General features: G+C 64.4%; 53 protein-coding genes (1 of these 53 cut by a window edge). 28 read left to right on the forward strand and 25 right to left on the reverse strand.

Features of this window, described 5'->3' with window-relative positions; translation table 11 throughout:
• Positions 1–93: 93 nt before the first annotated feature.
• From LB526_RS17620 to LB526_RS17635, 4 genes are all read right to left on the reverse strand, one after another.
• A complete protein-coding gene (locus tag LB526_RS17620; protein ID WP_224545142.1) occupies positions 94–1686 on the reverse strand; it encodes a peptide chain release factor 3 in 1593 nt (530 codons plus the stop codon).
• 123 nt (positions 1687–1809) lie between these two features.
• Positions 1810–2061 carry a DUF1127 domain-containing protein gene (locus LB526_RS17625; protein ID WP_224526952.1) on the reverse strand — a complete coding sequence of 84 codons (252 nt, stop codon included), beginning with the start codon at positions 2059–2061 and terminating at the stop codon, positions 1810–1812.
• Between the two features lie 71 nt (positions 2062–2132).
• Positions 2133–2648, reverse strand: a complete 516-nt coding sequence (locus LB526_RS17630; protein ID WP_140843938.1) for a hypothetical protein — start codon at positions 2646–2648, stop codon at positions 2133–2135.
• Positions 2649–2663: 15 nt separating this feature from the next.
• On the reverse strand, positions 2664–2945 hold the full coding sequence (locus tag LB526_RS17635; protein WP_140843940.1) for a DUF4242 domain-containing protein: 282 nt from the start codon (positions 2943–2945) through the stop codon (positions 2664–2666).
• Between the two features lie 203 nt (positions 2946–3148).
• Between LB526_RS17635 and LB526_RS17640 the strand changes: the two genes are divergently transcribed.
• Entirely contained in the window at positions 3149–4963 is a 1815-nt protein-coding gene (locus LB526_RS17640) for a winged helix-turn-helix domain-containing protein (protein WP_224526954.1), read from the forward strand.
• Between the two features lie 62 nt (positions 4964–5025).
• Complete coding sequence (locus LB526_RS17645; RefSeq protein ID WP_224526956.1) at positions 5026–6099, forward strand: NAD(P)/FAD-dependent oxidoreductase; 1074 nt, start codon at positions 5026–5028, stop codon at positions 6097–6099.
• Here the strand turns inward: LB526_RS17645 and LB526_RS17650 are convergent.
• The 4 genes from LB526_RS17650 to LB526_RS17665 form a co-directional block, all read right to left on the reverse strand.
• A complete protein-coding gene (locus LB526_RS17650; protein ID WP_224628874.1) occupies positions 6093–7466 on the reverse strand; it encodes an amidase in 1374 nt (457 codons plus the stop codon). The genes LB526_RS17645 and LB526_RS17650 overlap by 7 nt on opposite strands.
• 126 nt (positions 7467–7592) lie before the next feature.
• Complete coding sequence (locus LB526_RS17655; protein ID WP_224526961.1) at positions 7593–8393, reverse strand: class II glutamine amidotransferase; 801 nt, start codon at positions 8391–8393, stop codon at positions 7593–7595.
• Between the two features lie 148 nt (positions 8394–8541).
• Positions 8542–9342, reverse strand: a complete 801-nt coding sequence (locus tag LB526_RS17660; RefSeq protein WP_224526963.1) for a class II glutamine amidotransferase — start codon at positions 9340–9342, stop codon at positions 8542–8544.
• A gap of 16 nt (positions 9343–9358) precedes the next feature.
• Positions 9359–9613 (reverse strand): DUF6356 family protein, encoded by a 255-nt coding sequence (locus tag LB526_RS17665; protein WP_040994452.1) that lies wholly within the window; start codon positions 9611–9613, stop codon positions 9359–9361.
• A gap of 115 nt (positions 9614–9728) precedes the next feature.
• Between LB526_RS17665 and LB526_RS17670 the strand changes: the two genes are divergently transcribed.
• From LB526_RS17670 to LB526_RS17690, 5 genes are all read left to right on the forward strand, one after another.
• On the forward strand, positions 9729–10199 hold the full coding sequence (locus tag LB526_RS17670) for an Lrp/AsnC family transcriptional regulator (RefSeq protein ID WP_095766090.1): 471 nt from the start codon (positions 9729–9731) through the stop codon (positions 10197–10199).
• Positions 10200–10528: 329 nt separating this feature from the next.
• Complete coding sequence (gene dut, locus LB526_RS17675) at positions 10529–11014, forward strand: dUTP diphosphatase (protein WP_224628876.1); 486 nt, start codon at positions 10529–10531, stop codon at positions 11012–11014.
• The gene (locus LB526_RS17680) at positions 11015–11674 is read left to right on the forward strand and encodes an HAD family hydrolase (protein WP_224602608.1); all 660 of its coding nucleotides are present in this window, start codon (positions 11015–11017) and stop codon (positions 11672–11674) included.
• Between the two features lie 64 nt (positions 11675–11738).
• Positions 11739–12593 (forward strand): hypothetical protein, encoded by an 855-nt coding sequence (locus tag LB526_RS17685; protein WP_224628878.1) that lies wholly within the window; start codon positions 11739–11741, stop codon positions 12591–12593.
• A 79-nt stretch (positions 12594–12672) separates the two neighbouring features.
• Positions 12673–13479 (forward strand): isocitrate lyase/phosphoenolpyruvate mutase family protein, encoded by an 807-nt coding sequence (locus tag LB526_RS17690; protein WP_224628880.1) that lies wholly within the window; start codon positions 12673–12675, stop codon positions 13477–13479.
• On the opposite strand, the gene LB526_RS17695 is transcribed toward LB526_RS17690, so the two are convergent.
• Both LB526_RS17695 and LB526_RS17700 read right to left on the reverse strand, forming a co-directional pair.
• Entirely contained in the window at positions 13476–14171 is a 696-nt protein-coding gene (locus LB526_RS17695) for a sulfate transporter family protein (RefSeq protein ID WP_224628882.1), read from the reverse strand. The genes LB526_RS17690 and LB526_RS17695 overlap by 4 nt on opposite strands.
• A 64-nt stretch (positions 14172–14235) precedes the next feature.
• The gene (locus tag LB526_RS17700; RefSeq protein WP_411967724.1) at positions 14236–15120 is read right to left on the reverse strand and encodes an EamA family transporter; all 885 of its coding nucleotides are present in this window, start codon (positions 15118–15120) and stop codon (positions 14236–14238) included.
• Positions 15121–15437: 317 nt separating this feature from the next.
• On the opposite strand from LB526_RS17700, the gene LB526_RS17705 reads away from it, so the two are divergent.
• From LB526_RS17705 to LB526_RS17715, 3 genes are all read left to right on the forward strand, one after another.
• On the forward strand, positions 15438–16430 hold the full coding sequence (locus tag LB526_RS17705; RefSeq protein ID WP_224628886.1) for an adenosine kinase: 993 nt from the start codon (positions 15438–15440) through the stop codon (positions 16428–16430).
• Positions 16431–16692: 262 nt separating this feature from the next.
• Positions 16693–17400, forward strand: coding sequence for an antitoxin Xre/MbcA/ParS toxin-binding domain-containing protein (locus LB526_RS17710; protein WP_224628888.1), 708 nt, complete (start codon positions 16693–16695; stop codon positions 17398–17400).
• 379 nt (positions 17401–17779) lie between these two features.
• A complete protein-coding gene (locus LB526_RS17715) occupies positions 17780–18907 on the forward strand; it encodes a porin (RefSeq protein WP_224628889.1) in 1128 nt (375 codons plus the stop codon).
• A gap of 90 nt (positions 18908–18997) precedes the next feature.
• Here LB526_RS17715 and LB526_RS17720 read toward each other — a convergent pair whose 3' ends face one another.
• Both LB526_RS17720 and LB526_RS17725 read right to left on the reverse strand, forming a co-directional pair.
• Positions 18998–21277 carry an NADP-dependent malic enzyme gene (locus tag LB526_RS17720; protein ID WP_140846653.1) on the reverse strand — a complete coding sequence of 760 codons (2280 nt, stop codon included), beginning with the start codon at positions 21275–21277 and terminating at the stop codon, positions 18998–19000.
• A gap of 136 nt (positions 21278–21413) precedes the next feature.
• Entirely contained in the window at positions 21414–22601 is a 1188-nt protein-coding gene (locus tag LB526_RS17725; RefSeq protein WP_224628890.1) for a glycosyltransferase, read from the reverse strand.
• A 167-nt stretch (positions 22602–22768) separates the two neighbouring features.
• On the opposite strand from LB526_RS17725, the gene mutS reads away from it, so the two are divergent.
• The 3 genes from mutS to LB526_RS17740 all read left to right on the forward strand — a co-directional run bounded on the left by mutS (position 22769) and on the right by LB526_RS17740 (position 26677).
• Entirely contained in the window at positions 22769–25501 is a 2733-nt protein-coding gene (mutS, locus tag LB526_RS17730; protein WP_224628891.1) for a DNA mismatch repair protein MutS, read from the forward strand.
• 76 nt (positions 25502–25577) lie between these two features.
• Complete coding sequence (locus LB526_RS17735; protein ID WP_224628892.1) at positions 25578–26042, forward strand: DUF1348 family protein; 465 nt, start codon at positions 25578–25580, stop codon at positions 26040–26042.
• Between the two features lie 65 nt (positions 26043–26107).
• The gene (locus LB526_RS17740; RefSeq protein ID WP_224628893.1) at positions 26108–26677 is read left to right on the forward strand and encodes a TetR/AcrR family transcriptional regulator; all 570 of its coding nucleotides are present in this window, start codon (positions 26108–26110) and stop codon (positions 26675–26677) included.
• A gap of 8 nt (positions 26678–26685) precedes the next feature.
• Here LB526_RS17740 and LB526_RS17745 read toward each other — a convergent pair whose 3' ends face one another.
• The 4 genes from LB526_RS17745 to LB526_RS17760 form a co-directional block, all read right to left on the reverse strand.
• Complete coding sequence (locus LB526_RS17745; RefSeq protein WP_224628894.1) at positions 26686–27495, reverse strand: MBL fold metallo-hydrolase; 810 nt, start codon at positions 27493–27495, stop codon at positions 26686–26688.
• Between the two features lie 31 nt (positions 27496–27526).
• The gene (locus tag LB526_RS17750) at positions 27527–28372 is read right to left on the reverse strand and encodes an aldo/keto reductase (protein WP_224603793.1); all 846 of its coding nucleotides are present in this window, start codon (positions 28370–28372) and stop codon (positions 27527–27529) included.
• A gap of 89 nt (positions 28373–28461) precedes the next feature.
• Positions 28462–28851, reverse strand: a complete 390-nt coding sequence (locus LB526_RS17755; protein WP_224628895.1) for a DUF305 domain-containing protein — start codon at positions 28849–28851, stop codon at positions 28462–28464.
• Between the two features lie 41 nt (positions 28852–28892).
• Positions 28893–31394 (reverse strand): heavy metal translocating P-type ATPase, encoded by a 2502-nt coding sequence (locus LB526_RS17760; protein ID WP_224628896.1) that lies wholly within the window; start codon positions 31392–31394, stop codon positions 28893–28895.
• Between the two features lie 185 nt (positions 31395–31579).
• Here LB526_RS17760 and LB526_RS17765 point away from each other — a divergent pair, with 185 nt between their 5' ends.
• Both LB526_RS17765 and murJ read left to right on the forward strand, forming a co-directional pair.
• Positions 31580–34381, forward strand: coding sequence for a [protein-PII] uridylyltransferase (locus LB526_RS17765; RefSeq protein ID WP_224628897.1), 2802 nt, complete (start codon positions 31580–31582; stop codon positions 34379–34381).
• A gap of 39 nt (positions 34382–34420) precedes the next feature.
• Positions 34421–36028 carry a murein biosynthesis integral membrane protein MurJ gene (gene murJ / locus LB526_RS17770; RefSeq protein ID WP_224628899.1) on the forward strand — a complete coding sequence of 536 codons (1608 nt, stop codon included), beginning with the start codon at positions 34421–34423 and terminating at the stop codon, positions 36026–36028.
• On the opposite strand, the gene LB526_RS17775 is transcribed toward murJ, so the two are convergent.
• Positions 36003–36407 carry a type II toxin-antitoxin system VapC family toxin gene (locus LB526_RS17775; protein WP_095766110.1) on the reverse strand — a complete coding sequence of 135 codons (405 nt, stop codon included), beginning with the start codon at positions 36405–36407 and terminating at the stop codon, positions 36003–36005. The two genes, murJ and LB526_RS17775, sit on opposite strands and share 26 nt — an antisense overlap.
• A complete protein-coding gene (locus LB526_RS17780) occupies positions 36407–36652 on the reverse strand; it encodes a type II toxin-antitoxin system VapB family antitoxin (RefSeq protein ID WP_095766111.1) in 246 nt (81 codons plus the stop codon). Before LB526_RS17780 ends, LB526_RS17775 begins: the two co-directional genes overlap by 1 nt.
• A gap of 234 nt (positions 36653–36886) precedes the next feature.
• On the opposite strand from LB526_RS17780, the gene trpS reads away from it, so the two are divergent.
• The 3 genes from trpS to LB526_RS17795 all read left to right on the forward strand — a co-directional run bounded on the left by trpS (position 36887) and on the right by LB526_RS17795 (position 39315).
• Complete coding sequence (gene trpS / locus LB526_RS17785) at positions 36887–37954, forward strand: tryptophan--tRNA ligase (RefSeq protein WP_224628901.1); 1068 nt, start codon at positions 36887–36889, stop codon at positions 37952–37954.
• Positions 37955–38052: 98 nt separating this feature from the next.
• On the forward strand, positions 38053–38544 hold the full coding sequence (locus tag LB526_RS17790; protein WP_095766113.1) for a universal stress protein: 492 nt from the start codon (positions 38053–38055) through the stop codon (positions 38542–38544).
• 201 nt (positions 38545–38745) lie between these two features.
• Positions 38746–39315 (forward strand): NifU family protein, encoded by a 570-nt coding sequence (locus LB526_RS17795; RefSeq protein ID WP_095766114.1) that lies wholly within the window; start codon positions 38746–38748, stop codon positions 39313–39315.
• A 158-nt stretch (positions 39316–39473) separates the two neighbouring features.
• Here the strand turns inward: LB526_RS17795 and LB526_RS17800 are convergent, their stop codons facing one another.
• Positions 39474–40091: a L,D-transpeptidase gene (locus LB526_RS17800; RefSeq protein ID WP_140802045.1), complete on the reverse strand. Its 618-nt coding sequence runs from the start codon at positions 40089–40091 to the stop codon at positions 39474–39476.
• Positions 40092–40318: 227 nt separating this feature from the next.
• On the opposite strand from LB526_RS17800, the gene cueR reads away from it, so the two are divergent.
• Positions 40319–40708: a Cu(I)-responsive transcriptional regulator gene (gene cueR / locus LB526_RS17805; protein ID WP_140846512.1), complete on the forward strand. Its 390-nt coding sequence runs from the start codon at positions 40319–40321 to the stop codon at positions 40706–40708.
• A gap of 13 nt (positions 40709–40721) precedes the next feature.
• On the opposite strand, the gene LB526_RS17810 is transcribed toward cueR, so the two are convergent.
• Positions 40722–41192: a nucleoside deaminase gene (locus LB526_RS17810; RefSeq protein WP_140846505.1), complete on the reverse strand. Its 471-nt coding sequence runs from the start codon at positions 41190–41192 to the stop codon at positions 40722–40724.
• Between the two features lie 125 nt (positions 41193–41317).
• Here LB526_RS17810 and LB526_RS17815 point away from each other — a divergent pair, with 125 nt between their 5' ends.
• The 4 genes from LB526_RS17815 (at position 41318) to LB526_RS17830 (ending at position 44601) form a co-directional block, all read left to right on the forward strand.
• Complete coding sequence (locus tag LB526_RS17815) at positions 41318–41563, forward strand: hypothetical protein (RefSeq protein ID WP_224628903.1); 246 nt, start codon at positions 41318–41320, stop codon at positions 41561–41563.
• A gap of 494 nt (positions 41564–42057) precedes the next feature.
• Complete coding sequence (locus tag LB526_RS17820; RefSeq protein ID WP_052458165.1) at positions 42058–42558, forward strand: MmcB family DNA repair protein; 501 nt, start codon at positions 42058–42060, stop codon at positions 42556–42558.
• A gap of 180 nt (positions 42559–42738) precedes the next feature.
• Entirely contained in the window at positions 42739–43485 is a 747-nt protein-coding gene (locus LB526_RS17825; RefSeq protein ID WP_224628904.1) for an SDR family NAD(P)-dependent oxidoreductase, read from the forward strand.
• A 42-nt stretch (positions 43486–43527) separates the two neighbouring features.
• Positions 43528–44601, forward strand: a complete 1074-nt coding sequence (locus tag LB526_RS17830) for an RNA polymerase subunit sigma-70 (RefSeq protein WP_224628905.1) — start codon at positions 43528–43530, stop codon at positions 44599–44601.
• Here the strand turns inward: LB526_RS17830 and nhaA are convergent.
• From nhaA to LB526_RS17855, 5 genes are all read right to left on the reverse strand, one after another.
• Complete coding sequence (nhaA, locus tag LB526_RS17835; RefSeq protein ID WP_224628906.1) at positions 44558–45748, reverse strand: Na+/H+ antiporter NhaA; 1191 nt, start codon at positions 45746–45748, stop codon at positions 44558–44560. The two genes, LB526_RS17830 and nhaA, sit on opposite strands and share 44 nt — an antisense overlap.
• A 429-nt stretch (positions 45749–46177) precedes the next feature.
• On the reverse strand, positions 46178–46741 hold the full coding sequence (locus LB526_RS17840) for an ActR/PrrA/RegA family redox response regulator transcription factor (protein ID WP_040993706.1): 564 nt from the start codon (positions 46739–46741) through the stop codon (positions 46178–46180).
• A 293-nt stretch (positions 46742–47034) separates the two neighbouring features.
• Complete coding sequence (locus LB526_RS17845) at positions 47035–48360, reverse strand: ActS/PrrB/RegB family redox-sensitive histidine kinase (RefSeq protein WP_224629070.1); 1326 nt, start codon at positions 48358–48360, stop codon at positions 47035–47037.
• A 101-nt stretch (positions 48361–48461) separates the two neighbouring features.
• Entirely contained in the window at positions 48462–50924 is a 2463-nt protein-coding gene (hrpB, locus tag LB526_RS17850) for an ATP-dependent helicase HrpB (protein ID WP_224628907.1), read from the reverse strand.
• Between the two features lie 55 nt (positions 50925–50979).
• Complete coding sequence (locus LB526_RS17855) at positions 50980–51870, reverse strand: DMT family transporter (protein ID WP_095766126.1); 891 nt, start codon at positions 51868–51870, stop codon at positions 50980–50982.
• A gap of 23 nt (positions 51871–51893) precedes the next feature.
• On the opposite strand from LB526_RS17855, the gene LB526_RS17860 reads away from it, so the two are divergent.
• The 5 genes from LB526_RS17860 to LB526_RS17880 form a co-directional block, all read left to right on the forward strand.
• A complete protein-coding gene (locus LB526_RS17860; protein ID WP_224628908.1) occupies positions 51894–52559 on the forward strand; it encodes a PIG-L deacetylase family protein in 666 nt (221 codons plus the stop codon).
• Between the two features lie 270 nt (positions 52560–52829).
• Positions 52830–54161, forward strand: coding sequence for an ABC transporter substrate-binding protein (locus LB526_RS17865; RefSeq protein WP_095766128.1), 1332 nt, complete (start codon positions 52830–52832; stop codon positions 54159–54161).
• A gap of 106 nt (positions 54162–54267) precedes the next feature.
• Entirely contained in the window at positions 54268–55215 is a 948-nt protein-coding gene (locus LB526_RS17870; RefSeq protein WP_140846721.1) for a carbohydrate ABC transporter permease, read from the forward strand.
• On the forward strand, positions 55212–56162 hold the full coding sequence (locus LB526_RS17875; protein ID WP_224628909.1) for a carbohydrate ABC transporter permease: 951 nt from the start codon (positions 55212–55214) through the stop codon (positions 56160–56162). Before LB526_RS17870 ends, LB526_RS17875 begins: the two co-directional genes overlap by 4 nt.
• A gap of 214 nt (positions 56163–56376) precedes the next feature.
• Positions 56377–56431 carry the start of a hypothetical protein gene (locus LB526_RS17880; protein ID WP_095766129.1) on the forward strand. 149 nt of this gene lie beyond the right edge of the window, so only the first 55 of its 204 coding nucleotides appear in the window; its start codon is at positions 56377–56379; its stop codon lies off the right edge, out of view.

Raw genomic sequence — 56431 nt, forward strand, 5'->3', positions numbered from 1 at the left:
CGGAGTGAGGCGTCGGTGTTCCCTGGAACACCCCTCATCCGACCTCGCTTCGCGAGGCCACCTTCCCCCACAAGGGGGGGAAGGGAGAAACACTCACGCCGCTTTGCCGCGCACCTGGTAATCCTTGACCGCGGTGAAGCGGATCGCTTTCCAGCGCTCGGCTTCGTAGTTGAGCGAGAAGGCGTGCTGGGCGAGGAAGACCGGGTCGTTGTCGAGGTCGCGGGCGATGTCGCCGCGATGCGCCTCGATAAAACGCTGGACTTCCGCCTTGTCGTCGGCCGAGATCCAGCGGCAGATCGAGAAACGCGACATCTCGAAATCAACCGGCAGCGTGTATTCGATGTTCAGCCGTTCCTTCAGAACGTCGAGCTGCAGCGCGCCGACGACGCCGACGATGGCCGGCGAGCCGTCCTCGGGTGAGAACAGCTGCACGACGCCTTCCTCGGCCATCTGGTGCAGCGCTTCCTTCAGCTTCTTGGCCTTCATGGCGTCGCCGAGGCGCACGCGGCGCAGGATTTCGGGCGCGAAGTTCGGCACGCCGCGGAACAGGATCTCCTCGCCTTCGGTCAGCGTGTCGCCGATGCGCAGCGTGCCGTGGTTGGGGATGCCGACGACGTCGCCAGCGAAGGCCTCGTCGGCGGTGACGCGGGTGCGGGCGAAGAAGAACTGCGGCGCCGACAGGCTCATCGGCTTACCGGTGCGCACCAGCTTGGCCTTCATGCCGCGCTCAAGCTTGCCCGAGCAGACGCGGACGAAGGCGATGCGGTCGCGGTGGTTCGGATCCATGTTGGCCTGGATCTTGAAGACGAAGGAGGTCATCTTCTCCTCCGTCGCCTCGACCGTTCGCTCGTCGGCTTCCTGGGCGCGCGGCGGCGGGCCGTAGGCGCCGAGCGCCTCGATCAGGTCGCGCACGCCGTAATTGCGCAACGCCGAGCCGAAATAGACCGGCGTCAGGTGGCCTTCGCGAAAGGCTTCCACGTCGAGCGGGCGACAAGCCTCCCGCGCGAGTTCCAGTTCCTCGATGAAGGCTTCGCGCTCGTTTTCGGGCAAAAGGCCGGCGACGCGGTTGGAATCGGGCCCGTTGACCGGCGTGCGCTCCTTTTCCGCGTCGCCCTTGCGCACCGCGTTCAGCGCCAGGTGGTAGGTGCCGGAAAAGGTCCTGCCACGGCCGATCGGCCAGGTGACGGGCGCGGTGTCCAGCGCCAGCTTCTGCTCGATCTCGTCGAGGATTTCGAACGGATCGCGGCTCTCGCGGTCCATCTTGTTGACGAAGGTTATGATCGGAATGTCGCGCAGCCGACAGACCTCGAACAATTTCAGCGTGCGCGGCTCGATGCCCTTGGCGGCGTCGATGACCATGACCGCCGAATCCACCGCCGACAGCGTGCGATACGTGTCGTCGGCGAAATCCTCGTGGCCGGGCGTGTCGAGCAGGTTGAAGACGTTGTCGTCATATTCGAAGGTCATCACCGAGGTAACGACCGAGATGCCGCGCTCGCGCTCGATCTTCATCCAGTCGGACCGGGTCTGGATGCGGTCCTTCTTGGCCTTAACCTCGCCGGCGAGCTGGATGGCGCCGCCGAACAGCAGCAGCTTTTCGGTGAGCGTGGTCTTGCCGGCGTCAGGGTGCGCGATGATCGCGAAGGTGCGGCGGCGCGATACCGCCTGTTCGATGTCTTCTGCCAATTTCTGGAATCCTGTCTGTGGCGCGGGCTTCTAGCAGCGCTTGTCCGGCGTGTCGACGGTTTTGGAGAGACCGGTTCGACCGGCGCAGCAGAGAGACGTGCCGTCGGCAAAAGACCTTGGTCCTCAATTCCACATTCCGTCGCGATCGATCTTGCCGCCGTACCTGGTGACCGACGATATTTCCAAGCGTTTGATACCGATGTCGCGCAACAGGTAGTCCGGCAACTCGTCCAGCCAGGCGCGATCCCTGCGAATGCGGACCATCCGCGCGAGGACGCGCAGGCCGGAACGGCATATTTCGACGGCTGTCGCGAAGAAACGCCCGTTAACGGATGAGCGGGCGACGGGCTTCATTCCCATGCGAAGGGATGGCATGATCATCTTCCTTTTGTTTGAACGAAAGGATCGGGAGGGCCGTGCAGGCCCTCCCGAAGACGCTGCGCGTGTCAGGACCGGTCGTGCTCGCAGCTCACATAAGGGTTCCAGTCGGCGAACATGCCGGCCGGGTTGTGCCGCCAGTGCCAGACATGGAGCTCGTAATACGGGTCCACCGGATGGACTCCCACCGTCGTCTTGCGCTGCAGGGTGCGGCCGAGGAATTCGGGTACACCTTTGCCCTTCCAGTCCTTTTCGAAGACGATGTATTCCATGCCGACGAGCTGCATCGAGCCATCGGCCTCCGGCTCGTAGGTCAGCACATCTGGCTCGCCGAGCACGAGCCTGCCGTCGCCGGCCCGCTCGGGATGGATGAAGTGGACGCCCATCGTTCCGTGCTGGTCATGCGTCGTGCATTCGAACAGTTGCCGATAGCCGTCCGCCTTGGCGACCTCGATGTCGAAATACTTGGCCGCCATCTCCCGAGACCGGTTGAGCACCGGATCGGGCATGTCGTGGGCGACCGCGGTGCCGCAAAACAGCGCGGAGGCGCCGACGGCAAGGACAATTTCGGCAAAGCGCTTCACGATCGATCCTCCCCGTCAGGCTGCGGCGTAAGCCGTCGTCGGATCGAACAGGCGCTTGACCTGCGTGATCTTCGTTGCCGGGAAGCCGCTCATCTTGGCATGACGCTGGATGATCGCCTCGTCCTTGGCGAGATAGACGCAAAAGGTCTTGTCGTCCGCCACGAAGGATTCGACCCACTGGATGTCGGGGCCAAGCTCGGCCAGAACGGCATTTGAGGCCTTGGACGCATCGCGAAGCTGCTCGCGCTCGAAGGTGCCGACCTTGGGAATCTCGCGTTCGATGATGTATTTGTGCATATCATAATCTCCTTGATCTGGGTTCAAATGCCACCGGGCGCCCGACCAGGTCGGTGCCCGTGACATCCCGGGGGCCGCTGAGCTAAACTGCAGCTTGGCCCGCCAGGCAGACGGAGAATTACGAAAGAGGCGGCCAACAGTCCTTACGCCGCCCTTATCTTATTCTGATCCTTTGCCTATTGCCGTTACAGGGATTGCTGCCGATGGGAATTTATTGCTTCGGCGACTTCGAACTCAATGAGGAGTCCCGCGCCCTTCGCCTCGCCGGAAGCGAGATCGAGGTGCAGCCCCTGGTCTTCGATTTCTTCGCCGTCCTGCTGCGCCATAAGGAGCGCGCCTTGAGCAAGGACGAATTGCTTGAGAGGCTGTGGCCCGACGTGACGGTGACCGAGGCTTCGCTGCAGCGCGTCGCGAGCCTTGCCCGCGGCATCCTTCGCCAGGGCGGCATGGAGACGGCGCTGCGCAACCTGCCCCGCTTCGGCTACCGGATTTGCCTCGATCAGCCGGCCGCCTTGCAAACCAGGCCGGCGCCGGCTGATGGGGGCGGCAGGCCCTCGATCCCCGGCCTGCCAATTCTGTCGGCGCGGGCTGCCGTTGCAGCGAGGAAATGGCATGACGCCGCGGCCTCTTTCACGCAGGCGGATGCCGCCGACGAGCTGCTGACGGCCGATCTCGAGGAATGGGCGCTGGCGCTGGAATGCATGGGCCGGCCGGCCGAAGCCATTCCGCTTCTGGCGCGCGCGGTGACGGCTTACGGCGTGGCCGGCGAGCGACTGCGCGCGGCTTCCCCCGCAATCACCCTCGCCAGGATCCATCTCGAGAGAGGCGAGCTTGCCGTCGCCAAGGGCTGGCACAAGCGCGCCGCGCAGTTGATCGATACCGCTTCCGACAGCAGGGAGCACGGTCTCTGGTGCTGGATGGGGGCGCGCATCATGGGCGCGGAAGCCGAGCCGGAACAGGCGCTTGCGCTGGCTGAGCAAGCCTTCGCGGTCGGCAGGCACCTCGACGATCCGGTGGTGGAGTCGCTCGGCCTTATCTATCGCGGCTTCTTCAAGCTGTGTCTCGGTGAAACCAAAGCCGGGCAGGAGGATCAGGACCTTGCCGCCGCGCTCGGCCTGTCCAGCGATGTCGACCCGATCGTCGGCGGGATCCTCTACTGCAACATTCTGTGGGCTTGCCGGAATTTCGGCGACTGGTCGCGCGCCAACCAATGGACGCTCGGCTACGAAGATTGGTGCAGGGGACACGGGCTGGAAGACCTTTCGGGCTCGTGCCGGCTGCATCGCGCCGAAGTGCTCGGCGTTCATGGCACGCTGAAGGAGGCGGAAGCGCTTGTGCGCGCGGCACTCGACCAGCTCGCACTCGACGCGCCCTGGGCGACCGGCGACGCCTTGCGCGTGCTGGGCGACATTCACCTGGCGGCCGGAGAATTCACGGAAGCCGAAACGGCCTACCGCGCATCGCACGCAGCAGGCTGGGATCCGCAGCCCGGACTTGCGCTGCTGCAACTGGAGCAAGGGCAGGCGGAGGCCGCTTTCAGCGCTCTCGAACGTTCCCTAGTGGGCAATGGCTGGCCGACCTTGCAGCGGCGAGGCATGGTCCTCGCCACGCTCGCCAAGGTGGCGGCGCGGACCAATCGGCGCGAGCGGGCGAAGGAGGTGATCGCCGAATTGGAGACCCAGCCGCAGCGCTGGCCGATGGCCTCCATCCAGGCGCTGACCGCGGAAGCCAAAGCGGAGCTTTTCATGCAGGAAGAGCGCCCCGCCGAGGCTGCCCGGGAGCTGCAGATCGCATGCTCGCACTGGAACGAGATCGGCTCGCCGATCAATGTCGCTGACGCCCGGCTGTCGCTCGCGGCGCTGCTCATCAGGATGGGCGATCGTTCCGGCGCTGAGCTGGAGCTCGGCACCGCGCTCGCGATTGCGAAGAAAGTCGACTCTTCACGGCTCATGCGGCGCTGCGACGAGCTGAAGGGCCTGATTGCCGGGGCGCAGGCGGTAGCGGCGGGCAGCGTCTAGCTCTCACTTGAGGTCTGCTCGGCGCGGTGGCATGAGAGGGAAATCTCTCTCAAAGGTCCGGCATGAGCAGCGCAAAGCAAGTCATCGTCATCGGCGCCGGCATCATCGGCGCTTCGATCGCTTGGCATCTTATGAAAGCCGGCGCGCGGGTGACGGTGGTTTCGGAAAGCGGCGCCGGCGGTGTCGCCACGCCGAATTCCTTTGCCTGGATCAATGCAAGCTGGGGCAATCCGGAAACCTATTTCCGGCTGCGCATCCGCGCCATGGCCGAATGGAAGCGGCTGGCGAAGGACGTGCCGGGCCTGCCGCTCGCCTGGTGCGGCGGCCTGTGCTGGGACCTGCCCGCGGACAGGCTCGAGGCCTATGCGGCCGAGCATTCGTCCTGGGGCTATGGCATCGAAAGGGTCGGGCGCGAACAGGCGGGGCGCATCGAGCCCAATTTGGCAGAGCTTCCCGAGTTTGCGCTTTATGTCGCGCAGGAAGGCGTGGCCGAGCCTGTGGCGACCACGAAGGCGCTGCTGGCCGATGCCGAACGGCGCGGCGCACGGATCGTCACGGGAACCGTCGACAGGCTGGCGCTGGTCAACGGCAAGGTCACGGGCGTCGTCGCTTCGGGCGAAATCATCGCCGCCGACGAGGTGGTGATCGCGTCGGGCGCCGGCGCTCCGGCGATCGCCGCGACGGCAGGCATCAAGCTGCCGATCGAGACCCCGCCCGGCCTGATCGTGCATTCGCGACCGCACCCAAAGCTGCTCAACGGGCTGGTGCTGGCTGACAGACTGCATATGCGCCAAACCGCCGAGGGCCGCATCATCGCCGGCTCAGATTTCGGCGGCGGCGATCCGGGCGAGAATCCGGAGGCCGCCGCGCAGGCGCTGTTCGCCGCGACGAAAGCGATGCTGCGCGACGCCAACGGGCTGGAATTCGACTTCCACACGATCGGCTACCGTCCGACGCCGGTCGACGGTTTCCCGATCGTCAGCCGCGCGGAAGGCATCGGCGCGCTCTACGTCGCCGTCACCCATTCCGGCATCACGCTGGCGCCGGCTATAGGCCTGTTTGCGGCCAGCGAAATCCTCGGCGACAAGCGCGATGCGTTGCTTGAACCCTACGCGCTGTCGCGTTTCGCTCAGTAGCCAGGAGGCCGGCGAAACCCTCCGATGAGCGACGCAATCGCGGCTGCAATGCCGAGCAGCCGCGCTTCCGACCATTTCCTGCCGACCAATTGAAGGCCGACCGGCAAGCCGTCGCGGTCCTGCCCACAAGGGAACGCGAGCGCCGGATGGCTGGAATAGTTGAACACCGCTCCATAGGCCGGTAGCATCCAGTAGCTCTCCTCCTTGCCATTGACCTTGAGCGGGCTGCCCGGCTTGCAGTGCGGGAAGGCCGTGGTCATGGCGACCGGGCAGAGCAAGGCATCGCAGCTGTCAAAGAACCGCTCCCACGCTAGGATCGACTGGTCGCGGCGCGCAAGCGCGGCGAACCAGCGCGACACCGGCGTCGGCTGCTCCGGCGGTTCCGGCTGTGCGGCTTCCAACATCATGCCGATCAATGCACCGCCTTCGGACAAATCGTCGTGCAGGTCGAGCTTCGGCAATTTCGCGCTCTCCACAGCCGCGCCAGCCGAGGCGAGCTGCGCGGCCAGGCCTTCTACGGCGGCACGGATTTCGGCGGCGACGGGGAAGCCGGGGAAAGATTCGGCCACGGCGATGTGCAACGACTTGAGTTCGAGTTTCGGCATCGGCTCAACCGGCAGGGGCGCCAGGTCGGTGTCCGCGCGGACCGGTCCCGCAATGATCCGATAGATCAGCGCCAGATCCTCGATGTTGCGAGCAAGCGGGCCAACACATGACATCAGCCGCACGCTGCGCGGCATGCCGCCGGGATCGGGAAAGGCGCCGGCCAGCGACACGCGATGTTCAGTTGGCTTCAGGCCATAGACGCCGCAGAAAGCAGCGGGCAAGCGTATGGAATCCTGCATGTCGGTGCCGACTTCGAACGGAGTCATGCCTGTCGCGACTGCCGCGGCCGCGCCACCGCTTGAGCCGCCCGCCGTGCGCGACGGATCCCACGGATTGGACGTGCGCCCGAACAGCGGGTTATCGGACTGCCAGTCGCCCAGCATAGTGGCGACGTTGGTCTTGCCGACCAGTATGGCGCCGGCTGCTTTCAGCCTTTCAACCACAGGGCTGTCCTGCCTAGCCATGTAGTCAGCAAAAGGCGGGAAGCCGGCGGTGGTCCTGATGCCCGCCGTCTCGTGCGCATCCTTCAGCGTGAACGCCACCCCATGCAGCGGACCGAGCGTGTCGCCGCGCGCCGTTGCCGCATCGGCCAGCAGGGCACGTGCCCGCGCCTGTTCGCGATCGAAGATGACGACAGCGTTGACCGCCCCGTTGTGCCGGTCGATCTGGGCAAGCTGCGCATCGAGCGCCTCGATCGCCGAAATTTTTCGCTGGGCAATGGCTGCCGCGAGCTCGGCAGTCGAGGAAAACCCGATATCCATGTGCACACTCCGGCTGCTTGGCGCGCTTCGCCTTGAACATGGCGGATGAGGGCGCGGCTTCAAGCCGAATTCAGCATCCGAAGCTTGCCGGCGCTTGATCGAAATTGCGCCAAGTGCCGATTTCCCTCACCCTGCCAGAGCCAACCGGACGGCCGCCGGCGCGAAAGGCTTGATGCTAGTGCTGTCGCGGGTCATGGTGACGAAACTCGACTGCGGAATCTCGTGCCAGGTCCGGCCCTCCCGATCGAACGGCTCGGAGACGATGCAGCGGCCTATTCCCTTGGCGAAGGCGCCGGTATAAAGCGTCGGAGCATGCTCGTCGGTGGCGTAGCGAACGGCGTGAAGCGCCCGACCGTCGCTGAACGCAGCCGTCAGCTTCAGCGACGGTTCGATGCCGGCACCGCGCGCAGCCTCAAGGACGCGACTGGTGGTGCGCGACACCGCACCGTAGGGATCGTCCGAAAGCCCTTCGCCCATCATAAGCTGAAAGAACAGTTCGGAATCCGTGCTGCCTTCGATCTGGTCGAACAACGTATCGGAGAGGGAATTCTCGAGCGCGCGACGGATCTTCTCGAAGCCGCCGATCTGGCCGTTATGCATGAACGACCAGCGGCCCGAAACGAAGGGATGGCAGTTCGCGCGGCTGGTGGCGCCGCCTGTCGAGGCGCGCACATGGGCCAGGAACAGGCCGGATTTTATCTGGCGTCCAAGGCTCCTGAGATTGGTATCGGACCAGGCCGGCAGGACGTCGCGGTAAAGGCCGGGTTCCGGCCGGTCACCGTACCAGGCTACGCCGAAGCCGTCGGCATTGGTCGGCGATTTCGCCTCCTTCGCGCCATGGCTCTGAACGATCAGGGAATGGGAGGGTGCGGCGATGACGTCCTCGAGGAAGATCGCATCGCCGAGATAGGCTGCCCACCTGCACATTGTTTGATCCTCTGTCGATGCGTTCCGGGCACGCGAATGGATGCGCGGCCCGCCGAGCGCCACAGTTGACAGGAGGGAGCCTGGGCGTCCTTACGCCGCGCTTACGTTTTGCTGATCTCTGCCTGAATCCGGCAGCCTGGATCTTGCTTCAGCCGACCAGCGCCAGCGGGGCCGCCGCCGGCGCGAACGGACGGATGCCGGTGCCGCCCCTCGTCATGGTGACGAAGCTCGATGGCGGGATCGCCTGCCACTCGCCGCCGTTGCGGTCGAAGGGCTCGGAGACGATGCAATGGCCGGCGCGCTTCGCGAAGGCGCCGGTATAGAGCGTCGGCGCATGGCTGTCGGTGGTATAGCGGACGGCGTACAGCGCCTCGCCATCGGAAAAGGCCGCGGTCAGTTTCAACGCAGGTTCGATGCCGGCCCGGCGGGAGGCTTCGATGACGCGACCGGTTGCCCGCGACACCGCGCCATGTGGGTCGGTCGCCAGTCCCTGGTCGATCATCAAGAGGAAAAAGAGCTCGGAATCGGTGGTGCCCTCGCGCTGGTCGAAGACCGCGTCGGAGAGCGTGTTCTCCAGCGCGCGACGGATCCTTTCGAAGCCGCCGATCTGGCCGTTATGCATGAACGACCAGCGGCCGGAGACGAAGGGGTGGCAGTTCATGCGGCTGGTGGCGCCGCCGGTCGAAGCGCGCACATGGGCGAGGAACAGGCCCGACTTGATCTGCCGGCAGAGGCTCTTCAGATTGGGATCGGACCATGCCGGCAGGATGTCGCGGTAGAGTCCAGGCTCGGGCCGGTCGCCATACCAGGCCAGACCAAAGCCGTCGCCATTGGTCGGCGACTTGGCTTCCTGGGCGCAGTGGCTCTGGGCGATCAGCGAATGGCAGGGCGCGGTGATGATGTCTTCGAGGAAGACCGCTTCACCAAGATAGGCCGCCCACCGGCACATCGCATTCCACCATTTATCAGGCGCGGTCCAGGAGAGCCTTTGGCTCCTTCACCGCGTGCGAGCCTCTGTTGTGCGTGCGCTCATAGAGCTCGCGAACGATTCGGCTGGCCGTAGTCTCGAACAGAAATGGCAAGAAAGCGTGAACGAGCGCGGCGCCCGCCGCCATCGACAGGCGCGAGCAGAACCAGGCGGCGAAAGCCATATGGCCGAAATAGGTCTCGCCGACCTTCTCCGGGTGAGCCGTGAACAGTGCCGTAAACCGTGTCGTCATGGTGATCCCTCCTGCCGGGATGAGTCCCGATAATGAGTATCGTGCCATACGGCTTTGGTTCATTGGTCCCAAATGGTCCTTGCTTTTCGATGTCTTGTGGGACATTCATCCCAACATGGCGACGGAAATCGATGAGATTGATCGAAGATTGCTGGCTGAGCTGCAACGCGACGGCACGCTGTCGGTCGACCAGCTGTCGGAGCGGGTGGCGCTTTCGCGCAATGCCTGTTGGCGGCGTGTCAAGCGGCTGGAGGAGGATGGCGTCATCACCGGCCGCGTCGCGCTGGTCGATGCCGACAAGCTTGGGCTTGGGCTGTCCGTCTTCATCCTGGTCCGCACCTCCAACCATGATCCGGACTGGCTGCAGAAATTCCGCGCGGCGGTTACCGGCTTTGCCGAGATCACCGGCGTCTACCGCATGTCGGGCGACCTCGACTATGTGCTGAGGGCCCGCGTCGCCGACGTGAAGGCCTATGACCGCCTCTACCAGCGGCTGATCGCCAAAGTGGCGCTGTCGGACGTCTCGGCCTCCTTCGTCATGGAGGAGATCAAGGAGACGACCGTGGTGCCGGTGGAACTGCGCTAGATAGGCCGAGGCCTCCGCGACTTCGTCATCCACGGGCGGAGCGGGAGCGAAGCGGACGCGGAGACCCGAGGATCCATTCCGTTACCTCGATCAGAGACTGCGGCGGAGCAGAATTCTGCACCGTTGCGACGCTTTGAGGTCACGGAATGGATCCTCGGGTCTGCGCCGCGTCGCTTCGCTCCTGCTCCGCCCGTGGATGACGAAGTGACGAGTGTTTTCGCCAATCGCCAAAGTAGACCGCGAGGCCATAGTCACGCCAGAAAGAAAGCCGTTGATAGTATGGCGGGCGAGTTGACCGAATCGCCGCACGCGCCGATAGGATCGATTTCATGCGCACGGCTGTCCATTCTTCCTCCGTCATCGGCCCCACCGTCGGTTTCGTCAGGCTTCCGCATGGCGAAGACCTGCCTCTACCTGCCTATGAGAGCTCAGGCGCCGCCGGCATGGATTTGCGCGCCGCGGTGCCGGAGGACCGGCCGCTGCTCATCCTGCCAGGAAAACGCGCGCTGGTGCCGACCGGGCTCGTCCTGGAAATCCCGGAAGGCATGGAAGGCCAGGTGCGGCCGCGCTCGGGCCTTGCCTTCAAGCATGGGCTCACCGTCCTCAATACGCCCGGCACCGTCGACAGCGACTATCGCGGCGAGGTGAAGGTGCTGCTGGTCAATCTCGGCGACGAGGATTTCTCGGTGACGCGCGGCATGCGCATTGCCCAGATCGTTTTCGCGGCCGTGACCCAGGTTGCGGTCGAGGAAAGAGCATTGGCCGGCGGCACGGCGCGCGGCGCAGGCGGCTTCGGGTCGACCGGCACCGCTTGAATGGCAATCCCCAAGCTCGTTATTTTCGACTGCGACGGTGTCCTGGTCGACACCGAGAACCTTGCCAACAGGCGCCTCGCCGAATGGCTGACCGTCGCCGGGTTTACGACCACCTTCGAATATTGCCGCAAGAACTTCTCCGGCCGCAGCATGGCCTCGGTGCAGAAGGAGATCGAAGAGACGACCGAGGTGCGGCTCGGCGCCGACTTCGTCGAGCGCTGGAATGCCGGCCTGCCGGACCTTTTTTCAAACGGGGTCGAAGCGATCCCTTATGTGCGCGACTTCATCGATAAGGTGCGGGCCGCGGGCATCGCCTATTGCGTCGCCTCCTCGGCGCGGGTCGCGAAGATGCACATCACGCTGGGCCAGACCGGGCTGTTGCCGCTGTTCGAGCATGCGATGTTCTCGTCCACCATGGTCAGCCGAGGCAAGCCGTTCCCGGATCTCTTTCTGCATGCGGCAAGGACGATGGGCTTCGCGCCGGCCGACTGCATCGTCATCGAGGACAGCGTCGCCGGTACCCAGGCCGGCATTGCCGCCGGCATGCGGGTGTTCTCCTATTACGCCGATCCGCTCTCCGATCGCGATGGCCTGGCGGCGGCCGGCGGCATATTGTTTGACGACATGCGCGACCTTGCCGGCCTCGTGCCGATCCGCTGATCGCATCCGGCTGCGCACCGCAACCGGCCGTGCTAGCGTGAGCGCATCCGAGGGGCGCGGTCCTATGATTTCCACCCTATGCCGTTTCATGTTTGCCTGCCTGCTGCTGCCATGCCTGTGGACAGCTGCGCTGGCGCAGGCCGTCAGCTTTCCGGAGTTGAACAGCGCCGTTCCAGGGCATCAGGACGTCACCTATTTCGACCTCGCCAAAATGATCGTGCCCGATCTCAAGTCCGGCGGCGACGGTTTCTACACAGGCGGCGCGCCGATCGAGATGCGCGACATCCTCGGCGGCGACGACGGCGGATCGCCGCCCGAGGCCGTCAACCTGCCGAATGCGGCGGTGCTGGCCATCAAGGCCGGCGGCAAGGACCGGCTGGCGATACTTCTAGACCTCGGCCAGGCGCAGGACAGCGCCGAAGGGTTTGCCGCGCTGGCGCTCTACGATCTCACCGGCAAGCCGAAGCTGCTCGACGCCGTCAATGTCGGAACCGACCGGAGCACCTATTTTCGCGATCCAGGAAAACTCCCGATCAGTGCGGGCGACGACGCGCTCATCACCATGAGCACACATTTCAATTCGAACCAGGGCTATGTCGGCACGATCCTGATCCTCGTCCGCGACGACCGCTTCGAGCCTATCGACCAGATCAACACGTTCGACGAGAATGTCTGCGCCTACAAGCGCACGCAGGACCTGTCCTTCCGGACGCTCGGCGGCGACAAACCCTACGCCGCGATCAAAGTGACGGTGACCGATGCCACCAAGCCGAGCGGCGAGAGTTGCGAGGAGCCGGCGCCCAAGGCGGTCTCGCACGACATTTCCGTCACCTATCGCTGGAATAAAGCCAGATCGCGTTACGCAAGCAATTCCGACGCTTTCGAGAAATTGTCAGCAGAAAACGCCAAACGTTTCTGAGCCGGAAGCATTCGTTTGCCCGGTTCAAGCGGCCGCTATAAATTCGCCGCACGACCCAACTCATGATTGAGGACCTGCCATGGACGACAAGGGCAAGATTTTTCGCGATCTGCACGCCTCCACCTTCGTCATGCCCAATCCCTGGGACATAGGCACGACAAAGCTTCTTTCTTCGTTCGGCTTCAAGGCGCTGGCGACGACCAGCGCCGGCTTCGCCTTCTCGCGCGGCCTGCCGGACGGCGCCGTGACCTTCGAGGCCATGATCCATCATTGCCGCGAGGTGACGGCCGCGACGGAGCTGCCGGTTTCGGCCGATCTGGAGCGCGGCAAGGGGGACAGCCCAGAACAGGCGGCCGAAACCATCTTCGCGGCCGAAGCCGCCGGTCTCGCCGGCTGCTCGATCGAGGACCACACCGGCGACCCTGGCAATCCGATCTACGATTTCTCGCTAGCGACGGAGCGCGTCGCTGCCGCTGTCGAGGCGGCCCGGGCGCTCAAGCATGATTTCGTCTTCACCGCGCGGGCCGAGAATTTCCTGTGGGGCAAGACAGACCTCGACGACACCATCAAGCGGCTTCAGGCTTTCGAGAAAGCCGGCGCGGACGTGCTCTATGCGCCGGGCATCGGCGACGTCGAAATGGTGCGCACGATCTGCTCGTCGGTGAGCCGGCCGGTCAATGTGATGGCCCGACCCGGCTTCACCATCGCCGACCTTGCCACGGCCGGAGCCAAGCGCATCTCGCTCGGACCGTGGCTGACCAATTTCGCCTATGGCATGCTGGAGACGGCGGCGCGCGAAATCCAGCAGGACGGCACCTTCGGCTTCGCCCAGGCGGCGATGCCGTTCGGCAAGCTGCAGGCGCTGTTCCGCGGCGGCACCGATTAAAGCAGTTCCCGCGCCGAAACCGCCTTGTGCAGGTGCACCATCATGGCGGCGGCGAAAAGCGGCGTCAGAAGGTTGAGCAGCGGCACGGCAAGGAACATGGCGATGACCAGCCCGGCCAGGAACACCGTGCCGGCATGTTTGCGGCGCAACGCCTTGGCCTCGGGCTCGGGACGAAACCGCATGGCGGCGAACTCGAAGAATTCGCGGCCCAGCAGATAGCCGTTGACGATGAAGAACGCGGCAATGTTGATGCCCGGCACCAGCAACAGCAGCAGCGCGACGATGTTGCCGAGGACGACCACGCCGAAGAATTTGACGGCGAGCGCAAGCGAATGCAGCGCCGGCACGGCTCGGCCGGGCAGATCGTTGGGGTAGTCGGTACGTTCGACCACTTCGGCGACATCATCGAGGAACAGGCCGGCGACGATCGCGGTCACCGGCGCGATGAGCAAGGCCAACCCCACAGCCAGAACGATGCCGGCGATGATGCCGCCCAGCCACCCGGCCCAGGACGGCAGGCCTGGAAGCAGCGTTTGCAGCCATGGCCAGGCCAGCCATTCGAGCAGGCTCTCCAAACCGACCCAGAGCGCCAGCAGAGCGAGCAGCGTCAGCCCCAGCGTCTTTAGAAAGACGGAGCGGAATTCGGGAGAGAACAACCGGCTGGCGGCAGCGCGGGCGGCGTCGAGGATCACAGCGTCTTCAATCCCTCATCGAAAAAGACGCTTCGCAGATAAGCAGGCTGGATGCCAGGCGCAATTATTGCGCAAGCCTGGCCTGTCTGGCCGGAATGGTCATCGCCGCGACGCCGGCGACGACGAAGGCCATGCCGAGCCAGGCCGCCGGTCCGAGGCTTTCGCCGAGGAAGACGGCGCCGATGCCGACGCCGATCGGCACGCGCAGATAGGCCTGCGAGGTGGTGCCGACCGAGCCCAGCGTGTGGATGAGGCGGAAATAGATGACGAAGGCCAGCGCCGTCGAGAAGACCGACAGGCCGAGCAGGGCCAGGATCGATGCGCCCGACGGCGCAAGCGTCCATGGCCGGTCGACAACCAGGCTCAGCGGCACAAGGATGGCGGCGCCGCAAAGCATCGAACCCGCGGCGGGTATCATCGGATCGAGGCCCTTGAAGCCGCGGCCGAAGATCGCCGCGCCGGCATAGGAGACCGTCGCGATGACGATCGCAAGCTGCGCCCACAATTGATGGCCAAGCCCGCCAAGCGCCTGCGTGCCGATGATGAGACAGATGCCGACGATGCCGGCGCCGACGCCGAGCAGCTTGCGCGCCGTTACGGGCTCATGGCGCGTGATCAATGCCGTCAGCAGGAAGGTGAAGATCGGCGACGTCGAATTGAGGATGGTGGCGAGGCCGGCATCGACCGAGCGCTCGGCGGCGGCGATCAGCGTGAACGGCACGACGCTGTTGAGACAGGCCTGGAAGGCGAACCGGCGCCATACTGCCGCGTCGGCCGGCATGGCAAGGCCGCGCCAGCGGATGATGGTGAAGAGAATGCCCCCGGCGATCAAGGTCCGGGCGGCGATGAAGGTCACAGGCGGGATCGTCTCGACGCCGATCTTGATGAAGGTGTAGGAAGCGCCCCACAGCACCGCCAGGACGCCGAGCAGCGCCAGTTCGGTGGACATTTCGCTCTTCTCGGACATTTCTGCGCCTTCTGCTGCGGGAACGATCCGCTTTGTTGTTACGCAATTGCTGACGGAATACCGCCACTCACTTTTCCTGGAATTGCTTCTAGCCCATGGCGGCGCGGAAATGTTTCGATCGCCGTGAAACCTTAGCGGTGAAGGCCGCGGTCGATATGGGCCAGTTCGACACGAACGCTGCCGCAGCCGGCGCTTCGCAAACAATGGCGATTTTCGGGGTAGGCAAAGCAATGCCAAGTCGCTAGACCCGCGCCCGGCCGGCATGCCAGATAGCCGGGCAGCCCTTGGCGGAGATTTTGATGCCGGAATATGACGTGCTTTGCATCGGCAATGCCATTGTCGACATCATCGCGCAGTGCGACGAAGCTTTTCTCGAGACCAACGGCATCATCAAGGGCGCGATGAACCTCATCGACGCCAAGCGCGCCGAACTGCTCTATAGCCGCATGGGCCCGGCGATCGAGGCTTCCGGCGGCAGCGCCGGCAACACCGCGGCCGGCGTCGCCAGCCTCGGCGGACGGGCCGCCTTCTTCGGCAAGGTGTCGAACGACGCGCTGGGCGAGATCTACACCCATGACATCCACGCCCAGGGCGTGGCCTTCGATACCGCACCGCTCAACGGCGAGCCGCCGACGGCGCGCTCGATGATCTTCGTCACGCCCGACGGCGAGCGTTCGATGAACACCTATCTCGGCGCCTGCGTCGAGCTTGGCCCCGAGGATGTCGAGGCCGACAAGGCCGCCGGCGCCAAGGTGACTTATTTCGAAGGCTATCTGTGGGATCCGCCGCGCGCCAAGGAGGCCATCCGGCAGACGGCGAAGCTGGCGCATGCGGCGGGCCGCGAAGTGTCGATGACGCTGTCGGATTCCTTCTGCGTCGACCGCTACCGCGACGAGTTTCTCGAGCTGATGCGTTCGGGCATCGTCGACATCGTCTTTGCCAACAGCCACGAGATCAAGTCGCTCTACCAGACCGCCTCCTTCGAGGAGGCGCTCGCCGCCATCCGCAAGGATTGCAGAATAGCCGCCGTCACTCGTTCTGAAAAAGGTTCGGTCATCGTGCGCGGCGACGAGACCGTCATCATCCAGGCGACGAAGATCAAGGAACTGGTCGACACGACCGGAGCCGGCGATCTCTACGCTGCCGGCTTCCTTTACGGTTACACGACCGGCCGCAGCCTCAAGGACTGCGGCGATCTCGGCTCGCTGTCGGCCGGGCTGGTGATCCAGCAGATCGGCCCGCGCCCGCGCCAGAATCTGCGTCGCGAGGCAGAGCAAGTGGGGCTTCTTTAGAGCTGCCCAATAAGTACCGTCGCGTCACCGCCAACAGGGTCAAAACCGGCTTGTCTGTCGCGCCCCTGTCATAGAGCGCTCCTACACGCAAACTGAGGCGTACTGTGACTGACATTGCGGCACGCTAAACCAGGGGTGTGAAGATGCATGCCAGCAACCTGCCGGGCCGCGGCGTTCGTTGCCGCCGCAGTTTTTGCTTTCCGCAATAAGAATTTCAGCATCGGCCGGCGCCTGGGAGGAGCGCGGGCCACAAGACAGATTCATGACCAGATTCCAGAACTCGTCCGACGGGATTTCACAAGAGGCATTGGCAGGCCTGGTCGCCGAGGCGGTGCAGCAGGCCTTGATGCAGCAGGGCGTCCTGCTTGACACCGAGGCACTGACTTCAGCCGGCAAGGTTGCCGGCCATGTGGCCGCTGCCCTTCCCTTCCTGCCATCTGCGCAGCGCCTTGCAATCGATTCCTTCAAGGGCGATTGGACCGGCCTTGCCTCCGATTTTCTGCGCGAAATTGCGGAAAAGATAGCGAGCGGGGATTCGACCCTCCCCGACCGCAGCTTCGAGACCCCGCCGAAACCGGAAGCAGGAAGGCCGATTGCACCGCATATCGCCGAGCGCGCCGCGGATCTCCAGTCGATGCTGATCGAGGATTGGGCCGGCGAAGTCACCGGCTCCACCTATCTCGAGGACAAGCTCCGTATCCCGCGGTCGACGCTGCATCGCTGGCAAAGGCGCGGCGAGGTCGTTGCGCTGCGCAAGGGCGGCCGCAAACATGTCTTCCCATTGGCCCAGTTCGTCGACGGCAGGCCGGTTCCGGGGATCAGCGGCGTGCTTTCGACGATCGCCAATCCGAGGCTTGCCTGGTTTTGGCTAACCCGACCCTCGCCCGAGCTCGACGGCCGCATCCCCATAGAGATGTTGCGGGAAGACATGGTCGAGGACGTCGTCCGTGCCGCCCGCGCTCTATCCTGACTCCTTTTCCGCGGAGTCAATTTTTCTATATTTATCCGGATTCTTAGAAAATTATCCGGCAAACTATTCGTTATAAAACTGTAACAATCGGCACATTTGGCACATCATACAGATTATCCCGCGTTCCGATTGTACTTATTGTTCCGAATGTCCCATCTTTGCATTTATGTGACGTGATATTTGCGCAACAAGACTTCCACAAGAGTTCAAAAGGCCGCCTTTCCGACACAATCCCTGTTGTGTGAGGCCAACGATTAGGCCATGTCCGAGGCGAAGAAGCGGCGCCGGTGCGCGCGCTTTTTCAACGATGGGGACGGGGGTGGCAAAGCCGAATGGCACGTCAGGCCTGTCTTGAACCTTTGACTGGAGATTCAAGAAAATGAATATCAAGAGCCTTCTACTCGGCTCCGCTGCGGCTCTGATCGCAGTTTCGGGCGCCCGCGCCGCCGACGCGGTCACCGTCGCCGAGCCGGAACCGGCCGAATACGTGAAGATCTGCGACGTCTACGGCGCCGGCTACTTCTACATCCCCGGCACCGAGACCTGCCTGCGCGTCGGCGGCTACATCCGCTATGACGCCGGCTTCGGCGACATCGGCTCCCTCGACGGCCGCAAGACCAGAGACGTTCAGGACGGCGACCTGCAGAACACCTGGAAGAAGAACGCCCGTTTCGCGCTGAAGACCTGGACCGGTCAGGAGACCGAGCTCGGCACGTTGAAGACCTACACCGAGACGCGCTTCAACTTCCCGAATGGCGGTCCGTCGAACGTGTCGCTGAACTTCGCCTGGATCCAGCTTGGTGGGCTTCGCGTCGGTAAGGACGAATCGACCTACGACTCGTTCATCGGCTACGCCGGCAACGTCATCCAGGACACGATCATCCCGTATGGCATCAAGGACACCAACCTCGTCAGCTACTACTTCGACGGCGGCAACGGCTTCTCGGGAGTGATCTCGCTTGAAGAAGGCGCGGACGATAAGGGCATTTCCGGCACGATCGACAGCTATGTTCCGCATGTTGTCGGCGGCGTGAAGTACAAGGGCGACTGGGGCGCGGTCACCGGCGTCGTCGCCTATGACAGCGCCTATGAGGAAGTGGCCGGCAAGGTTCGCCTGGACGTCAACGTCACCAAGGAACTGACGCTGTTCGTCATGGGCGGCTACGGCACCGACGACAACCTCACCGACGATGCCGGTAACACCATCGACACTCACGGCCGCGGCTTCTACAAGCCCTGGGGCGGCAACTGGGCCGTCTGGGGCGGCGGCACCTACAAGTTCAACAGCAAGACGTCGTTCAACCTCCAGGCCTCGGCCGACGACGACAAGAACTACGCGCTTGCGGCCAACGTCGCCTACACCATCGTGCCCGGCTTCACGATCACGACCGAAGTCGATTGGGATCACTATGGCAATTTCGGCAATCCCTCTATCTACGGCAACTTCACCAAGGCCGATAAGAAGGACAGCGTCGGCGGCATCGTCCGTTTCCAGCGCAATTTCTGATCGATCCTAGCAATCAAATAGAAAGCCCGCGGCACCGCCGCGGGCCTTTTGCTTTGGCTCAAGCAAACGAAACGGTAGTGCGCTATTGGGTCAATTCCCAGCCGTATAGGCTGCGATCGCCGCCATGTTGACGATGTCTGAGTCCTTGGCATTGAGCGAGACGATCTGGACCGGCTTGTTCAAGCCGACCAGCAGGGGGCCGATGACGGTCGAGCCGCCGAGTTCCTGCAGCATCTTGGTCGAGATCGAGGCCGAGTGGAAGGCGGGCATCACCAGCACATTGGCCGGGCCGGTCAAGCGGATGAAAGGATATTGCGCCATGGCGCGCGGGTTCAGCGCCACGTCGGCGGCCATCTCGCCGTCATACTCGAAATCGACGCGGCGCTTGTCGAGGATGCGCACCGCTTCCTGCACGCGCTCGGAACGTTCGCCCTGCGGATGGCCGAAGGTGGAATAGGCGAGCATGGCGAGCCTTGGCTCGTAGCCCATGCGGCGGGCAAAACCGGCCGCCTCCTCGGCGATGTCGGCGATCTGCTCGGCGTTCGGCATGTCGTGCACGGCGGTGTCGGCGACCAACACGGTGCGGCCACGCGCCAGCACGATCGAGACGCCGATGACGCGGTGGCCCGGCTTGGCGTCGATGATGCGGCGCACGTCGTCGAGCGCGGTGGAATAGTTGCGGGTCACACCCGTGACGATGCCGTCGGCGTCGCCCAGCGCCACCATGCAGGCGGCGAAATGGTTGCGGTCGTTGTTGATCAGCCGCTGGCAGTCGCGGAACAGGAAACCCTTCCGCTGCATGCGCTCGTAGAGATAGTCGGTGTAGATGCCGTTGCGGCGCGACAGCCTGGCGTTGATGATCTCGAGGCCCGGCTTGTTGAGGTCGATGCCGGCATTGCGGGCATTGTCCTTGATGACGTCGTCGCGGCCGAGCAGGATCGCCGTGCCGAGCCTCTGGTTCACGTAGGAGACGGCGGCGCGCATCACCTGCTCCTCCTCGCCCTCGGCAAAGACGATGCGCTTGGGCTGGCGGCGCACGCGGTCGTAGATGCGCTGCAAGGTCGAGGCGATCGGGTCGCGGCGGGCGGACAGTTCCTGCGCATAGCGGTCGAGATCGAGGATCGGCTTGCGGGCGACGCCGGATTCCATCGCCGCCTTGGCCACCGCCAGCGGGATCGCCGAGATCAGGCGCGGATCGAACGGCACCGGGATGATGTAGTTGGGGCCGAATTTCGGCCGGTTGCCCTGATAGGCGGCGGCGACGTCGTCGGGCACGTCCTGGCGCGCCAGCTCGGCAAGCGCCCTGGCGGCCGCGATCTTCATCTCGTCATTGATGGTGGTGGCGCGCACGTCCAGCGCGCCGCGGAAGATATAGGGGAAGCCCAGAACGTTGTTGACCTGGTTGGGGTAGTCGGAGCGGCCGGTGGCCATGATGGCATCGGTGCGGATCTCGGCCACTTCCTCCGGCGTGATCTCCGGATCGGGATTGGCCATGGCGAAGATGATCGGGTTCTTGGCCATCGACTGCACCATGGCGGTGGTGAGCGCGCCCTTGGCGGACAGGCCGAGGAAGACGTCGGCGCTGTCCAGCGCTTCGGCCAGGCTGCGCGCCTCGGTCTTGACGGCATGCGCCGACTTCCACTGGTTCATGCCTTCGGTGCGGCCCTGGAAGACCACGCCCTTGGTGTCGCACAGGATGATATTTTCGGGAGAAAAACCCATCGCCTTCATCAATTCGATGCAGGCGATGCCGGCGGCGCCCGCGCCATTGCAGACCATTTTGGTAGTCTTCATGTCGCGGCCGGTGATCTCCAGCGCGTTGATCAGCCCGGCCGCCGAGATGATTGCCGTGCCATGCTGATCGTCATGGAAGACGGGAATGTCCATCAGCTCGCGCAGCCGCTGCTCGATGATGAAGCACTCGGGCGCCTTGATATCCTCGAGATTGATGCCGCCGAAGGAAGGCCCGAGGAAGCGCACGCAATTGATGAACTCGTCGGCGTCCTCAGTCGCCACTTCGAGGTCGATCGAATCGACATCGGCGAAGCGCTTGAACAGCACCGCCTTGCCTTCCATCACCGGCTTCGAGGCCAGCGCGCCGAGATTGCCGAGGCCGAGGATGGCGGTGCCGTTGGAGATGACGGCGACCATGTTGCCGCGCGTCGTATAGTCGAAGGCGCGGCTCGGATCCTCGGCGATGGCGCGCACGGGAACGGCGACGCCCGGCGAATAGGCGAGGCTCAGATCGCGTTGCGTCGCCATAGGCTTGGTGGCGACGATCTCCAGCTTGCCGGGTCGTCCCATGGCGTGGAACTCCAACGCCTCCTCGGGACTGACGGAGGGGCCGCTGCTTTCCGTTTTCCTGGCCATGTTGCTGACGCTTCTCCCACCATTTCGCGCTCTTGCGGCGCATTGTTTTTGAATTACCCGCTTAAGGCTACACGCCGCCGCTGTAAACCGCCAAGCGATCCAGCGATTTTGTTCCTCCGTTGGCAGAGACAAGCGATCAAATCTTGCCCGATGAGATCGCGGCAATCTCGCGCAGGTGCTCGCGTACCGGGGCCCAGCGCGTCAGCCCCGAGGTCCCGGCGAACGGCCATTCGGAGAAAGGCGGATCGTTGCTTCCCATGCGCTGCTTAAGCGCCGAGAGATAGGCCATCAGTTCCAGCCGTTGCGCCCGCACCCTTTCCAGCGTGCGGCCACGAATCTCCTCGCGCGGGATGGCGCGGTCGCGAAGTCGCTCGACCGCGCGGCGGATTGCGGCCGGCTCCGGCTCGGCGATAACGCAGTAGTCCGGATCGAAATAGACGTCGCGGCCGCCGATGCTCGGCGTCGAGACGATCGGCAGGCCGGCCAGCAGATACTCCATGCTGGAATACATCGCCCCTTCCACCGCCGACAGGCAGAGCCCGACCGCGGCCCGGTTGTAGACGCGGTTGACCTCGTAAGGCGGCATCCGCCCGGGCAGGCCGTCAACGAGGGGATTGGCGATGCTGTGAAGCGGCGATTGCGCCTGCAGCCGGCGGATGAAGGCGCGGTCGCCGGCCGGCGGCAATTCGCCAATCGAGGACGTCACATGGACCAGTCTTTCGATCTCGAAGGCGAGGTGGTGCCGCTTGGTGTGCGAGATGCGGCCATTGTAGACGGCATCGTACTCGACCGGCACGTCCGGCAGCGGCCGGAAGACGTCTTCCGAAATCATCAGATTGTGATTGGAGAAGATCGCTGTGCCGCCAACGCCTGCAATCAGACGGCGCTCTTCCTCTGTGTTGCAGAGAAAGATCAGGTCATGGTCGGGGCAGGCCGCGGCGAACCACGCGAGATCCTTGCGGATCTGCTCGACGACGGTGGGCCTCTCCAGCGTCCAGTTCGGCATCAGAAGGAAGGTAGCGCGCGCTGGCACCATGCGCCGGCAGAGGGCAGCGAGTGCGTAAAGCGGGCGCCGGCCGCCGACAGGTATGTAGAGGATCAACGGATCGCGACTGAAGATATGGACGGGTATGTCGATGCCGCCGTCGAGGCCGGAGAGCGGCCCGCGCGTCGGCAGGATGAAGGGAAACCGTGTCCGCACCCACGCCCTGATTTTGGTTCTGGTACGGTTGGCGCGGTTGGTGGCAAGAAGCCGCACCCGCCTGAGCGGCGAGCCGACCGGGCCGACCATCTCCTCGAACGTCTCGTGTCCGTCCTTCTTCATCGCCCCGCTATCTTCTCCTGACCCCGAACGATCCATATGTCGGCCGGCGGCATGAGGCAACACGCCCCCGTGCGCCCGTCCTGCTGATGGCGGCAACCGTCCACTCGTCCCCCGTTTTTGCAACCGCCGGCATTAAACCGCCCGCTCACATCTGCTAGCGTGCCGGGATGGATATGCGTACCCCGGAAGAACACAACGCCACGGCGGCACCGGCACAGTTTGCCACGGCCGGCGTCACGCCGATGATGGAGCAATTCATCGAGATCAAGGCGGCGAACCCGGATTCGCTGCTGTTCTACCGCATGGGCGATTTCTACGAGCTGTTCTTCGACGACGCGGAGAAGGCGAGCCAGGCGCTGGGCATCGTCTTGACCAAGCGGGGCAAGCACCAGGGCAATGACATCCCGATGTGCGGCGTGCCGGTGCATGCGGCGGACGACTACCTGCAGAAGCTGATCGCGCAAGGCTTTCGCGTTGCCGTGTGCGAGCAGATCGAGGACCCGGCCGAAGCCAAGAAACGCGGCTCCAAATCGGTGGTGCGCCGCGACGTGGTGCGGCTGGTCACGCCAGGCACCATCACCGAGGACAAGCTGCTCGCGCCCTCGGAATCGAGCTTCCTGATGGCGCTTGGCCGCGTGAAGGGAGGCGCGCCCAGCCAAGCCGGCTTCGCGCTGGCCTGGATCGACATTTCGACAGGCGCCTTCCGCGTTGCGGAGACGAACGCCGAGCGGCTGCTTGCCGACATCTTCCGCGTCGACCCGCGCGAGCTAATCGTCGCCGAGCCGGTTTTCCATGATCCGGAGCTCAGGCCCGTGTTCGACGTGCTGGGCCGTGTCGCCAATCCGCAGCCGCCGTCGCTGTTCGATTCGGCCTCAGCCACCGGACGCATCGCGCGCTTCTTCGAGGTTGCGACGCCGGACAGTTTCGGCACGTTCTCGCGCGCCGAGCTATCGGCGATCTCGGGCGCCATCGCTTACGTCGAAAAAACGCAGAAAGCGGAGCGGCCGCCGCTGTCGCGGCCCGAGCGCGAGGAGCAGGGCTCGACGCTGTTCATCGATCCGGCGACGCGCGCCAACCTGGAACTGCTGCGCACGCTGTCCGGCAACCGCGACGGCTCGCTGTTCAAGGCGATCGACCGCACGGTGACGGGGGGCGGCGCGCGACTGCTCGCCGACCGGCTGATGGCGCCGCTGACCGATCCAACAGCAATCGCGGCCAGGCTGGATTCGGTGTCGTTCTTCCGTTCTGAGATGCGGCTCTGCCAGGGCCTGCGGGCGAGCCTCAAAAGCGTCGCCGACATGCCGAGGGCATTGTCCAGGCTGGCGCTCAACCGCGGCGGACCGCGCGACCTGGGCGCGCTGCGCGCCAGCTTCGAGGCGGCCGGCGCGATCGCCGAATTGTTCGCGGCGGCCGATCTGCCCGCCGAGCTCGCTGCGGCATTGGCCGCGATCAAGGCCTTGCCCGAGGCGCTTGCCCGCCACCTCAGCGAGGCGCTCGACGACGAGCTGCCGCTGATCAAGCGCGACGGCGGCTTCGTGCGGTCGAGCTACAATGCCGAGCTCGACGAGATGCGGGCGCTGCGCGACGAATCGCGAAAGGTGATCGCCGGGCTGGAGCGCTCGCTGATCGAAGAGACTGGCATCCGCTCGCTGAAGATCCGGCACAACAATGTGCTCGGCTATTACATCGAGGTGACGGCCAATCACCATTCGATCATGACCGGCAACGATGCCGCCAAGGCGCGCTTCATTCATCGCCAGACCATGGCCAACGCCATGCGCTTCACCACGACCGAGCTGGCGGAGCTGGAATCGAAGATCGCCAACGCCGCCGACCGGGCGCTGAGCATCGAGCTCGCCGCTTTCGACCGGCTGACCGCGGAAGTGGTGGGCGAGGCCGAACGGATCCGCGCCGGCGCCGACGCGCTTGCGGCTCTGGATGTTTCGTCGGCGCTGGCATTGCTTTCCGAAAGCGAGGGCTGGTGCCGACCGCTGGTGGACTCCAGCCTCGCCTTCGAAATTGCCGGCGGGCGCCACCCGGTGGTCGAACAGGCGCTCAGGCGTTCCGGCGAAGGCCCGTTCGTCGCCAATGATTGCGACCTGTCGCCCCAGGGCGGCGCCAAGGCCGGCGCGATCTGGCTGCTCACCGGCCCGAATATGGGCGGTAAGTCGACGTTCCTCAGGCAAAATGCGCTGATCGCCATCCTTGCTCAGACCGGCTCCTTCGTGCCGGCGCAAAGCGCCCATATCGGGGTCGTCGACCGGCTGTTCTCGCGCGTCGGCGCCTCGGACGACCTGGCGCGCGGCCGCTCGACCTTCATGGTCGAGATGGTCGAGACGGCGGCGATCCTCAACCAGGCCGGCGAGCGGGCGCTGGTCATCCTCGACGAGATCGGCCGCGGCACCGCGACTTTCGACGGCCTGTCGATCGCCTGGGCGGCGGTCGAATATTTGCATGAGAAGAACCGCTGCCGGGCGATTTTTGCCACGCATTTCCATGAGATGACGGCGCTGGCGGGCAAGCTCCCCCGGCTTCACAACGTCACCATGCGGGTGAAGGAATGGGAAGGCGACGTCGTCTTCCTGCACGAGGTCGGCAAGGGCGCGGCCGACCGCTCCTACGGCGTTCAGGTGGCGCGACTCGCCGGCCTGCCCGAGGCGGTCGTCGCCCGCGCCAAGGAAGTGCTGCACCAACTCGAGGAGGGCGAAGTCTCGGGCAAGACCAATCGGCTGGTCGACGATCTGCCGCTGTTTTGGGTGGCGGTGAAACGCGAAGCGGCGAAGCCGGTCAAAAGCGATGTGCTGGGCGACGCGCTCGGCGCGATCAATCCCGACGAGATGACGCCGCGCGAGGCGCTGGAGGCGCTCTACCGGTTGAAGGGGCTGGCAACGAAGCAGTAGAACAGGCGTGGCCTTGACTGATTGTACCGGTCGGTACAATGTCGGTTATCGACGATCGGAACCGACAGGAGATTTCATGAGCCGTCCGCCATTGCCGCCCTTCACGGCCGAGACAGCGGCGCAAAAGGCGCGCCTCGCCGAGGATGCCTGGAACAGCCGCGACCCGGAACGGGTCTCGCTCGCCTATACCGAGGACAGCAGCTGGCGCAACCGGGCCGAATTCATCTCGGGTCGCGGCGAGATCGTCGATTTCCTCAAGCGCAAATGGGCGCGCGAGCTGGATTATCGCCTGATCAAGGAGGTCTGGACCTGGAATGAAAACCGCATCGCGGTGCGCTTCGCCTATGAATGGCGCGACGACAGCGGCCACTGGTTCCGCTCCTACGGCAACGAGAACTGGGAATTCGACGAGGCCGGGCTGATGCGCCGGCGCGTGGCGAGCATCAACGACCTGCCGATCACGGAGCGCGAGCGGAAGTATCATTGGCCGCTCGGCCGCCGGCCGGACGACCATCCCGGCCTTTCGGAACTCGGGCTTTAGAGCATGATCCCAAAAAGTGTGTAGCGGTTTTTGGAAAAGATCATGCTCGAACAAGAACACTAAGCATGCGGCGCATCGCTCCGGACCACGACCAGTTGCTGGCGATCGTGGCCGAGGTTTTCCGCGAGCACGGCTATGAGGGCGCCAGCCTGGCCTTGATCGGCGAGGCGGCGGGGCTCGGCAAGGGAAGCCTCTATCACTTCTTTCCCGGCGGCAAGGAAGAGATGGCGAGAGCCGTCATTGCCCATATCGACGGCTGGTTCGAGGACAATGTATTTGCGCCGCTATGCGACGGCGCCGATCCGTCGGCCGGGATCGAGCAGATGCTCGCAGCGACGGACAGCTACTTCCGCTCGGGGCGCCGGGTCTGTCTCATCGGCGCCTTCGCGCTGGAGGCATCCCGCGATCTCTTCGCCAGCCAAATCAGGAACTATTTCGGCCGCTGGGTCGCGCACCTCGCCGATGCGCTGGCGCGAGTTGGGCATGGGACAACCGAAGCCGTCGAACTGGCGGAGGAAACCGTCGCCGCCATCCAGGGCGCGCTCACCCTTGCCCGTGCCGCTGACGATGCCGAGGTATTCTCCCGTACGCTGCGCCGGCTGCGCACGCGGCTCGGGCTGACGGCCAAGACCTAACTCGGTTCCTACAAAGGCTCGAAGCGGAAACCCGTCTCGGTTCGGAAAACCCGGCCGACGCCCGGTGAATCGAGATGCGCTCCTGCAACGCACCAGCCGTTGTCGGTGGCACGGGCCAATATCTGCAGCCGGGTTGTCCGCGCCTGTTCCTGATCCGCGTCGAACTCCCACGCGACCTCCGGCCGATCGAACTGAAGCGACGGAGCATGCACGAGGTCGCCCCAGACCAACAATGTTTCGCCGCCGCTCGTGACGCGAAAGCAGGTATGGCCGATTTCATGACCCGAGGCGGCGATTGCCTCGATATTCGCATTCAGGTGCTGGCCCGGGTCCAAGGGCTGCGCTCGATCACGGAAGCGGCTCAACCTCGCTACCGACCGAAACATGTCGAGCTCGGCTCGAGGGACAAGCAAGCGGGAGAGCCGCGGGAAACCGTCCCCGCCATCCGGAAGGATGATCCCTTGGATATGGTCGAGATGGGTGTGGGTAAAGGCGACCGTGCGTATCCGATCGACGGCGATGTTCGCCTCGCTCAGCGCCTGCGGCAGAAAGCCCATCGTCGGGTGCCAGGCGTTCGAGGACCCCGTATCGATCAGCGTGATGTCTTCGCCGTCATCGATGGCAAAGGCATTGACCGACAATCGGAGCGCGCCATCGAAGAGCGGCACCTGCGGCGGCAGATCGTCGCCGAAAGGCTTGTCTCCCGGCTGGCGCAGTCGCCGGACGGGCATGTCGACGTAACCGTCGCGCAGCGAGGTGACGGTCAAGTCGCCGATTTTATAGGTCGCGTAATGAGGTCCGGCTGAAATTCGTTCCAATGCCTGCTCTCCGCCCGATCGAGGTTTTCGGCTAAATCATCTCCAGGCCGCGCTTGCGCGTCGGCGGCGGGAAAGCGCGATCGAGCTCGGCAAGGTCTTCCGCCGTCAGCGCGATGTCGAGCGCGGCGGCGTTCTGGCGGACATGCTCCTGGCGGCCGGCCTTCGGGATTGCGATGACGCCGTCCTGCATCATTATCCAGGCAAGCGCGATCTGCGCCGCCGTGGCGTTGTGGCGGGCGGCGACCGCCTCGAGCCGCGCATTGCGGGCCAGCGCGCCCTGCTCCACCGGCGAATAGGCCATCAGCGGTATGCGGCGCTGCCGGCTCCACGGCGCAAGGTCGAATTCGAGCCCGCGCCGCGACAGGTTGTAAAGCACCTGGTTAGTCTGGACATTGCCGCCGGACGGCAGACTGACTAGATTCTCCATCTCGTCCGTGTCGAAATTGCTGACGCCCCAGTGGCGGATCTTGCCTTCCGTTTTTAGCGCCTCGAACGCTTCCACGGTTTCGGAAAGCGGCACGCTGCCCGGCCAATGCAGCAGATAGAGATCGATGCGGTCGGTGGCGAGGCGCTGCAGGCTGCTCTCGCAGGCCCGTTTCACGCCGGCGCGCGAGGCGTTGGAGGGCAGCACCTTGGAGACCAGGAAGGTCTCGTCGCGGCGCCCGGCGATGGCTTGCGCCACCACCTCCTCGGCGCCGCCATCGGCATACATTTCGGCCGTGTCGATCAGCGTCATGCCGAGGTCCAGCCCAAGCTTCAGCGCCGCGACCTCATCGGCGTGGCGCCGTCGATCCTCACCCATCTTCCAGGTGCCTTGGCCCAGCACCGGGACGGTTTCGCCCGACGGCAGCTTCAAGGTTCTGATCAACGAGGGCATGGCGTTCTCCGCGTAAGGCTGGATCGCAGCACAGCCACAGTTGGAAATCCAGACCGACGCCGGCTGGCCGCCCGGATTTCCCGCAGTGACTATTTCGCCGGATGCTTGGCGAGCCAGTCCTGCATCTGCTTGATCTCGGCTTCCTGTGCCGTGACGACGCCTTCAGCGAGCTTGCGCATCTCCGGGTCCTTGCCGTTGGCGATCACCACCTTGGCCATGTCGATGGCGCCCTGATGATGCGGGATCATGCTGCGGACGAAATCGACATCGGCATTGCCGGTGTATTTGATCGTCATGTCCTTATGCATCTTCTTCATCGCCTTCTCGTAGCCGACGGTGGCCGGGCTCTGGGCGCCCATCGCCATCTTGGACATGTCGTGCTTCATCTCCTCCGAAGAGGCCGGCACGCTTTCGAGGAACACGGCGAGCAGCATTCCGGCCGCCATCAAAAGCAGCACGATTTTCTTGGCCAGGGTCATTCAAGTCTCCTTCTGCTGGATTGCGTATCTGGGGGTCTTGCTCAGAGTTTCAACGTTCTCAGCCGCAGCGCGTTGCCGATCACGGAGACCGATGACAGGCTCATCGCCGCCGCCGCCAGCATCGGCGACAGCAGCGTGCCGGTAAGCGGATAAAGCACGCCGGCCGCGACCGGCACGCCGAGCACGTTGTAGAGGAAGGCAAAGAACAGGTTCTGGCGGATGTTGCGGATCGTCGCCTGGGCGAGAGTGCGTGCCCTGACGATGCCGTTGAGGTCGCCCTTGACCAGCGTGATGCCGGCGCTTTCGACCGCGACATCGGCGCCGGTGCCCATGGCGATGCCGACATCGGCGCCGGCCAGCGCCGGCGCGTCGTTGACACCGTCGCCGGCCATGGCGACGCCGGCGCCCTTGGCACGCAGTTCCTCGACCAGCGCGCCCTTCTCATCCGGCAGCAACCCGGCGCGGACCTCGTCGATGCCGAGCCTGCCGGCAATCGCTCGTGCCGTGCGCTCGTTGTCGCCTGTCGCCATGATGATGCGCAACCCCTTGTCGTGCAGCGCCCTTATCGCCTCGGTTGTAGTCGCTTTCACGGGATCGGCGACGGCGACGATACCGGCGAAACTGCCCTCGACAGCCACGAACATGGCCGTCTTGCCTTCGGCCTGCAGCGCCTCGGTATTGGCAGCCGACGTTGCGACGCCGAGGTCCGCCATCATCGCCGCATTGCCGAGCGCGACCTTCCTGCCCGAAACCGTGCCCGAAACGCCCTTGCCGGTAATGGCTTCGAAATCGACCGCGTCGGCCAGCTTCAGGCCGCGCGCGGCAGCGCCCTCGACGATCGCCTCGGCCAGCGGATGCTCGGAGCCCTTTTCCAGCGCGGCCGCGAGGCCGAGCAGCTCGTTCTCGCCGATGCCCGCGGCCGGAACGACATCGGTAAGCCGCGGCTTGCCCTCTGTCAGCGTGCCGGTCTTGTCGACGATCAGCGTGTCGACGGCGGCAAAGCGCTCCAGCGCCGCGGCTTCCTTGATCAGCACGCCAGCATGCGCGCCGCGCCCGGTCGCGGTCATGATCGACATCGGCGTCGCAAGACCGAGCGCGCAGGGACAGGCGATGATCAGCACCGACACCGCCGAGACGATGGCGAAGATCAGGCTCGGTTCGGGGCCGACGAGCGCCCAGGCGATGAACGCCAGGACCGCCACCAGCACGACGGCCGGGACGAAATAGAAGGACACGCGGTCGGCGAGACCCTGGATCGGCGCCCGCGAGCGCTGCGCCTTGGCGACCAGCTCGACAATGCGCGACAGCGTGGTCTCGGCGCCGACCTTCTCGGCGCGCATGACCAGCGAGCCGTTCTTGTTCAGCGTGCCGCCGGTGAGCATGTCGCCTTCCGTCTTCTCGACCGGCAGCGGTTCGCCGGTGATCATCGATTCATCGATCGCCGACCGACCCTCGAGCACGATGCCGTCGACCGGCACGGCATCGCCGGGACGGATGCGCAAGCGGTCGCCCGACTTGACGCTGTCGAGCGGTACGTCCTTCTCGGAGCCGTCGGCGCCGATCAGCCGCGCTGTCTTCGGGGCAAGGTCGAGCAGGGCGCGGATGGCCGAGCCGGTGCGCTCGCGGGCCTTGAGTTCCAGCACCTGGCCGAGAAAGACCAGCGCGACGATGACGGCGGCGGCCTCGAAATAGACCGGGACGGCGCCGTCATGACCGCGGAACTGATGCGGAAAGAGGCCCGGGAACAGGGCGGCGATCACGCTGTAGAGGTAGGCGGCACCGACGCCCAGCGAGATCAGCGTCCACATATTCGGGCTACGGTTGAGGATCGATTCCCAGCCGCGATGGAAGAACGGAAACGCCGCCCACAGAACCACCGGGCTCGCCAGCGCCAGTTCCACCCAGGTCTTCGTGCGGCCGTCGATGAGGGTTTCGAAGCTGAAGCCCAGCATCGGCGCCATGGCAATGATCAGGAGCGGCACGGAGAGCACCGCGCTGACCCAGAAGCGGCGGGTGAAATCGACGAGCTCGGGATTCGGGCCTTCCTCGCCTGTCGGCACGCCCATCGGTTCCAGCGCCATGCCGCAGATCGGACAGGAGCCGGGCTTGTCGCGGATGATCTCGGGATGCATCGGGCAGGTGTATTGCGTGCCCTTGGGCATCGGCTGCGGCTCGGGCCGGCCAGCGAGGTATTTTGCCGGCTCCGCCTCGAATTTGCCCTTGCAACCGGCGGAGCAGAAATAGAAGCCCTGCCCTTCATGGCGAACGAAGTGCTTCGCGCTCGCGCGGTCGACGCTCATGCCGCAGACGGGATCGGTGGCCGTCAAATAGCCCTCGGGCTCGGCCTGGAATTTCGTGCGGCAGCGCTCGCTGCAGAAATGAAAGGTGCGGCCGCCATGCTCGGCCGTCGGCTTGCCGGCCGCCGGATCGACCGTCATGCCGCAGACAGGGTCGCGAATCACCGCTTCGGTGTCGGGCGCGACATTCTTCGCAGAGCAGCAGCCGCCATGCGCATGATGGTGGTGGTGGTCGGAATGGGTCATCAGCAATACCTCGGAATTCTCGAATTGAGGCGGAGGTAGTCCTTCCAGTAACTGGAAGGTCAAGAGCCGGTTTCGACTTTTGCGAAAATCGGCCGGGCGATTGCGGATTACGCTTCTGCGCGATGGCAATCGCGGCCGCCTGCCCCATACACAGCGCCGCGAAAACAGGCTATAGACGCCGCCGAATGGCAAAGATCTCCCTGAAACTCGACGAAATCATCGATGGCGATGCGTTGCGCCGCGACTTGACCGCGTTGACGGCGGCGAGCGCCGGCGACGGTTCAGGACCGGCTGCCCGCACGGCCGTCCTCCAACTGCTCAAGGCCAGGATGGCCGAAGGGCGAAAGATCGCCGAGACCATGCTCAAGCAGGACGGCGGCGGCAATGCCTGCGCCGAGCGGCTGTCGCATCTGATGGATGAACTGATCCGGGCGCTCTATGATTTCGCCGCCACCCATGTCTATCGGGTCAAGAACCGGTCCGCGGCCGAGCGCATGGCGGTCGTTGCCGTCGGCGGCTACGGCCGCGGCACGCTGGCGCCGGGTTCCGACATCGACCTGCTTTTCCTGCTGCCCTACAAGCAGACCCCATGGGGCGAGCAGATCGTCGAATACATGCTCTATATGCTGTGGGACATGGGGCTGAAGGTCGGCCACGCCACCCGCAACATCGACGAGTGCCTCAGGCTGTCGCGCGGCGACATCACCATCCGCACGTCGATCCTCGAGGCGCGCTTCCTGTGGGGCGAACAGAAGCTCTATGAAGAACTGCTCACCCGCTTCGACCATGAAGTGGTGCGCACGACCGGGCCGGAATATGTGCAGGCCAAGCTCGCCGAGCGCGACGAGCGCCACGCCAAGGCCGGCGAAAGCCGCTATCTGGTCGAGCCCAATGTCAAGGACGGCAAGGGCGGCCTGCGCGACCTGCAGACGCTGTTTTGGATCGGCAAATATTTCTACCGCGTGCGCACCGGCGAGGAACTGGTCGAGAAGGGCGTCTTCACCGAGGCCGAATATCGCGAATTCCAGAAGGCCGAGGATTTTCTCTGGGCGGTGCGCTGCCACATGCATTTCCTCACCGGCAAGGCGGAAGAGCGGCTGCATTTCGACATCCAGCGCGAGATCGCCGAGCGGCTGGGCTACACGACGCATCCCGGCCTGTCGGCGGTCGAGCGCTTCATGAAGCACTATTTCCTCGTCGCCAAGGACGTCGGCGACCTCACCCGCATCTTCTGTGCGGCGCTCGAGGAAGAGCAGGCCAAGCATGTGCCGGGCTTCAACCGCATCTTCCTCACCTTCCAGCGGCGCAAGCGCAAGCTTGCCGGCACCTCCGACTTCATCGTCGACAACCACCGCATCAACATCGCCGACGACAGCGTGTTCGAGCGCGACCCGGTCAACCTGCTGAGGCTGTTCTGGTTCGCCGACAAGCACGGATTGGAATTCCACCCCGATGCGCTGAAGCTGCTCACCCGCTCGCTCGGGCTCGTCAACAAGTCGCTCCGGCGCGACGAGGAGGCCAACCGGCTGTTCCTCGACATCCTGACATCGGACCGCAATGCCGAGCTCAATCTCAGGCGCATGAACGAGGCGGGGCTGCTCGGCAGACTGATCCCCGACTTCGGCAAGATCGTCGCCATGATGCAGTTCTCGATGTACCACCACTATACGGTGGACGAGCATCTGATCCGCTGCATCGGCGTGCTGGCCGAGATCGAGCGCGGCGACGGCGCGAAGGTGCATCCGCTGTCGCACACGCTGATGCCTGGCCTGAGAAAGAGCCGTGAGGCGCTCTATGTCGCGGTGCTGCTGCACGACATCGCCAAGGGCCGGCCCGAAGACCATTCGGAAGCCGGCGCCAGGATCGCGCGGCGCATCTGCCCGCATATGGGGCTGTCGGCCGCCGACACCGAGACCGTCGCCTGGCTTGTCGAGAACCATCTTGTGATGTCGATGACAGCGCAGACGCGCGACCTCAACGACCGCAAGACGATCGAGGATTTTGCTTCGATCGTGCAATCGGCCGAGCGGCTGAAGCTGCTTTTGATCCTCACCGTCTGCGATATCAGGGGCGTCGGGCCGGGCGTGTGGAACGGCTGGAAGGGGCAGTTGCTGCGCACGCTCTATTATGAGACCGAACTGCTCCTGACGGGCGGCTTTTCGGAAGTCTCGCGCGCCGAGCGCACGGCCGCGGCGCGCGAGCGGCTGGCCGAGGCACTGTCTGCCTGGCCGGCGAAGGAGCGCAAGCGCTATGTCGCGCAGCACTACGAGAATTACCTTCTGGCGGTTGACCTTGCCGACCAGCTTCGCCATGCCGAATTCATCCGCGAGGCGGATGCGGCCGGCAAGAAGCTTGCCACCATGGTCAAGACGCATGAGTTCGAGGCGGTGACGGAGATCACCGTGCTGGCGCCGGACCATCCGCGCCTGCTTTCGATCATTGCCGGAGCTTGCGCCGCGGCGGGCGGCAACATCGTCGACGCGCAGATCTTCACCACCTCGGACGGCCGCGCGCTGGACTCCATTCTGATCTCCAGGGAGTTCGACCGCGACGAGGACGAGCGCCGCCGCGCCGAGCGCGTTGGCCGGTTGATCGAGGACGTGCTTTCGGGCAAGAGCTGGCTGCCCGAGATGATCGAGAAGCGCACCAAGCCGAAGCGCGGCGCCAAGGTGTTCCGGATTCCGCCGCGCGCCGAGATCCGCAACACGCTGTCGAACCGTTTTTCGGTGATCGAGGTCGAGGGGCTGGACCGGCCAGGCCTGCTGTCCGAGATCACCGGGACGCTCTCCGACCTTTCGCTCGACATCGCCTCGGCGCATATCACGACGTTCGGCGAGAAGGTCATCGACACGTTCTACGTCACCGACCTGACCGGACAGAAGATCGACAGCCCGACGCGCACTGCCACCATCCACAAGCGGCTGATCGATACGCTTGAAGGCAATTCGTCCGAACGTAACGGCAAGGCCAAGGCGGCGGCCGAGTGACATCCATTTGACGCAATTTTTCTGGCAGTCGTTCCCAGCATGAGCCTAGTCAAGAAATTCGCCACCGTCGCCTCCGGCACGCTGATGAGCCGTGGGCTGGGCTTCGGCCGCGAGATGCTGATGGCGGCAGCGCTCGGCACCGGACCGGTCGCCGACGCCTTCAACGCCGCCTTCCAGTTTCCCAACACCTTCCGCCGGCTGTTCGCCGAGGGCGCCTTCAACGCCGCTTTCGTGCCGCTGTTCGCCAAGGAGATCGAGCAGCATGGCACCGACGGCGCCAAGCGCTTCTCGGAGGAAGTGTTCGGCGTGCTGTTCTCCGCGCTTCTGGCGCTGACCATCGCGATGGAACTGGCGATGCCGCTGATCGTGCGTTACCTGGTGGCGCCGGGCTTTGCCGACATTCCAGGCAAGTTCGAGACGACCGTCCGGCTTGCGACAATCATGTTCCCGTATCTCATATGCATGTCGCTCGGCGCCATGATGGCCGGGATGCTGAACTCGCTGCGCCGCTATTTCGCGGCGGCGATCGCGCCGGCCTTCCTCAACATTATCCTGATCGGCGTGCTCGCCTATGCCTGGTATCACGGGCTGGACGCGCATGATGTCGGCTTCGGCCTGTCCTGGGGCGTGCTGGCGGCAGGCATCGTGCAACTCGCCATCGTCTGGATCGCGGTGCGCAATGCCGGCATCTCGATCGGCTTCCGCCGGCCGAAGATGACGCCCAACGTCAAGCGGCTGCTGATCCTGGCACTGCCGGCGGCGATCACCGGCGGCATCACGCAGATCAACCAGCTGATCGGCACGGCGATCGCCTCGGCGCAGAACAGCGCCGTGTCGTCGCTCGCCTATGCCGACCGCATCTACCAGCTGCCGCTCGGCGTCGTCGGTGTGGCCGTCGCCATTGTGCTGTTGCCGGAACTGTCGCGGGCGCTGAAATCGGGCAATTTGGTCGAGGCAGCCAACCTGCAGAACCGCTCGGTCGAGTTCACCTTGTTCATGACGCTGCCCGCCGCCGCGGCGCTCTGGGTGATGTCTGAGCCGATCGTGCGGCTGGTCTATGAGCGCGGCGCCTTCGCCGCCAACCACTCGACGCCGATCGTCGCCTCGATTCTGGCGATCTTCGGCCTCGGCCTGCCGGCCTTCGTGCTGATCAAGGCATTCACGCCAGGCTATTTCGCGCGCGAGGACACGCGCACGCCGATGATCTTTGCCGCCATCTCGGTCGTCGTGAATGTCGCCACGGCGCTGAGCCTGTTCCCGTCGATGGGCGCGCCTGGCATTGCGGTGGCTTCGGCAGTGGCCGGATGGGTCAACGCGCTGCTGCTGCTCGCCATGCTGATCAGGCGCGGCCATTGGGGCCGAGACGTGCCGCTCTTGCGACGCATTCCCCGGCTGGTGCTTTCCGCCGTAATCATGGCCGTGGCGCTTTACTTCGCGGAGCGCCACTTTGCCGCGCAGATTGGGCCTGGCTCGCCGCTCGTGGTGAAGGCGACGACGGTGCTTGGGCTGGTCGCCGGGGGCGCCGCGCTCTATTTCATCGCCGCCTTCGGCACCGGCGGCGCCGATTTCGGGATGCTTCGGAGGAACGTCAAGCGTCGTTCACCCAAGGCGCTACCGCCCGTCAGGGAACAGTCTCCAGATCCGTGAGACGGAATTCGTTGGCCGTAGAAAGTATCGGAACGGCGTAGTATCGGGCGCAAGCGTAGTGGAAGCAGTCCGCCATATTTAGGCGGATAGCATTGTTGCGAAACCGCGCAGCGGCCTCGACGGATAGGGATGTTGCCTCGGATGCAGGCGGAAGCTCGTGCAAGGCAATTGCCCGCTCTTCCAGAAAGCGGTCTACAATCTCCGCGCTTCTGGCGACCGGAATTGCCAGCTTTTCTGGTCGCGCGAGCGCCATCGCTGCCTCCCAAACGGCTATCGCCGACGTGAACGGTGCCGATGCCTTCATGACGGCCTGCGCGCATCGCTCGGCTTCCGTCTCGTTGCTTAGGATTGCGACGATGGCTGCGGCGTCGACAAACATCAGTCGTCGCCGGAAAGTTCATCATAAACGGACTGCGGCAGCGGTTTGCGCGCTTGTTCGCTAAGCTTGATTCCAAACTCGGCTCGCAGTCGTGCCGCCGTTTCCAGCGGCGTCTCGCGATTGCGGCGCCGCTCCAAGGCTTCGCGCATGGCGATCACGATTGCCTCGGTGATGCCGACCCCTTCAGCTTTGGCGAAAGCGCGCGTCAACCTGTCGGCTTCCTTATTGTTGATGTTGATGGTCATGGCTACATTCCTTCATGTAGTTAGAAATATGTAGCCTATGCACGGCAAATGTCAACGTACCGATGCCCCATGCCAGCTCGTCCGCGCCTCTTGATCCCGCAACGGGCTTCGTCCATAAGCGCGCCGTCGCAAGACTTTCGCCGCGCGCGGTTTCCAGCCGCATGATTGGCTCCAAAAAGTCTGCAACTTTTTGGAATCATGCTTAGACGGCCCTCCACAAGCCATGAGGAATTCATGTCCGCCTTCAAGCCACTCGTCTTTTCGGGCGTCCAGCCGACCGGAAACCTGCATCTCGGCAACTATCTCGGCGCCATCAAGAAATTCGTCGCCCTCCAGGATCAGTCCGACTGCATCTATTGCGTCGTAGACCTGCACTCGCTGACGGCGCAGCTCGTGCATCAGGACCTGGGCGACCAGACGCGCTCGATCACCGCGGCGTTCCTGGCCTCCGGCATCGACCCCAAGAAGCACATCGTCTTCAACCAGTCGCGGGTCATGCAGCACGCCGAGCTCGCCTGGATCCTCAACTGTGTGGCACGCATCGGGTGGATGTATCGGATGACGCAGTTCAAGGACAAAGCCGGCAAGGACCGCGAGAACGCCTCGCTCGGCCTGCTTGCCTATCCGAGCCTGATGGCCGCCGACATCCTGCTTTACCGCGCAACGCATGTGCCGGTGGGCGAGGACCAGAAGCAGCATCTGGAGCTGACCCGCGACATCGCGCAGAAATTCAACAACGACTTCTCCGAGAAGATCGCAGCCCTTGGCGTCGGCGTCGAAATGCAGGTCGGCGAAGAGACGGTGAACGGCTATTTTCCGATTACTGAACCGGTGATCGGCGGCCCGGCGGCGCGCATCATGAGCCTGCGCGACGGCTCGAAGAAGATGTCGAAGTCGGACCCGTCGGATCTGTCGCGCATCAACCTGACCGACGATGCCGACACGATCTCGAAGAAGATCCGCAAGGCCAAGACCGATCCGGAGGCCTTGCCGAGCGAGGTCGACGGGCTGGAAAGCCGGCCCGAGGCGGAAAATCTCGTCGGCATCTATGCCGGCCTCGCGGAAATCTCGAAGGAAGAGGTGCTGAAGGAGTATGGCGGGCAACAGTTTTCCGTGTTCAAGCCGGCGCTTGCCGATCTTGCCGTGGAGAAGCTGGCGCCGATCGCTTCCGAGATGCGCCGCATCGAGGGCGACCGCGCCTATGTCGACGCCGTGCTCAAGGATGGCGGCGACCGGGCCCGCGCAATCGCCGAGGGCACGATGAAGACGGTGCGCGACATTATCGGCCTTCTGCAGGACTGATCCAGCGACCTCCTCGGACCATTGCCGCGCCGACCGGCGGCTTGCCGCCGGTTCGCGGCAGTGGCAGATTGCGACCGAACCATACCGAGCAGATAGACATGGTCTCCAAACGCCTCAGCCGCGAAGCCGGCCATCGCCGCAAGTTCCTGGCGATCATCGACGACACGCCCGAATGCGAGCGCGCCGTCGCCTATGCCTCGAAGCGGGCGCAAAGCACCAGCGGCGTGCTGGTGCTGCTCTACGTCATCGAGCCGGACGACTTCCAGCACTGGCTGGGTGTGGAAAAGATCATGCGCGAGGAAGCCACGGCGACAGCCCGCGCGGCGCTCGACGGCTACGCCAACAAGGTGCGCCAGCATGCGGGGATCGAGCCGGAGCTGGTGGTGCGCGAAGGCAAGCCGACGGAAGAAATCCACAAACTGATCGAGGAAGACCAGGACATCGCCATCCTTGTGCTGGCCGCCGGCGCCGGCAAGGAAGGCCCAGGGCCGCTGGTCAGCGCGGTCGCCGGGCGCGGCGCGGCTTTTCCCATTCCGGTCACGGTGGTGCCGCAGAACCTGTCCGACGAAGAGATCGACAGCCTAGCTTGAGGTGCTTCGATATTCAGGTGAGGCCGGCCTGCAAATGGCCGCCTGACCTGAATCTCGATCCACCTCGATATTCGTGATAGAAGCCGAAAAACATTCCGCCAGCCAGCCGTTCCAGCGACGCGTTTCGCTTGAATGTCCAGCCGATAGAGCCTATTTAGAATTATTCCAAACTATCGGCCCGGGAAGGGCCTGGAGATACCCATGTTCATCCAGACCGAATCGACGCCGAACCCGGCGACGCTGAAATTCCTGCCGGGCAAGGAAGTGCTGCGCGAAGGCACAGCCGATTTCCGCAACGCCGAAGCCGCGGCGGAGGCCTCGCCGCTGGCCGGCCGCCTGTTCGAGATCCCGGGCGTCACCGGCGTCTTCTTCGGCTATGATTTCATCACCGTGACCAAGGACGGTCCGGACTGGCAGCACCTGAAGCCGGCGATCCTCGGCGCCATCATGGAGCATTTCATGTCCGGTGCGCCGGTCATGGCCGCGACCGCTCCGGCGAGCGAAGCCGGCGAGACCGGCGAGTTCTACGACAAGGCCGACGAAGAGCTGGTGCTGACCATCAAGGAACTGCTCGACACGCGCGTGCGCCCCGCCGTTGCCCAGGACGGCGGCGACATCACCTTCCGCGGCTTTGAGAACGGCACCGTGTTCCTGCACATGAAGGGCGCCTGCGCCGGCTGCCCGTCATCGACGGCAACGCTGAAGCACGGCATCCAGAACCTGCTTCGCCATTTTGTTCCGGAAGTACAGCAGGTCGAGCAGGTCGCCTGAGAACCCACTGGCCGGCCGCGTCGTGCGGCGAAGCGAATTCCGATCCAAGATCGCAAAAACAAAAAACCGGGCCCCAACAGCCCGGTTTTCTGTTTTTGGACGTCTTGTTGTTGCCTAGACGGTCCGCTTGCGAAAGCTTTTGGCCTCGGCCTTCGTGATCACATCACGATGACCTTGGCGCCGACCGACGTGCGGTCGTAAAGATCGATAATGTCCTGGTTCATCAGCCGGATGCAGCCCGACGACATCGCCTTGCCGATCGAGAACCATTCCGGGCTGCCATGCAGGCGGTAGCCCATGTCGCCGCCCTTGTTGAAGAGATACATGGCGCGCGCGCCGAGCGGGTTCTTCAGGCCCGGTTCCATGCCGCCGGCGAACTTGGCGAGCTCGGGCTGGCGCTTGATCATCTGCGAGGGCGGCGTCCAGGTCGGCCATTCGCGCTTCAGCGCGATATGGGCTGTGCCGTGCCATTCAAAACCCTCGCGGCCGACGCCGATGCCGTAGCGCATCGCCATGCCGTCGCCCTCGATGAAATAGAGGAACTTGTTCTGCGTATCGACGATGATGGTGCCCGGCTTCTCCGACGAGTCGTACCGCACTTCCTGGCGGTGGTACCTGGCGGGGACCTTCTCGATCGGGATGCGCGGCAGCTGATAGCCGGCATCGGTCATCGCGCCATAGTTGTTGGTGAACATTTGCCCACCGATGGTGCTGCACCCGCTGATCGCGGTCGACAGCGCAAGAGCGGCGAGGATTGCAAATGACTTCAAGCGCATGAAAAGGTCCGACGCCCCGCCTCGATACCAGCGGCACGAGTCGGCCGCTTTGTTGCCACCATTCATGCTGGCATTTCTTTTGCTTGCCAAGCGCGCACTGCCTATATGCAAGGCCTTACGCGCCGGTAAGTGCCCGACTGCGGCATTTTCGCAACAGGCCTTACAGGATTATGAAGCAAAATCAATGGGGCGACTTGGGAAGCCGCCTGCGATGCGAGGAGAGCGCCATGAATGTCGGTGATGCCGCGGAGCGTTCCGGCCTGCCGGCCAAGACCATTCGCTACTATGAGGAAATCGGACTGATCCGCCCGGCGCGAGCCGGGAACGGCTATCGCGATTACTCCCGCGACGATATCCACCGGCTCGCCTTCCTGCGCCGTGCGCGCAATCTCGGCTTCTCAATCGACGATTGCAGGCAGCTGATGGCGCTCTATCAGGACCGCGGCCGCGCCAGCCATGACGTGCGCGAGATCGCCGCCGCCCATGTCAGGGCGATCGAGGAGAAGGTACGCGAATTGCAGTCGATGCGCTTGACGCTGCAGACACTGATCCACGCCTGCCATGGCGACGACCGGCCGGACTGCCCAATCCTCGACGACATGGCGGGCGCGGCCTAAGGTCCGAGGCCTGTCAGCGCTTCCAGAAATCGCGGTGCGGGGCGAGCATCTCGTCCGCGATTTCGGGAAAGGGGCCGAACACCTCGATCTTCTTCTGGCCGGAGGCGAAGACGGCGCGCGAGGCGAGGTTCATCGTCGGATTTTCCGCATGATCCCCGGTGAGCGCCAGGAGGCTGGTTTCCTCGACCCCATAGACCAGGCGCCCGATATTCGCCCAGTACATCGTGCCGGCGCACATCGCACATGGTTCGAAGGTCGAGACCAGCGTGCATTGCCACAGGAACTCCGGCTCATAGGCCGCTGCGGCGCGGCGGGCCAACTCGGTCTCGGCATGGCGCACCGTGTCGAGATTGCCCTGCCGCATCAAAATGCGATCGTCCGGCCCGACCAGCACGCAGCCGAACGGATGATGCCCATGCGCCGCCGCCTCGCGCGCGACGGCATCGGCGGACCGGAGGTGGGCGAGCATCTGGTCGCGGGTCATGGGAAAATTCCTTTCATGGCGAGATTGCTGCCATGAGGCATGACCAGCAAGGCTAATCTTCTCTGAACCACGGCTCAAGCATCTACTTGGCTTTGCGCTCCACCCGTTCCTGGTTTGATGCTATTTTGACGATCACCTACAATGAGATTGCCGGGATGGCCATCCACGAGGACATCGAACGGGTCGAGCAGCATATCCGCGAGATCGAACAGCGGATCGAGCGCCAGCGCGCGGTCATCACCCAAGCGGAAGAGAACGGCCTGCCGACCGATGGCCCGAGCAACTTCCTGTGGTTCCTGAAAGAGGCATTGAGCCTGAGCCGCGACCACTTGGCCAGGCTTCTGGCAGATGAATTTCGAGCGAGGGATTAGCAATAGCAGGCATCGCCGTAGACATGCCATATAACCGCTGCCTTTTGCGCCTTAGGACTCCGACCACCGAAGGATCAACCAGATAATCGCCGCCTGACAGGCGACTATATATTTGACAGACCCGGCCTAGCCGAAACCTGAATTTGTGATACTCTCCCTTCGTCAAAACGGGGAGAACACCGTGACCAAGAAGCAAAAAGAAACTTTTACAGCCAAAGAAATCAAACAAGAACTAGAGCGCAGGGCGCGTGTGAATCGCGGTATCGAACCGGATCGAAATCGCCCTTTCCAAAACAGTCGCATATGCATCCATTGTGGTAATCCATACCCGTGGCACGAAGGTGGTGGCGGCCTATGCGAGCTATGCTTCGATAGGAATTAGTGCTTCACCGGCCCGTTCCGTTCCAGCGGATGTGATCTCGACAATCGACTTCAACAGCACCGCCGCCTGACAGGGGTTCAAACCGTGAACAAAATCTGGCATGGTGCCTCCCATGCCCATTGTGTCCCCGATTCCCCTTAACCCGTTGATCGACGGCCGCCAGTCGGAGCGCGCCATGCTGGTGCGGCGCGGTGTGCAGCGGCTGCTCACCGAAATGGGCGCGCATGTGCTGCCGGAGCTGTCTTTGGCCACAGGGCGCCGCGCCGATCTCGTCGCGCTGACCAGGCAGGGCGACATCTGGATCATCGAGATCAAATCCTCGATCGAGGATTTCAGGGTCGACCGCAAATGGCCGGACTACCGGCTTCATTCCGACCGCTTCTTCTTCGCCACCCATCCCGGCGTTCCGGCTGACATCTTTCCCGAGGAATGCGGCTTCATCCTCTCCGACGGCTATGGCGCGGAGATCCTGCGCGATGCGCCCGAGCACCGCATGGCGGCAGCGACACGCAAGGCGCTGATGTTGCGGATTGCCCGCGCAGGCGCCGCGCGGCTCTTGGCGGCCGAGCTTGCCGGCGTCGCCGTGCCGGCGCTGGATGGCGAGAGCGAGTAGTCGTCGCGGTGTTTGGATGCTGGTGCGTACCGCTGGCTTCCGACCTCAGGTCGAGCTCAGGCCAACCCTGCGCCAGGCCAGCGAGAAATTTCTTCCCGCACCGATGATTTCCGCTGAACCCGATTGTCTTCACCTATAGGCGCGTCCGGATGGCCGGCGGCCTGGAAAAAAGGTGATCAAATGAAACCGTTGCAAAATCAGAATGTCGTCGTCGTCGGAGGCAGCCGGGGTGTGGGCCGCTCAATAGTGGAAGCAGCGCTTGCCGCGGGAGCGACCGTGCTTGCCGTCGCCCGCGGCGCCGCCGACCTGAAGCAGCTCGCTTGGGAACGCCCGGGCTTGAGAACGCTTAGCACGGACGCGACGGCGGAAGGCGCGCCGCAAGCGGTTTTCGATGCGCTGGCACCCGACGTTCTGGTGGTCTGCGCGGGCGCGCTCGCCCCTTCGGCGCCGATCCAGGAGCAGAGCTGGGAGGCCTTCTCGGCAAACTGGGAGATGGACGTCAAGGCATCGTTCCTGTTTTGCCGGGAAGCGCTCAAGGGTCGGCTCAAGCCCGGAGCCCGTGTGCTGCTGATCGCCAGCGGCGCCGCCATCAGCGGCGGCCCGCCGAATTCCGGCGGCTATGCCGGCGCCAAGCGTATGCAGATATTCTTGGCCGGGCATTGTCAAAAGGAATCGGACCGGCTCGGCCTCGGCCTGCGTTTCATGGCGCTTTCGCCGGCCCGCATCATGCCGGGCACCGGGGTCGGCGATCGCGGCATTGAAAGCATCGCGGCCTATATGGGCATCCGCCCGGCCGACTTCCTGGCCAGCATGAGCGACATGCAGACGCCGGCCGATGTCGGACAGGCAGTGATCCAGCTCGCGACGGGCAAGCCGCAGGGCAGCTCCTTCACCGTAAGCGGCAGCGGCCTTGCGGCAGCGGCATGAGGCGCGCAGGATGGCGGCCGAATTCAGTTCCCCGGGCTTCCCATGACTGACGCTTCCGGCCCTATCGAGCGGCCAGGCCAGCCGGCCCTCGACCGGCTGGCCTTCGAGCGCCTGACCGTCGCCCATCGCCGCGCGCTGAAGCTCCATTGCTATCGGATGATGGGCTCGCTCAACGAGGCGGACGATCTCGTCCAGGAGACGTTCCTAAAGGCGTGGCGCGCGCGGGCGCAATTCGACGGACGCGGCTCGGCGCGCGGCTGGCTCTACGCGATCGCCACCAACAGCTGCCTCAACGCCATCAAGGCACGCTCGTCGGCGCGGCGCATTCTCGAGCAGCCCGGACGGCCGCCCGCCGAAGGAGGTGCGACCGGCGGCCCGACCGCCGAACTCGCCTGGCTGGAGCCATATCCGGACGCGGAACTGCCCGACGTCGCCGACGACAGACCCGGTCCGGAAGCGCGCTATGAGACCCGCGAGGCGGTGCGGCTCGCTTTCGTGGCGGCAATCCAGCTGTTGCCGCCGAGGCAGCGCGCGACCTTGCTGCTTTGCGATGTGCTCGGATGGTCCGCCATCGAGACCGCGCAATTGCTGGGCGGGTCGATCGCTTCGATCAACAGCGCCTTGCAGCGGGCCCGCGCGACGCTGGGCGAACGCTACCCGCAGGGGCGCCCGCCGCAGCGGTCGCGGCCCAACGCGAACGAAGGCGTGCTGCTCGAACGCTACATGCAGGCTTGGCAGGCCGACAATCTCGACGGACTCGTCGAGCTGCTGCGCGAGGACGCCATCTACCACATGCCGCCATGGCGGGAATGGTATCATGGACGCCCGGCGATCGGCGCTTTCCTGGGCAGCGTCTGGGGCAATTTTGCCGGCTATCGCGCGGTGGCCATCGGCGCCAACACCCAACCGGCCGTGGGCGTCTACGCGCTCGGCCGCCAGGATTCCGTGTGGCAGCCGCATTCGCTGCATGTCCTCGAAGCCGCCGGCGACAAGATCGCCTCGCTGACGATCTATGTCCCGCCGCTCGGCCCCGCTTTGTTTTCAGCCTTCGGCCTGCCGCCGGAACCTCGGGCTAGTTCAGATCTTCTTCCGCTCCGCCGCCCGCCGGCGCCATGAGCAGGATGGCGGCGCCCAAGAGGGCGGCAATCAGCGAGCCGGCGAGGATGCCGACCTTCACCGCGTCCTGCAGCGCCGGGTCGCCGGCGAAGGCAAGCAGGCCGATAAACAGGCTCATGGTGAAGCCGATGCCGCAAAGCAGCGAAATGCCCAGCATGTGCAGCCAGCCGGCATTGGCCGGCAGGTCGGCGAGGCCAAACCGGATCGCGAGCGCCGACGAGCCGAAGACGCCGACCAGCTTGCCGAGCACAAGGCCGGCGGCGACGCCCAGCGTCAGCGGCTCGACAAGGGCTGCAAGGCTCAGGCCGCCGAGCGAGACGCCGGCATTGGCGAAGCCGAAGATCGGGATGACGAGGAAGGGCACCAGCCTGTGCAAGCCGTGTTCCAGCCGGTGCAGCGGCGAATGCTCGAGATCGCGGCTGATGCCGGGAGACCGCTCCAACGGGATGGTGAGCGCCAGCGCCACACCGGCGAGCGTCGCATGCACGCCCGACTTGAGCACCAGCACCCACAGCAATGCGCCAAGCAAGAGATACGGCCAGAGCTTCATGGCATGCATGCGGTTGAGCACGACGAGCAGTGCGATGACGACGAAGGCGGCGGCCAGATAAGCGAGCGACAGGCCGCTGGTGTAGAACAGCGCGATGATGATGACGGCGCCGAGATCGTCGATGATGGCCAGAGCGGTGAGGAAGACCTTCAGCGACGCGGGCACGCGGCTGCCGAGCAGCGAAAGCACGCCGAGCGCGAAGGCGATGTCGGTGGCGGTAGGGATCGCCCAGCCGGAGAGCGCTGCCGCATTGTCGCGGTTGATCAAGACATAGACCAGCGCCGGCACCGCCATGCCGCCGGCGGCGGCGATGCCCGGCAGCACGCGGCGCGGCCAGGTCGAGAGCTGTCCGTCCAGCATCTCGCGCTTGATCTCGAGCCCAACCAGCAGAAAGAACACCGCCATCAGCCCGTCATTGATCCAATGCGATACGCTGAGCGGCCCGAGATAGGCGTGCAGGACGGCGAAATAAGTTTCGGCCAAAGGCGAGTTGGCGACGATCAGCGCAAGGGCTGCGGCCACCATCAGGATGATGCCGCCGGCGGCCTCGCCGTCGAGGAATTCACGCAGGATCGATTTCGGCCGCTTATCTTGCATGGTCCCTCCGCCCGTCACCCCGACCTGACGGCCGGAACCTATAAGGTATGATGCGCAGCCCGGCTGGCGAAGCAAGCGTTCGAGTTCACATTGACAGATCGCCTGCTTCGGAAGTTGGCCGAAACGCCCGTCTCTTCGTCATCCACGGGCGAAGCAAGGAGCGAAGCGACGCGGCGCAGACCCGAGGATCCATTCCGTTACATCGGAGCGGTGCCAACGGTGCAGAATTCCGCTCCGCTGCGTTCTGCGGCCGGGATCACGGAATGGATCCTAGGGTCTTCGCGACGGAGCTTCGCTCCTGCTTCGCCCTAGTGCGTTTCACCGTTTCACGGAAACGGCGAAACGCCCTATCTCTTTGTTTTTTACGCAATTCCGGACGGAAAACCGCTCACACTTTTCCTGGAATTGCTCTAGGATGACGACACTCGTTTAACGCGGCGCGCGCTTCGCCAGTATCCGCTGCAAGGTCCGGCGATGCATGTTCAACCGGCGCGCCGTCTCGGAGACGTTGCGGTCGCACATTTCGTAGACGCGCTGGATGTGCTCCCAGCGCACGCGGTCGGCCGACATCGGGTTTTCCGGGGGCGCGGCGCGCTCGCCGGAGGTGCGGGTGAGCGCGGCGAAGACGTCGTCGGCATCTGCGGGCTTGGAAAGATAGTCGACGGCGCCGAGCTTCACGGCGGTCACCGCGGTGGCGATGTTGCCGTAGCCGGTCAGGATGATGGCGCGGGCGTCGTCGCGCTTCTCGCGGATGGCAGCGACGACATCGAGGCCGTTGCCGTCGCCGAGCCGCATGTCGACAACCGCATAGGCCGGCGGATGGGCGCGCGCCTTGGCGACCGCCTCTTCCACGCTCTCCGCCGTCTCGACCACGAACCCCCGTGTCTCCATGGCGCGGGCAAGCCGGGTGAGGAACGGCTTGTCGTCCTCGACGATGAGCAGCGAGGTGTCCTCGCCCTCGACCATAGCGCCAGTCGTTTCGTCTCCGCTCATCTTATCGGCATCCCACTGACCTGAGGCGCGCCGCGCCGAAACCTACCCTGGCGAAGGCCCGTCCGATCCCTGTTTCCGGGCATATCGTCTTCCCCAAGCCGCTGCACAGTTTTAGGCGACATGCCTCACTTTTACGCAGATACAGTCCTGCAAAGGCAATGTCCAATTTTTAGAGCCGGCAACAGAGCTGCCATGCGGTAATTGCAAGGCTTTCTCACCGTTTCGCAATTCCGGACGGAAAGCTGCGGCGAAGTTGCCGAGGCCAACCGCTGCGCACTTTTTCTGGAATTGCGCTAGGCATTGTCGAACATGGTGGCCGAGGCCTGTTCCTGGTTGAGGAAGAGGCCGCGCGGCCAGGAGATCTGCACCACCGCGCCTTCGCCGAGCCCGCTCGAATTGCGGAAATCGATGGTGGCGCCGGAACGCTCCAGCAAGGTCTTGGCGATGAACAGCCCGAGCCCCAGGCCGCCGCCGGCCTCAGTGCCCTGGCGCGTCGACATATAGGGCTCGCCGATGCGGTCGATGATCTCGGCGGGGAATCCCGGCCCGTCGTCGGTGATGGAGAAGATGACCTTCTCATCGTCCCAGCTCCAGCTGACGGTGACGGCGTTGCGGGCGAAATCGACGGCATTCTCGACCAGATTGCCGAGCCCGTAGATGACGCCGGGATTGCGCTGGCCGACCGGCTCGGGACCGATGCGCTCGCCGGGCCGCAGCCGGATCGAGATGCCGAAATCGCGATGCGGCGCCGTCACCTCCTCGACCAGCGAGGTGAGCGGCATGCGCGACAGATGCGCTTCGCCTTCCGAGGAAAGGCTGGTCAGCCGCTTCAGTATCTCGCGGCAACGCTCGCTTTGTGAGCGCAAGAGCTTCACGTCCTCGCCATATTTCGGATCCTTGCCGAGCGCCTTTTCCATCTCCTTGGCGACGACGGTGATGGTGGCCAAGGGCGTGCCCAGCTCGTGCGCGGCCGCCGCCGCCAGCCCGTCCAGCGCCGAAAGGTGCTGCTCGCGCTGCAGCACCAGTTCGGTGGCGGCCAGCGCATTGGCGAGCAGGCGCGCTTCCGCAGCGACGCGGAAGGCATAGATGGCGGTGAAGGCGATCGAGGCAAACACAGCCATCCACATGCCGGCGACATAGATGAAGGGCATCGGCAGCGGCGAGCCCTCATACCAGGGCAGCGGCAAATGGAGGAACACCAGAAGCGTGGCCGCCAGTATGACCAACGCGCCAAGGATGGCCGTGAACCGCAGCGGCAGCGAAGCGGCCGAGATGACGACCGGCACCGACAGCAGCACGCAAAACGGATTGGTCAGGCCGCCCGTCATGTAGAGCAGGCCGGTGAGCTGGACGCCGTCGAAGGTGAGGATCACGAAGGCCGAAAGCGGGGTGAGCCGATGCGCCGCCGGATAGCGGAAGGTGAGCCACAGATTCATCCAGGCCGAGCAGGCGATCAGCGCAAAGCACATCGACACCGGAAGCGGGAATTTCAGGCCATAGGCGACGACCAGCACGGTCAGGCTCTGCCCGACAATCGCCAGCCAGCGCAGACGGATCAGCGTGTTGAGCCGCAGCCGCTGGCTTTGCTGGGAATCGGGCGCGCGCAGGATGTTGGTCATTGCCAAGGATTACAGCCGCAGGAGCGGAAACGATAGAGCATCGTCTTTGCCTGATGCATGTCGTTGTCCCAAAACCGCTGCGCACTTTTGGGCGACATGCATTACGTTCCGCGCGGTTTGGCGCGGCTGGTGGCGGCGGCCAGCAGCGGGTTTTCCGGCCAGACATGTTTTGGATAGCGGCCGCGCATGTCGGCGCGCACATCCGCCCAGGAGCCACGCCAGAAGCCGGGGAGATCGCGCGTCGTCTGGATCGGCCGGTGCGCCGGCGAAAGCAATTCGAGGGTCAGCGGAACGGTTCCGTTTGCGATCGCCGGATGACGATCGAGGCCGAACAGTTCCTGCACGCGGATCGAAAGCACCGGCCACTCGCCGTCATAGCGGATCGGCACGTGGCTGCCGGACGGCGCGTCGAAATGGGTCGGCGCCAGCGCGTCGACCTTGCGCTGCAGGTCGTGCGGGACCAGCGCCATCAGCGCCGACGACAAAGTCGCCGGTTTAATGGCTGCGAAAGAGGCATCGCCGGACAGAAACGGCAGGAGCCAATCGTCGAGGCCCTCGATAAGCGCTTCGTCGGAAACGTCGGGCCAAGGCGCCCCCAGGCCGCGATTGAGCCAGCCGAGCCGCTGGCGCAGCGCCTCCGCTTCCTTGCCCCAGTCGAGCAGCGACAGGCCGTGCTCTCTCAAGGCGTCGAGAATGGCGCGGTCTGCATCGGCGCCTGATGGCGCCGGCAGCATGCGTTCGGAAAGCGTGATGGCGCCGAGACGCGCGGTCTCGCGCACGCGCACGGCGCGGCGCTCGCGGTCGAAACTCGTCTCACGCTTTGTCTCGATGCGGTCGGCCAGGGCGGCGCGGATATCGGATTCGCCAACCGGCGCGGCGGCGGTGATGCGGGCGTTCTGCGCCTTGCCCTGCAGGTCGGCGACCACAAGCCAGGTTTCATTGGCGAGCGGATCGGCGGCATCGACCATGGCGCCCGAACCATTGGCGAGCACGAAGCGGCCGCGCTCGCCGCGCGCCCTTGCCACGCGATCCGGCCACGCGTGGATGAGGAGCGAGCCGGCGCCGGCCGACGCGTCGCTTCTGTCTCCGCCAGCCTGCCCGGCCAGACGCTCCGCCAATTGCCGCGCGGCATTGGCGCGAGGAGATTTCTCGCCACGAAACCGGAGCAGACGCCGCTCCAGATCGGCGCTGTCGCCGCCCAGCCCTCGCTCGGTCAAAAGCACGGCCAGCACGGCCGCTTCCCGCGCATGGCCTGTCTTCGTCGCTTCGGCCACCATATGCGCCAGCCGCACCGGCAGCGCCAGCTTGCGCATGGCGGCGCCCGCCTCGGTCAATCTGCCGGCATCGTCGATGGCGTGAAGGGCCTTGAGCAGCACTCTCGCCTCGCTGAGCGCCGGGGCCGGCGGCGGATCGAGGAAGGACAGGCTCGACGGATCGGCGACACCGAAGGCGGCGCAGTCCAGCAGCAGTCCAGACAGGTCAGCCTCGAGGATTTCGGGCGGCGTGAAGGCGGGAAGCGACGCGGTCTGCTCGGCGCGCCACAGGCGCACCGCCACGCCGGCTTGAGTGCGGCCGGCGCGGCCGGCGCGCTGGTCGGCCGAAGCCTTGCTGACACGCACCGTCTCAAGCCTGGTCAGGCCGCTCGCCGGCTCATAGCGCGGCAGCCGCGACAGGCCGGAATCGATGACGACGCGCACCCCGTCGATGGTAATCGAGGTCTCGGCGATCGAGGTGGCCAGCACCACCTTGCGGCGGCCGGCCGGCGCCGGCCTGATCGCCGCGTCCTGCGCCCTATTGTCGAGCTGGCCATAGAGCGGAACGATGTCGGTGTCGGCCGCGACGTTGCCCGCGAGCCGCTCGGCGGTGCGCTCGATCTCGCGCTGTCCGGGCAGGAAGGCAAGCACGCTGCCCGACTCGCCGGCCAAAGCCGCGCGCACGGCCCTGGCCATGGCGTCCTCAATCGCCGTGCCTGCCGGCCGCTCGTCGTAGCGGATCTCGACCGGATAGGCGCGGCCCTCGCTTTCGATCACCGGCGCTGCCGACAAAAGCTTCGCCACGCGCGCGCCGTCGAGCGTCGCCGACATGACCAGCAGACGCAGGTCCGGCCGCAGCGCGCCCTGCACGTCGAGCGCCAGCGCCAGGCCGAAATCGCCGTCGAGCGAACGTTCGTGGAATTCGTCGAAGATCACCGCCGAGACGCCGGGCAGCTCCGGATCGTCGAGAATCATGCGCGAGAGCACGCCTTCGGTGACGACCAGGATCCTTGTCCGCGCCGAGGCGCGGTTCTCCATGCGCATGGCGTAGCCCACCGTGCCGCCGGGCTCCTCGCCCAGCAATTCGGCCATGCGGCGGGCCGCGGCGCGGGCGGCGAGCCGCCGCGGCTCGAGCAGCACGATCCGGCCCTCACCGAGCCAAGGCGCATCGAGCAGCGCCAGCGGTACCAGCGTCGTCTTGCCGGCGCCGGGCGGCGCCACCAGCACGGCGCTGCTGCACCGCGCGAGCGCTTCGCCGAGCGCCGGCAGCACGGCTGTGACCGGAAGCTCCGGCAACGGTTTCGTCGTCATTTTGCCCGCATATCAGCGGTCGCGGTCGCCGTGCAACGTGTCGGAGCCATGCAGGTCAAAGCCGGGCACGCGTAAACGGGTTCCAGCGCACTGTGCCAAGCCGCACTTCCTCGCGTACCATGGTGAGGAGGCCTGAGGCGCCGACGACTGCAAGGCCGACCAGCGTCATCGCGTCGGGATATTCCCTGAAGAACATCGCCCCGAGGATGACCGCCCAGACGATCTGCGAATAATGCGTCGGTGCGATGCGGTTTGCGGGCGCATATTTGGCCGCCAGGAGATGCAGCAATTGGCCGCCGGCGGTGAACAGGCCGCCCAGGACCAGCCATCCCAATTGCCACAGATTGGGGAGCGTAAATGACGTCGCGACCGCGCCGACCCCGTTGAAGAGCAGGCCATAGCCGATCAGCGAGCCCAACATGGTCGTGCGCTTTTCCTGCTGGGCAAGCGACCGCATCAGGATGACGATGGTCGCCGCGACGAAGGCATTGGCGAAGGCGGCGAGATGGCCAAGATGCAATTCGCGGAAGCCCGGCCGCACCACCAGCATGACACCGGCGAAGCCCGCGACCACGGCAAGCCACCGCCAGGGGCCGACCTCCTCCTTCAGGATGACGGTCGAAAGCACGGTGACGAGCAACGGGGCCAGGAAGAGCAGCGCATAAACCTCCGCCAGCGGAATGGTGGTGAAGGCATAGACGCTGAGCACGCCCGACGCGATGCCGGCCCAGGCGCGTGCCTGCACGGCCCAGGGCCGCCCGGTGCGCCAGAAATCGCGCCAGCGCTCCTCCTTCGGCCGGGTGAAGAAGAGGAAACAGCCGGCAAACAAGGTCATGAAGAAGCCGATCTCGAAGACGGTGAACTGCCCGCCCAGACCCTTGATGACGGCGTCGCTGAACGAATAGTTTGCATAAGCGAGAAGAGCGAGCAGGATTCCGTTCGGCACGATTCCATTTCCGGGAGAGAGACGTGAAGCTACTGGCGCTGGGGGCACATCCCGACGATATCGAGATATTCATGTTCGGTACGCTGGCCGCCTATGCCGCGCAAGGCGCAGAACTGACTTTCGCCATAGCCACGGACGGCGCCAGGGGCGGCACGGGCGACCCCAAGGCGCTTGCCCGCTTGCGGCGCAAGGAAGCGACCACGGCGGCAGGCCTGCTCGGCGTCGAGCCGCGCTTCCTCGACTTTCCCGACGGGGAGCTCGTCGCCGATGCCGCGTTGATTGCCGCGCTGAAAGCGCTGATCGGCGAGGTGAAGCCCGACCTCGCCATCACCCATGGGCCCTCCGATTATCATGGCGACCACCGCGCCTTGTCCGACGGCGTACGGCTCGCCGCATCCTTCGCGGTACCAGTGCTGCATGCCGAAACGCTCGGCGGCACAGGCTTTTCGCCGACGCATTACGTCGAGATTTCGCATCATTGGGACATCAAGGCGAAAGCGATCCTCGCGCACCAGTCGCAGGGTCCGGAGCACTATGTGCACAGGGCGCGCCTCCAGAACGAGTTTCGCGCCGGGCAGTGCAACGGCGCACCCGGCGCGCTGGCCGAGGCTTTCCGCTTCGAGCCGACCTTCCCCTTCGCCGACATACGCGCGCTCCTGCCGCCGGCGCCGCCGATCCGGCCGGTGTGACGACAGGTCCGGGCCCCGCCAACGCGGCCAACTGACGTCAGCAGGACCCAGGTCCGGCGATCATTTCCCAATGATTTCAATGACGCATTTCGCCATGCTGCGGCGCAGCAACGAATTCGCTTGCGTTGTTTAGTAAAAAGCGCATCACTAAACAAATTACTAAACATCGGGCGGCGCATTTCGCCGCCGTGTTTGGGCCCCTCGGAGGAGCGAGGGTTGAGGGCTCTTGAAACCGTCATCCGGACGCGTTTCGCAAATGGGAGGTAAGGCATGAAATCGACCTTGAAACTGGCGTTGGGACTGGCCTCGGCGATCTTTGCGTCGACAGCCGTCTCGAACGTCGCGCATGCGGAAGACCTGACGCTGTGCTGGGCGGCCTGGGATCCGGCCAACGCGCTCGTGGAACTGTCCAAGGACTTCACCAAGGAAACTGGCATCGGCATGAAATTCGAATTCGTGCCATGGACCAATTACGCCGACCGCTTCCTCAACGAGCTCAACTCGCACGGCAAGCTCTGCGACTTGATCATCGGCGACAGCCAGTGGATCGGCGGCGCCGCCGAGAACGGCCACTACGTCAAGCTGAATGACTTCTTCGACAAGGAGAAGATCAGCATGGACGACTTCGTGCCGGCGACCGTGGTCGGCTATTCCGAATGGCCGAAGAACACGCCGAACTACTGGGCGCTGCCGGCCATGGGCGACGTCGTCGGCTGGACCTATCGCAAGGATTGGTTCTCGCGGCCCGAATTGCAGAAGGAATTCAAGGAGAAGTATGGCTGGGACCTCGCCCCGCCGACCACCTTCGACCAGTTGAAGCAGATCGCCGAATTCTTCCAGAAGCGGCAGATCGACGGCAAGACCGTCTATGGCGCCTCGATTTATACCGAGCGCGGCTCGGAAGGCATCACCATGGGCGCCATGGACGTGCTCTATAGCTACGGCTTCCAATATGAGAACCCGAAGAAGCCCTACGAGATGGAGGGCTTCGTCAACTCCGAGAAATCGGTGAAGGGGCTGGAATTCTACAAGGCGCTCTATGACTGCTGCACGCCGCCCGGCGCTTCCAACAGCTACATGGGCGAAGGTGTCGACGCCTTCAAATCCGGCCAGGTGGCGATGCACATGAACTTCGCCTTCACCTGGCCTGGCCTGCAGAAGGACGAGAATGTCGGCGGCGACAAGATCGGTTACTTCGTCAATCCGAAGGGTCCCGACGGCGACCAGTTCGCGCAGCTCGGCGGCCAGGGCATTTCGGTGGTCTCCTATTCCGACAAGCAGGAATCGGCGCTGAAATACATCAAATGGTTCGCCAACAAGGATGTGCAGGCCAAGTGGTGGTCGCTCGGCGGCTATTCCTGCCTGAACTCGGTGGTCAAGGACCCGAAATTCCCGTCCAGCCAGCCCTATGCGCAGGCCTTCCTCGACTCGATGGCAATCGTGAAGGATTTCTGGGCGGAACCCAGCTACGCGCCGCTGCTGCAGGCCTCGCAGAAGCGCTTCCATGACTATGTCGTGGCCGGCCAGGGCTCGCCCAAGGACGCGCTCAACGGGCTGGTCAAGGACTGGACGCAGGTCTTCCAGGACGACGGCAAGATGTAAGCTCCTCCCGAGCTTGATCCACGCGTCCCGTGCCGCCCTTGGCACGGGACGCAGTTCAGATAAATTCCACAGTCGAGACTTACCCGTGACCGAAGCAGGACTTACCATGCTCGATCGGACTGCGGACAACGTTGCCCGGGCCACACCGGAGCCGTTGGCCAAGAAGATCCGGGGCATCAGCGACAAGGGCCTCGCCTGGCTGTTCATCTCGCCGACGATCCTTTTGCTGTTGGCCATCAACATCTTCCCGCTGTTCTGGGCGATCTATCTCTCCTTCACCAATTTCCGCGCCAACCGGCCGAACGAGGTGGTGAAGAATCTGGGGCTCGCCAATTACCGGCGCATCCTCGGCGATCAGGACATCTGGATCGCCATGCAGACGACGGCGCATTTCGTGTTCTGGACGATCCTTCTGCAGACGGTGATCGGCTTCACGCTGGCCTGGCTGATCGACCGAAAATTCCGCGGCCACGCCTTCTGGACCACCATCATCCTGGTGCCGATGATGCTGTCGCCGGCGGTGGTCGGCAATTTCTGGCGCTTCCTCTACGAGCCGCAGATCGGGCTGTTTTCCTATGTCGTCTCATTCGTCACCGGCATTCCGCCGACGAATGTGCAGATGCTGTCCAATGTCGAGCTGGCGCCGTGGGCGATCATCATAGTCGACACCTGGATGTGGACGCCTTACGTGATGCTGATCTGCCTCGCCGGCCTGCGCTCGATCCCCGAATACATCTATGAGGCGGCCGAGGTCGACCGCGCCTCCAACTGGCGGCAATTCTGGTCGATCACGCTGCCGATGGCCCTGCCCTTCATCATGCTGGCGGTGCTGTTTCGCGGCATCGAGAACTTCAAGATGTTCGACATGGTCAACCTGCTCACCGGCGGCGGACCCGGCTCGACCACGGAGGTCGCCTCGATCACGCTGAAGCGGCAGGCCTTCGAGAGCTGGCGCACCGGTTATTCCTCGGCCTTCGCCATCATCCTGTTCGTGGCCGTGTTCGGCCTCGCCAACATCTACGTCAAGGCGCTCAACAAGGTGAAGCAGAGATGAGCCTGACCGCCGCCCATTCCGTCGTAGCACCCTCGTCGAACGCGAAGCTGATCGCCGGCACGATCATCATAGCCTATGCGCTGATCTCGATCGTGCCGCTGCTGTGGATCTTCGCCACCAGCTTCAAGACACCGCCGGATTCGATCGCCTATCCGCCCAAGATCGTCTTCCAGCCGAGCATCGAAGGCTATTGCAACCTCTTCACGACCCGCACAAGGCAGACGCCGGAATATATCAATTCGCTCGGACCGGCGACCGGCTTCTGCGACGAGACCGTGCGCAAGCGCAACATGGTCATTGCCGGCCCGTCGAACTTCCTGCCGCGCTTCGTCAACTCGCTGATCATCGCCTTCGGCTCGACCTTCTGCGCGGTGTTCCTCGGCACGCTCTCGGCCTATGGCTTCTCGCGCTTCAAGGTGCCTTTGGCCGACGACCTTCTGTTCTTCATCCTGTCGACGCGCTTCATGCCGCCGATCGCGGTGGCGATCCCGATCTACCTGATGTACCGCGAGCTCGGCCTCTCCGACACCGCACTCGGCATGATCCTGCTCTACACCGCGGTCAACGTCTCTTTGGCCGTGTGGCTGCTCAAGGGCTTCATCGACGAGATCCCGCGCGAGTATGAAGAGGCCGCGATGATCGACGGCTACACCAGGCTGCAGGCCTTCTGGCGCACCGTGCTGCCGCAGGCAACGACCGGCATCGCCGCGACCGCCATCTTCTGCCTGATCTTTGCCTGGAACGAATACGCGTTCGCAGCGCTGCTCACTTCCGGCACGGCGCAGACTGCGCCGCCCTTCATCCCGACCATCATCGGCGAGGGCGGCCAGGACTGGCCGGCGGTTGCCGCCGGTACGACCATCTTCCTGGTGCCGATCCTCGTCTTCACCATCCTGCTCCGCAAGCAGCTCTTGCGCGGCATCACCTTCGGCGCGGTGCGCAAATGACTAGTGTGGGAATAAGTCGACCCCCACTCCGTCGAGCTTCGCTCGACACCTCTCCCCCGATCGACGGGGTAGAGGAAGGGCGCGAACTTCATTCAGCCAGGCTCCCTTCCTCTCCCTCCGGAGGGGGGAGAGGTGGCGCTGCGAAGCAGCGACGGAGTGGGGGAACCACCTGGCAACCATCTCTCCCCTTGAACGAGAAGGAAGGGAGGAACGCATGAACCGCTCTGTTGCCTCCAAGCGCTCCTCTTGGCCCGTCTGGGCAAGGCGCG

The sequence above is a fragment of the Mesorhizobium sp. CA6 genome, assembly GCF_020165035.1.
In the GTDB taxonomy this organism is placed as follows: Bacteria; Pseudomonadota; Alphaproteobacteria; order Rhizobiales; family Rhizobiaceae; genus Mesorhizobium.

What these genes read in the sequence shown, in the direction of transcription:
- LB526_RS17625 (WP_224526952.1), bottom strand. Translation starts at nt 2,061, where the DNA reads ATGCCATCCCTTCGCATGGGAATGAAGCCCGTCGCCCGCTCATCCGTT.
- LB526_RS17635 (WP_140843940.1), bottom strand. Translation starts at nt 2,945, where the DNA reads ATGCACAAATACATCATCGAACGCGAGATTCCCAAGGTCGGCACCTTC.
- LB526_RS17640 (WP_224526954.1), top strand. Translation starts at nt 3,149, where the DNA reads ATGGGAATTTATTGCTTCGGCGACTTCGAACTCAATGAGGAGTCCCGC.
- LB526_RS17645 (WP_224526956.1), top strand. Translation starts at nt 5,026, where the DNA reads ATGAGCAGCGCAAAGCAAGTCATCGTCATCGGCGCCGGCATCATCGGC.
- LB526_RS17650 (WP_224628874.1), bottom strand. Translation starts at nt 7,466, where the DNA reads ATGGATATCGGGTTTTCCTCGACTGCCGAGCTCGCGGCAGCCATTGCC.
- LB526_RS17655 (WP_224526961.1), bottom strand. Translation starts at nt 8,393, where the DNA reads ATGTGCAGGTGGGCAGCCTATCTCGGCGATGCGATCTTCCTCGAGGAC.
- LB526_RS17660 (WP_224526963.1), bottom strand. Translation starts at nt 9,342, where the DNA reads ATGTGCCGGTGGGCGGCCTATCTTGGTGAAGCGGTCTTCCTCGAAGAC.
- LB526_RS17665 (WP_040994452.1), bottom strand. Translation starts at nt 9,613, where the DNA reads ATGACGACACGGTTTACGGCACTGTTCACGGCTCACCCGGAGAAGGTC.
- LB526_RS17670 (WP_095766090.1), top strand. Translation starts at nt 9,729, where the DNA reads ATGGCGACGGAAATCGATGAGATTGATCGAAGATTGCTGGCTGAGCTG.
- dut (WP_224628876.1), top strand. Translation starts at nt 10,529, where the DNA reads ATGCGCACGGCTGTCCATTCTTCCTCCGTCATCGGCCCCACCGTCGGT.
- LB526_RS17680 (WP_224602608.1), top strand. Translation starts at nt 11,015, where the DNA reads ATGGCAATCCCCAAGCTCGTTATTTTCGACTGCGACGGTGTCCTGGTC.
- LB526_RS17685 (WP_224628878.1), top strand. Translation starts at nt 11,739, where the DNA reads ATGATTTCCACCCTATGCCGTTTCATGTTTGCCTGCCTGCTGCTGCCA.
- LB526_RS17690 (WP_224628880.1), top strand. Translation starts at nt 12,673, where the DNA reads ATGGACGACAAGGGCAAGATTTTTCGCGATCTGCACGCCTCCACCTTC.
- LB526_RS17700 (WP_411967724.1), bottom strand. Translation starts at nt 15,120, where the DNA reads ATGTCCACCGAACTGGCGCTGCTCGGCGTCCTGGCGGTGCTGTGGGGC.
- LB526_RS17705 (WP_224628886.1), top strand. Translation starts at nt 15,438, where the DNA reads ATGCCGGAATATGACGTGCTTTGCATCGGCAATGCCATTGTCGACATC.
- LB526_RS17710 (WP_224628888.1), top strand. Translation starts at nt 16,693, where the DNA reads ATGACCAGATTCCAGAACTCGTCCGACGGGATTTCACAAGAGGCATTG.
- LB526_RS17715 (WP_224628889.1), top strand. Translation starts at nt 17,780, where the DNA reads ATGAATATCAAGAGCCTTCTACTCGGCTCCGCTGCGGCTCTGATCGCA.
- LB526_RS17720 (WP_140846653.1), bottom strand. Translation starts at nt 21,277, where the DNA reads ATGGCCAGGAAAACGGAAAGCAGCGGCCCCTCCGTCAGTCCCGAGGAG.
- LB526_RS17725 (WP_224628890.1), bottom strand. Translation starts at nt 22,601, where the DNA reads ATGAAGAAGGACGGACACGAGACGTTCGAGGAGATGGTCGGCCCGGTC.
- mutS (WP_224628891.1), top strand. Translation starts at nt 22,769, where the DNA reads ATGGATATGCGTACCCCGGAAGAACACAACGCCACGGCGGCACCGGCA.
- LB526_RS17735 (WP_224628892.1), top strand. Translation starts at nt 25,578, where the DNA reads ATGAGCCGTCCGCCATTGCCGCCCTTCACGGCCGAGACAGCGGCGCAA.
- LB526_RS17740 (WP_224628893.1), top strand. Translation starts at nt 26,108, where the DNA reads ATGCGGCGCATCGCTCCGGACCACGACCAGTTGCTGGCGATCGTGGCC.
- LB526_RS17750 (WP_224603793.1), bottom strand. Translation starts at nt 28,372, where the DNA reads ATGCCCTCGTTGATCAGAACCTTGAAGCTGCCGTCGGGCGAAACCGTC.
- LB526_RS17755 (WP_224628895.1), bottom strand. Translation starts at nt 28,851, where the DNA reads ATGACCCTGGCCAAGAAAATCGTGCTGCTTTTGATGGCGGCCGGAATG.
- LB526_RS17760 (WP_224628896.1), bottom strand. Translation starts at nt 31,394, where the DNA reads ATGACCCATTCCGACCACCACCACCATCATGCGCATGGCGGCTGCTGC.
- LB526_RS17765 (WP_224628897.1), top strand. Translation starts at nt 31,580, where the DNA reads ATGGCAAAGATCTCCCTGAAACTCGACGAAATCATCGATGGCGATGCG.
- murJ (WP_224628899.1), top strand. Translation starts at nt 34,421, where the DNA reads ATGAGCCTAGTCAAGAAATTCGCCACCGTCGCCTCCGGCACGCTGATG.
- LB526_RS17775 (WP_095766110.1), bottom strand. Translation starts at nt 36,407, where the DNA reads ATGTTTGTCGACGCCGCAGCCATCGTCGCAATCCTAAGCAACGAGACG.
- LB526_RS17780 (WP_095766111.1), bottom strand. Translation starts at nt 36,652, where the DNA reads ATGACCATCAACATCAACAATAAGGAAGCCGACAGGTTGACGCGCGCT.
- trpS (WP_224628901.1), top strand. Translation starts at nt 36,887, where the DNA reads ATGTCCGCCTTCAAGCCACTCGTCTTTTCGGGCGTCCAGCCGACCGGA.
- LB526_RS17790 (WP_095766113.1), top strand. Translation starts at nt 38,053, where the DNA reads ATGGTCTCCAAACGCCTCAGCCGCGAAGCCGGCCATCGCCGCAAGTTC.
- LB526_RS17795 (WP_095766114.1), top strand. Translation starts at nt 38,746, where the DNA reads ATGTTCATCCAGACCGAATCGACGCCGAACCCGGCGACGCTGAAATTC.
- LB526_RS17800 (WP_140802045.1), bottom strand. Translation starts at nt 40,091, where the DNA reads ATGCGCTTGAAGTCATTTGCAATCCTCGCCGCTCTTGCGCTGTCGACC.
- cueR (WP_140846512.1), top strand. Translation starts at nt 40,319, where the DNA reads ATGAATGTCGGTGATGCCGCGGAGCGTTCCGGCCTGCCGGCCAAGACC.
- LB526_RS17810 (WP_140846505.1), bottom strand. Translation starts at nt 41,192, where the DNA reads ATGACCCGCGACCAGATGCTCGCCCACCTCCGGTCCGCCGATGCCGTC.
- LB526_RS17820 (WP_052458165.1), top strand. Translation starts at nt 42,058, where the DNA reads ATGCCCATTGTGTCCCCGATTCCCCTTAACCCGTTGATCGACGGCCGC.
- LB526_RS17825 (WP_224628904.1), top strand. Translation starts at nt 42,739, where the DNA reads ATGAAACCGTTGCAAAATCAGAATGTCGTCGTCGTCGGAGGCAGCCGG.
- LB526_RS17830 (WP_224628905.1), top strand. Translation starts at nt 43,528, where the DNA reads ATGACTGACGCTTCCGGCCCTATCGAGCGGCCAGGCCAGCCGGCCCTC.
- nhaA (WP_224628906.1), bottom strand. Translation starts at nt 45,748, where the DNA reads ATGCAAGATAAGCGGCCGAAATCGATCCTGCGTGAATTCCTCGACGGC.
- LB526_RS17840 (WP_040993706.1), bottom strand. Translation starts at nt 46,741, where the DNA reads ATGAGCGGAGACGAAACGACTGGCGCTATGGTCGAGGGCGAGGACACC.
- LB526_RS17845 (WP_224629070.1), bottom strand. Translation starts at nt 48,360, where the DNA reads ATGACCAACATCCTGCGCGCGCCCGATTCCCAGCAAAGCCAGCGGCTG.
- hrpB (WP_224628907.1), bottom strand. Translation starts at nt 50,924, where the DNA reads ATGACGACGAAACCGTTGCCGGAGCTTCCGGTCACAGCCGTGCTGCCG.
- LB526_RS17865 (WP_095766128.1), top strand. Translation starts at nt 52,830, where the DNA reads ATGAAATCGACCTTGAAACTGGCGTTGGGACTGGCCTCGGCGATCTTT.
- LB526_RS17870 (WP_140846721.1), top strand. Translation starts at nt 54,268, where the DNA reads ATGCTCGATCGGACTGCGGACAACGTTGCCCGGGCCACACCGGAGCCG.
- LB526_RS17875 (WP_224628909.1), top strand. Translation starts at nt 55,212, where the DNA reads ATGAGCCTGACCGCCGCCCATTCCGTCGTAGCACCCTCGTCGAACGCG.